We start from the raw sequence: 42,470 nt of genomic DNA on the forward strand, positions 1-42,470 counted from the left end.
GAGGTGTTCGGCGGGCACATAGTTCAGCGCCAGCGCCGCATCGCTGATCGCATCGCGAATATTGCCCTTGCGCAGCATGGTTTCCGCGCGCAGCCCGGCGAAGATCGACTGCCAGGTCGGGGCGCGGCGGGCATCGGCCTCGGCGAGTAACGATTCGCACCAGGCCGCGGCGGTATCGAGCCGATTGCTGTAGATGAGGCAGTGCACGGCCGCGACCAGGGTTTCGATGGTGGTCGAGGTGAGGCGGTGACTGGTGAGCAATCGCTGTGCGAGCGTGGCGATCTCGTCGAGCCGATGGGTGAATAAGCCGGTGAGTAGATCTGCGCCGTGTCGATGCGGTGAATACTGGTCGGCGCACACCTTGGACGGCCGGGCTGGGGCCGCGAACAGTCGCGGGTGACGTTGGACGTGTGGGGGATAGGAGTAGCGCAACCAGGCGCGCAAGAAGTCGATCTCCGGCGTCGCCTCATCCGGCTTACCGCTGTTGAGCTGACCGAGTGCGTGATCGGCCTGTTGCACCTGCCCGTGCCACAGCAGATACATGACGGCGGCCGGCAATTCGTGGTGCGGCACCCGACCCGCGCGCAGCGCCGCCTTCAACCGGGTGAACTGGCGCGAACGAGTCGACGGGTTGATCCGCCATTCCAGACAGACCAGCCGGATCGCGATGGTGGCCCGTTCGCCCACGTCCCGGGTGGCGCGATAGGCCAACTCCAACCGATCGACCGCAGGTTCGATCTGATCATTGGTGATCGCGTCCTCGGCGGCGGTGCGCAGTACCTCGACCGCCCACGGGTAACCGGCGGCACCGGCGTCGACCAGATGGTCGGCGACGGTGCTCGCCGGAAAACCCCGATGGTGCAGCAGTTCCGCCGCCCGACTGTGCAATTTCCGCCGGACCTCGTCGGGGGTATTGCGCAGAATCCGCGCACCGACCTCCGCATGTTCGAAGCGCGCGGTTTCGGCGAGTTGTCGAACGACGGTCCGCACCGCGGCCTCGTCCGCCTCCAGCAGCTCGGCGACCAGGCCGACCGTGCTCGCGGTGCCGAGTACGGCCATGGCCTGACCGACCCGGGATTTGGCGAAGTCGGCCCAGTGGTCGCGGTGCGCTACGGGGTCGCTGTGTGGCGGGACAGGCTGACACATTCTCGCAAGGCCCTTCGTCGAGGTGGTGAGCCCGACTGTGGGAGAGCACCATCGAAAACGAGCAGCTCGGGTGCACTGAGGATGCGGCATCGTCGCAGCGGGAAGGACGCGTCCACGCGCCCGATGATCCAGCCGGTGAACACAGGTTAATTCGCCCGCCCGATCCTGTCACGTCGACTGATGACACCTACGTAATATGAGGTGTTTCAACGCCTTTCGTGTCATCGACTCCCGGCGTGCGCGAGTACTTGCTGGCGGTAGGCCAGACAGGCGGCCGAGGTGTCATCGGCGGCCAGGAACAGCACCGTGCGTGCCGCGGCGAGGGCGCCGCTGTCGCGCGCGCTCACATACGCGTGCACCGGAGCCGCGGAGTACGGATTGTCCACCGAGGGATCGATCCCGACGATCGCTTCCGACGTGAACCCGAGTGCAGACGCCAGACGGGCACGGAAGGCGAGGGTCCAGGTTGGCGCGAGTAGCACCGCGCGGCCATCGGCGAAATCGGTGGCGTCCAATCCTTCGGCCCTCAGGCAGTCGCGCACCGCCACCGCGGCCAATTCGACCAGATCGTCGGCACCGGCCTTGGTGCTCATGGCCGAGCGGCCGTTCGCGCCCACCGCGCCCATCGCTACCCAGGCGATCGGATCGGCGGGACCGGCGGTGTCGGTGGTGTGTAGTGCACCGAATCCGCCTGTGGTGTTCGATGTTCCGAGCAGGATCGCGGCGGCGCTGGTGCTGTAGGGGAAACCGTCGACATGACGTTCGGTCGACGGATGCGTATCACCGGCGACCAGCAGCGCATACGACACTTCGCCGCTGACCAGGAAACATTCGGCGGTCGCGATCGCGTGTAGTAGGCCGGTCCCGCCGTTCATCAGATCGAAAGAGAAGGCGGGCACCCGGCCGGGCGCGTATTCGAGGCCGATGCCGATTCGCTTCTGGATCAGCGCGGACACCGCGGGTTCGCAGATGTTCTGATCGCGGAAGACTCCGGCATTGATCAGCATTCCGACCTGCTCGGGGGTGATGCCGGCCTGTTCCAGGCAGGAGGCGGCCGCGCGGGTCGCCAGTTCGAAATAGCTGCCGGTATCGAGATCGGCATTGATGGCTGCCGCGAGGATGGTGGTCGGCATGGCTCAGGCCTCCAGACGGGAGATGGTGGCGGCTAGGTGCCCGGAGACGATTCCGGATGCCTCCGGAATCATCAGCACCTTGGAGCCTTTGGGGATCTTCTGCTGCGCGAGATATTCGTGCAGGACCACGAAATGCGAGGTCGACGCGGTATTGCCGAAGTCGTGCAGCACATTCAGGGCCTGGGGCATCGGGGTGCCGAAGTGGCGTTCGGTTAGGTGCGAGATGTACTCGATGGCGGGTGCGCTGAATTGGTGGTGGATCCAGTAGTCGAACTTCTCGCTCTCCCAGGTGCGCCCGGTCTCCTCGAGAAACGTGGACATGCGGTTGATGGCCTGCAGATAGCGGCCCTCGTTCTGCATCGCGCGGTTATCGGTGTAGAGCGCGACTCCGGGGGCCTGGTCGCTGGGCATGCCGATGCAGTGTTCGGCGCCGTCGGCGGAGGTCATCAGTTCGACGTAGTGGATTTCGTCGTCGTCGTCACCGCGATCGTCGAGCATCACCGCGACCGCCGCATCGCCGACGGTCAGCGCGGCGAACTGCGGGTCGTATGGTTTGTTGATCTCGCGCGCCGCCGTCTCGGCGATCGGGGTGATCTGTTCGCCGCTGACCACCAGTCCATTGCGCACCACGCCGGCCTTGATCATCCGATCCAGCACCAGCACCCCGGTCATCATGCCCGCGCAGGCATTCGACACGTCGAAGTGCCGAGCCTTCGTCGTGCCGATCTCCTTGCCCAGCATGACCGCGAAAGACGGTGCGTAGCAGAAGATTTCCTTGCCGCGAGTGCGGGTGATGGAGGCCGAGATGACTACGTCGATCTCATCGGGGGCGTAGTCGGAGTGCGCCAGGCAGTCCTCGATGGCGCGCAGCGCCAGATCGAAGGAGGATTCGTAGCCCTCGTCGCTGGAGTCGTAGACCCGACGATTCTTGATACCGGTAATCCGTTCCAGATCAAGGGATCTCGGTACCGCAAGTCCGGCGATGATCTCCTCGGTGGAACGGACGGTGGATGGTGTGTACGAGCCGATGGACTCGAAACGCGTGCGCAGCATTACCCCTGCTTTCTGTGTCGCGTGATTTCCCTGTGTTGCCAGGAGTTTCGACGGCGCTGTCGTGGATCGCCTTATCCGGGCAGCCCGACCAAACTTGCGCTCACCTCGCACAATTGGCGGGCACGCGCATCGTCGCGGGCCAACCGCGACGGTTCGCGCTCGCGGGTCTTGCGGAAATAGGCGCCGGTCACCTCCGCGACGCTCGGATCGGTCGCGAGGAAGGTGAGTGCGGCGGCGCCCTCGGCCGCGGTGATGAAAAACAGCCGCTTGCCGAGCGCGATGATCGGTTGCCCGAACCACGGCAGCGAGTTCCAGATACCGGTCGCGACCGCGCCGGGATGGAAGGCATTGACCGTTACGCCGGTGCCCGCCAGCCGATCGGCCAGTGCGCGGGTGTAGAGCACATTGGCCAATTTGGACCGGCTGTAGGCCTTTTCGCCCGAATAGCCCTCGCGGAACCCGAGATCGTCGAAATCGAGGGTCGCGCCGTAATGCATCACCGAGGAGGTGAACAGAATGCGCGCGGGGGCGCTGTGCACCAGCAGATCGATGAGCAGTTCGGTGAGCAGGAATCCGCCGAGATGGTTGGTGGCGAAGGTCGCCTCGATACCGTCCTCGGTTTCGGTGCGCGTCGGGTGGTAGCCGCCCGCATTATTGGCCAGTACATCGATGCGGTCGTAGGTGGCTTCGACCGCCTTGGCGAGTTGGCGCACCGACGACTGCGATGCCATATCGCATTCCAGCGCATCGACGGCCCCCGCCCCCGCGGCCCGTACCAATTCCGCACTGTCGGCGAGCTTCTGCGGATTCCGGCCGACCAACACCAGCCGATCGCCCCCTGCGGCGAGCTGTTGCGCGGCTTCGAGACCGATGCCCGAGGTGGCCCCCGTAATCAGGATCGTCTTCATGTTCGATCACCTTGCCATTGATGGCATGTCCGAAATCCGCTCTCGGGGTGGCTTCGGCGAGTTGCCCGATGTGTGCGAATGGCCAGGTGGCCGCGGGCGGTTCATCGATTGTGCAGATCAGCGCGCGCGTGCCGAATTCGGTCCGATGATGCTGCGCCGGAGTTGTAGCCATCGTGCATGACTGCCGATAGGGGTGGATAGGGGGAGGTCGTTCCATCTGAGCGGCAATCCCCGATCCGGGTGCATATCTGGCTGCCACCACGACGGCATAGGCCGCACGGTCGGGAAACCGGCGCACCGGAAGTACAGTGACCGTCATCGGAACACCGAGGAAGGGCGGATATATGCGAGATGCTCAGTGGTCGCCGGCGCCGGAAGCCGTCGATCCTGCGCCCAGGCATATGACCGCGGACGAGTTTCGGGAATACGGTCGCGCGGTGGTGGATTGGCTTGCGGACTACTGGGACCGAGTGGAGTCCTTACCCGTCCTCGCACAGGTGAAACCGGGACAGGTGCGAGAGCAACTACCGGCCCGGGCGCCGGAGCACGGTGAAGATTTCTATGCGGTGCTCGAAGATATGGACACGATTGTGGTGCCAGGTCTCACACACTGGCAACATCCGAGTTTCTTCGCCTACTACCCGAGCAATACTTCAGGACCGGCAGTGCTGGCCGAATTGCTCACTGCCGGACTGAATGTGCAGGGGATGATGTGGCAGACCGGCCCGGCATGTACCGAACTGGAGCAGCACGTCCTCGATTGGCTGGCCGGACTGTTGGGGTTGTCCGATCGGTTTCTTTCCACCGGCAGCGGAGGTGGTGTCATCCAGGACACCGCCTCCAGTGCAATACTGGTGGCCCTGCTCGCCGCGCTGCACAGGGCTTCGAACGGACGGGCGACGCGTGACGGTGTGGCAAGCGGTCGGTTTACCGTCTACACATCCGCCGAAGGGCATTCGGCATGCGAGAAAGCCGCCCGCGTCGCCGGGCTCGGTGCCGCGGCGCTGCGAACGATCGACACTCGCGCGGACTTCTCGATGGACCCGGACGCACTTCGGAACGCGATGAAGCGCGATATTGCTGCGGGTTATACCCCCGCAATGGTGCTGGCGACAATCGGTACGACCTCGACCGGCGCTATCGATCCCGTCCCACAAATAGGATCTGTCTGCACGGAATTCGGTGCCTGGCTGCACGTAGACGCCGCACACGCCGGAGTGGCCGCCATATGCCCCGAACTGCGCTGGATTCATCACGGCGTCAACGACTATGCGGACTCGTACGCCACCAATCCGCACAAATGGCTGCTCACCACATTCGACTGTGACGCCTGCTATGTAGCTGATCGTGACGCGCTGATCGGTGCCTTGTCCGTGCTGCCGGAATATCTGCGCAACCGGGCCAGCGAGTCGCACGCGGTGGTGGATTACCGAGATTGGGGGGTGCCGTTGGGCCGTCGGTTCCGCGCCCTGAAGCTCTGGTCGGTCATCCGCTGGTATGGCGGTGAAGGTCTTCGCGCGCACATCCGGCACCATGTCGCGCTCGCGCAGCAGTTCGCCGAATGGGTTGTCGGCGATAGTCGATTCGAGCTGATGGCACCACATCCGTTATCGCTGGTGTGTTTCCGGTTGCGCGGGCCGGACGAGGTGAACCGGCAACTCCTCGAAGCGGTCAATGCGACCGGACGGATCTACCTGTCCCACACCAAACTACGGGGAGCATATACGTTACGAATGGCCATAGGCGCGATCTCCACCCGAGACCGCCATGTGGCAGGTGCTTGGGATCTACTCTGCCGCGAAGCCGCTCGCCTCCTGCCCGGATAGCGTGATCTGCGGTTCGAGAAGCCGAGACCGCGAACGGGCAAGGCGAGACAGGACAGCCGTCGCCGGTACGGCGCTGTGCGGAGCCATCCGCAGACTCGGACCGCGGTCGCCGTCGAATCGAGCGCAGATGCCTTGGTGGGCGAGGTAAACGGAGTGCAGTGTGGCCCGCAGTGCCTCCCGATGTTCCGAGAACTCCGCGGGCATTGCCCGCAGTGCAGGTCCCACCGCTCGCAGCAATGCGATAAGGCAGGCGTGGTCGGCGGACGCGAGTCCGGTGAATTCCGGTGGCATGGCGGGACGCACGGTTCGGCGGTAGTCGTCGGAGTGGAAGTCAGCGGTGAATCGCAGGCACGCTTCGGATGCGGCAAGCATCGCGGTGCCATAGTCCAGCGCTGCGACCGCGTCACGCCATGCTGCACGTTCCGCAGCGTCCAGAAAACCGCGTAATCCGATGATGACGCATTGGGTGAGGACGAAAAACGCACGGTGTCCCACTTGCCAGCGCCCGGCAGGATCAGCAGCGCGGTGAGCGCGCGGCAGCGGCGAATACCGGTAGCAGGTGCGCCTGTCGGCAGGCAGCAGGAAATTCAGCGTGCTGTGTATTCCGGCAGCCAACGGATGCCATTGCACCGGTGCAAGGTGCGATTGGGCGGACCGTAGATTGTCGAGCACGCCGTGGAAGGCGATGAGGACGCCCTTGGCCAGGGCGTCGTGGTCTCGAGTTCTACGGACGCCGAAGTATGCGTCGTAACGAGCCTGTGCGGTGTCCAGCCGTAAAGCAGACTCGTCGCTGTTCGCCATGATCGGTGGTTGGAGATTCCGGACATCGGGTAGCGGCACTTCCTCGTCGTCCATTGCCCGGCGAAGGCACATCGCTAGATCGGAGCCGATGGTGCTCGGCGGAGAGACCAGACTCTGTCGCTGCATACCGGGAAGTTCCCGAGGGGGCAGAAGGGGAAGGATGGGTAGCGGCACAACGGACTCCGGGTCGCGAGGCGAATGTTCACCGAGGCGTCCGACACATGTCCGCACGCCTCGGGCAAAGTGAACAAAACTCACTTGGTGATCGTGAAGGTTCCCTCGAGCGTCGCGGAGGTCACGCCGAGGCACAGCTGGCCGAAGGGGGTCGCGATGCTGGAGCCGATTGCGGGAGTCACAGTGTTGGTGTCGGTGGCGGTCTTGCCTTTATAGGGTCCGGTACTGATCAGCGTTGGGAATTCGCCGCTACGGGATCCGTCGGCTTCGATTTCGGAACTTCCGCTGCTGACTGCGGTGGTGCTGCCGTCGGACCAGACAATCGTCCCTGTGCTTTCGTTGTCGGTGGTCGGCTGACTGCAACTGGCGGTCTCGGTGCCGGCGTCCGTCTCACTGACGGGGTAGGGCAAACCCTGGTCAATCGCCGGACCAGTGCAGTTGCTGAATGTGATCGTGTCGGTCCAACCGACCTTTGCGGGTGAGTCGCCGATCCCAGCGCCGAGCCAGTTGACGGTTCCTTTCTCGGTGCACGTGAGCAACACGTCATCGGCGTTAGCTGGTCCTGCGAGCGGTATGCCGACGAGGGTGGCGAGTACCGGAACGGACAGTGCCAGAGCAAATCTCGAGTTCATCATGGCGGTGAGATTAGCAATGTCCCGTCGCAGTCATGGTCGCCGCTACCCTACCCGCGGAGTGACATCTCGCGTCGCTGATCCATAGCCGATAAAACGGCTCGGATAGAGTCACGGGCCATGACGATCAGCCAGGCGACCGGTTGCGCAACGGCCGAATCCCGCCTTACCCCAACAAGACTCGCGAAGATCGACGGGGTGGGCCTGGAGGCGGGCATCGGCATGTTGCAAGCAGTGGTCGACGAGATTTACTGGCTGGACCGTTCACCCTTCCTGGCCGCATCCGCTCGGCCTGCTTTCCGTGCCGGATGTGGGCCTGAGCTGCATGCCTTTTCACCATTTTCGAAAACCGAGAATAATGGTTTCGGGACTGCCGGGCGTGCGGTGTGCGTGGCGTTCGCCCCCGAACATGGTCCGACGGCCATTGAGTGGGCCGCGTCCAGGGCCTTGCCGTTGCTGGCGCCCGACCGGGCGGTTTCGGCATTCGCGGCGGACAAGCTCGACGCATTGGCCTTGTTCGCGGCAGCCGACATCGAAACGCCGGAATTTGTGCGAGTGCCGCCGTTCGGCCGTGCCGCCGCGAGACAGTACTGGCCCGACGCCTGGGAGGCGGTGGTGGTCCAACGCCGCGAGAACAATCTGATCGGCAGGGGCACTCGTTTCGCGCGGAATCACGACGAGTTGCAGGAGTGTCTCGATGCCTGGGCCGCAAGGGAATTGCGAGTGGGCCGGTACGTAGACGGCCCCTCGGTAACCGTCACCGCATGCGTCGCCGGAAACGCCACGATCGTAACGGCGGTGTCGCATCAGCTGGTCGGCATCCCCGGGTTGACCACCGTCTGGGGCGCCCACTGCGGCAATCAGCTCATCGCCCCCGCCGATCTACCCGACGGCGCCTACGAAGCCATCCGCACGGCCGCGGCTCGGGTGGGGGATCAGCTTCGTCTGCGCGGATACCGCGGGGTCTTCGGCTTGGACCTGGTACTGGATGGGAATCGGCCGTTGGCCATCGAGATCAATCCCCGATTCCAGACGGTCGTGTCGTTGGTGCAGGCAGCCGAGCAGCGCGCAGACCTGCTGCCGTGCCTTGGTCTGCATGTGCTCGCCTGTCTGCTGCCGGAGCTGCCGGTGCAGACCGTCGTCGCGCCGGTGCCGATGCTCGGCCAGCTGGTTGTGCACGCCGAGCGCGACGGGCGGCTGGGCGCACTGCCGGAATCTGGAACTTATCGGCTGGCAGGCGGTGCCCTTGTGTCAGCGGAAAACCGTTGCCTGGCAGACCTTCCGGCCGGTCACGCATTGCTGTGGGCGCAAGCCCAACCCGGGGTGGAGGTAGCCGAGGGAGACGAGCTCGTCTTGCTCCAGCTCGCCGAAGCTGTCGCCGGCCTGCAGGCGCATCCGCACCTCACCGCGGCCGGGTCCCACTGGGTGAGGGCCGTGTCAGCCTGCGTCGAAGCAGCGTCATGCTGACCCGGCCACCGCTGACCCTGCCGGTCGACCAGATGCGTGCGGCGGGCCGACGTGCGATCGAGTTGATCATCGAGCGCATGAGCGAAGGTGAGTTCGGTCCGGTGCTCGTCCGCCGGTCTCGCGATGACCTCGAACAGAATTGGGATGAGCCGATCCCCGAACACGGCCAAGACCTGGTGGGGTTGTTGGAGCGGCTGGCCGGCGACGCTTTGCCGTCCGGTATGCATTCCGACCATCCGCGGTGCTTCGGCTTCGTGCCGACCTCCGGCAACTATCCGGCGGTACTCGCGGACGCGTTGGTGGCGGCTTTTTTGTCGGTCCCGGGGGCGTGGCTGGTCGGCTCCGGGCCCACCCAACTGGAGTTGGTCACGCTGCGTTGGCTGCGCGAACTCCTCGGTCTCGAACCGTGTTTCGGCGGACTGTTCGTCTCCGGTGGCTCGATCGCCAACCTCACGGCATTGACCGCGGCGCGTGACAGCTTGCTCGGCGGCGATCTCAGTACAGCGCGCGCCTACTGCTCGACCCAAGCCCATCCCTCGATCGCCCGGGCACTGCACATCGTCGGCCTGAAACGTGACCAACTCGTGGTCCTGCCGCCTGATGACCGGCTCCGACTGGACCCGGTGCGAGTGGCCGAGCGTATCTGTTCCGACCGCGCCGCTGGATGGCATCCATTCCTGGTCGTCGCGACGATCGGCACCACCAGTACCGGCGCCGTGGATCCGATCGAGGAACTCGCCGACGTATGCCGTCGAGAAGGGATGTGGCTGCACGCCGACGGCGCGTTGGGTGCGGCCGCCGCCGCCACCGCCCGCGGTCGCCGCACCCTGGCGGGTCTCAATCGTGTCGATTCGCTTACCTTGGACCCCCATAAGTGGCTCTTCCAGCCCTATGAACTCGGGTGTGTCCTACTTCGGCAGCCCGAGCAGTTGAAGGAAACCTTCGCGATGGCCCGGCACTTCCTCGACAGTGGCTACCTCGCGGTTTCCGAATCCGATGGCAGAGAACCGAATCTGTCCGACTACGGCCCGCAGCAGACCCGCGGTCTGCGTGCGCTCAAACTGTGGTTGTCGCTGAAAACCTTTGGCGCGAACGCCTTCCGCGACGCCGTCGACCAAGGAATTACTCTGGCCGAGCACGCGGCCGCACGCATCGGCAACCACCCCGAACTCGAACCGGCCAGCGAGCCGGGGCTGGGGATCGTCACTTTCCGATATCGCCCGCCCGGTGTGGCGCCGGGCGCAGAACTCGACTCCTTCCAAGCCGAGCTGGCGCGCACCGTGCTGGACGGCGGATTCGCCATGATCACCACCACGGCGGTGCGCGGCGAGACCGTCCTGCGCATGTGCACCATCAATCCGCGAACGAGCGTCCGGCACATCGACAACACCCTCGATCACATCGTTGAGTGCGGCCGAGTTCTCGCCGCTCGTACTGACCGTTCGGCAGCAAACGACGTGCCGCATTGACATCGCGAGCCGGGAGCATACGCGTCGGCATTACGGTGCGTTCGACTTGCGGCGTAGGCAGTTCGGTCGGCTCGCCAGTACTCGCGACCCGCGTGGCGGGTCTCGTCCAGCAGGTCGGCGAGTATCGGATCCGCCACCGCCCCTGGAGATGCCGCCCCGCGCTGTCGTGAACCAACTACGACGAACTGGACGTGTCGATCGGTCCAGCGCTGTTCGCCATTCGGCCGATCTGTCGGGCCAGGTCGTCGGGATGGGTGAGCAGTTGTTTCGCCGGTGTCAGCCAACACCGCGCGAGCAGGTCGTACCCGATCCGCCCGATCTCCGCATGTCGAGACCACTGCGCCCGGGCCCACGCCGGTTCATCGCGATATGCGGCGACACCGCTGAGGTGATTGCCGACCAGTTCGAACTGTAGATCGCGACGCAAACGCATGGCGGCCGGATCGGCCGGTGGCTTCGTGCGCAGCGTCTCGACCAGGTCCGCGGCCACCCGCAGCACCCTGGATTCGTTCCATCGCAGGTCGTGCCGATGTGCACGTGGCACGATCACCCACATGGCCGCGACCGCGACCAGCGCGCCGACCAGCGTCTCGATAAAGCGATCCCGGATGGGAACCAGTATCGGCCCGACCAGCGCACCGCCGATCAGCAACGCCAACGGCGTAATGAAGACGACGGCGATCCCGTAGTTGCGCACCACGAACAGATCTGTCAGGAACATCAGCGTCATGAGAACCAGCACGAGGACCACGCCCGACGGTGCTAGTGCGTGCAGCGTCGCGAACACGATCAGCCCGACGACTGTGCCGCCGACGCGATGCAATGCGCGCACGGTGCCGACAATGCGATCCGGCCCCAAGTTCAGCACCAGGACGCCGGTGATCACGGCCCAGTCCGGTCGGCCGAGATCCAACAGCACACTGAGGCCACCCGCGATCACGGCGGCGGCCAGCGTGCGCAGCGCCGTGGTCGCCGCATGCGAGCGGATGGTCAGGGAGCGCCGCAGTCGCTGACCGACGGTCGGACGGGTCATCGGTACCGGCGCGTCGAGTACGTCCGGTGCGGAGTCCGATATCCCGATGAACTGGCGATGTGCGGCCAGCAGCGTCCGGACGATCTCCGAATCCGGTTCGCGGGCAGGCAGACCCGCATCATGAACCGTGGCCCACGCCGAATGTAGCGCCGCACCCGCCGCGTGCCGCTCGGCGGCGGACGGCTGCCCGCCCTTCCGGTATTCGATATAGGTATCGACGGCACGCAAGGCCGATGTCATCGCCGCCTTTTCCGGCGCACGCGCATCGCGCAGCATCGGACTCATCGAAACCAGCACCGAACTCAGCACGCCGAGCGCGGTATATCCCACGATTACCGGCACCGAAACACCGGCGACGGCCATCCGCGTTGCCACCGCGCAGACCAGCACGAAGAAGAACATGCCCGGCGGTCCGGCCCGCGTCGCGACCATGACATAGCTCGCGACCAGCGCCACCACGGAAAGTGCCGCCACACCGACGATTCCGGCCGTCCCCGCCTGCCCCGAATCGCCGATCACCGCACCTAGCGCCGCTGTCGTGAGAAAGCCCGCACCCGCGATCAGCACTATCCGCCAACGCATTCGGTAGGCGCGCGCCTCGCCGTAGAGAACGGCGAAGGCACCCAGCGCGACGATCAATGCCTGCTGCCGTTGACCCGCCGCGAGCACGATCAGCGCGGGCAATCCGAATGCGAGCGCGGACCGCGCCGCCACCGGCCACCGCCAACCCGTTTGCGAAGACCTGAAAAGCAGCGCTCGCCGGCGCGGCGGTGTCGGCACCGGGTGGTGTGACGGATCGAAGCTCGGGTCGTCCACCAGGCCATTCAACACCAACCGACCATTGGGTTTTGTGTGTCGGGGCACGCGCTCGACCCTTTTGCTCTAGCGTTGGCAAGGTTGCTGCCGAGAGGGGTTATCGATGCGTACGGGGATGCTGGAGCTAGTGCAGTTGCGGGCGCTCGTCGAGGCCGGGGAGATCGACACGGTGCTGGTGGCAATGACCGATATGCAGGGCCGATTGCAGGGAAAGCGTTGTGCGGCAAGGTTTTTCCTGGACGAGGTGATCGGGCACGCGACCGAGGCGTGCAACTATCTGCTCGCGGTGGATGTCGATATGGCCACAGTCGACGGGTATGCGATCTCCTCCTGGGAAACCGGCTATGGCGACTTCGTACTGCGGCCGGATCTGAGCACCCTGCGGCTGGTGCCGTGGCAGCCGGGAACCGCGCTGGTGCTGTGCGATGTGGAGCATGTGGAACCCGCACGTCAGGCGGTCACGGTTTCGCCGCGGCAGATATTGCGGGCGCAATTGGCGCGGCTGGCCGAGCGTGGGCTGCGGGCTTATGTCGGGACCGAACTCGAGTTCCTGGTCTTCGACGACAGCTACGAGGACGCGTGGAACTGCGGCTATCGCGATCTGCGGCCCGCGAACCAGTACAACGTCGACTACTCGATGCTCGGGACCGCACGCATCGAGCCGCTATTGCGTCGCATTCGCAATGAAATGGCCGGTGCGGGACTGTATGTCGAATCGGCCAAGGGTGAATGCAATCCGGGCCAGCACGAAATCGCCTTCCGCTATGACGAGGCGCTGGTGACCTGCGACAACCACAGCATCTACAAGAATGGCGCCAAGGAGATCGCCGCCCAGGAGCGGCGCAGTCTCAGCTTCATGGCGAAATACAATGAGCGCGAAGGCAATTCGTGCCACATCCATATAAGCCTGCGCGCCGATTCGGGGGCCGCGGTATTCGCCGGTGACGGCCCGCACGGCACCTCCGCACTAATGCGGCATTTCCTCGCCGGACAACTGGACTGCCTGCGTGAGTTCACCTATCTGCTCGCTCCGAATATCAACTCCTACAAGCGATTCATGTCAGGAAGTTTCGCCCCGACCGCACTGGCCTGGGGACGCGACAACCGGACCTGTGCGCTGCGCGTGGTGGGCCAGGATCTGTCCCTGCGGATGGAGAACCGGATCCCGGGCGGCGACGTGAATCCGTATCTGGCCGTCGCCGCGACAATTGCCGCCGGATTGCACGGTATCGAGCACGCGCTCCCGCTCGAGCCGGAGTTCCATGGCAATGCCTACCGGTCCCAGCGCCCGCGGGTGCCGCGTACGCTGCGGGAAGCGGCGCAATTGTTCGGCGAGAGCAAGGTGGCACGAACAGCGTTCGGCGACGACGTGGTGGACCATTACCGGAATGCGGCACAGGTCGAGCTGGACGCCTTCGACGCCGCGGTCACCGATTGGGAGCGAATCCGTGGTTTCGAGCGGCTCTGAGCAGATCCGTCCGATCATCGGCCTGCCGACCTACCTGGAACAGGCCCGGTTCGGCGCCTGGGATGTCCCGAGTGCGGTACTGCCGCACAATTACCTGCAGCTGGTCGAGCGCGCGGGCGGTATACCGGTGCTGCTGCCGCCCACCGGCGTGGCGCGCGCGGAGCTGGTGGATCGACTCGACGGGCTGGTGCTGACCGGCGGTGCCGATATCGATCCGGCCCGCTACGGTGCGCCGCCGGATGCGGCCCTCGGCCCACTCCGCGCCGACCGCGACGATTCCGAATTCGAGCTGTTCGCCCTGGCGCGCGCGGCCGGTCTGCCGACCCTCGCGATCTGTCGCGGCCTGCAACTGGTCAATGTCGCCTTCGGCGGCACGTTGATCCAGCACCTGCCGGATCTGCTCGGCCACGACGACCATTCCGGTACGCCGGGCGGTTTTCACCCGAACCGGGTCACGACCGTGCCCGACAGCCTGGTCGCCACGATCGCCGGACCGGAGGTGAAGGTGAATTGCCACCATCACCAAGCAGTCGCCGTCCTCGCCGATGGTCTGGTCGCGACCGCACATGCTTCGGACGGCACGATCGAAGCGGCGGAGGCGACCGACGGTCCGTTCCTGGTGGGTGTGCAGTGGCATCCGGAGGCGGACGCGACCGATACGCGGCTGATGCGAGCACTGGTCGAGGCGGCGGCCACCTATCGAAAGGAACGTAATTCGTGACGACAACGCAGGTGGTCAACCCGGCGACCGAGCAGGTCGTCACGACGCTCGAGCTGCTGAGTGCGGCCGAGGCCGATGCGGCCATCGAGCGGGCGCAGCGTGCCGGTGCCGATTGGCGCGCGGTCGCGCCGGGGGATCGTGCTCGGCTGCTGCGTCGATTCGCCGAGGCTGTCGATGCGAATCTCGAGCAGCTGGCCCAGCTGGAGGTCGCCAATGCCGGACACACCATCGGCAATGCACGCTGGGAGGCGGGCAATGTCCGCGATGTATTGCATTTCGCGGCGGGGATTCCGGAACGTCTGCTGGGCAACCAGATTCCGGTCGCGGGCGGGGTGGACATCACCTTCCACGAACCGCTCGGCGTGGTCGGGGTGATCGTGCCGTGGAACTTCCCGATGCCGATCGCGGCATGGGGGTTCGGGCCTGCGCTGGCCGCAGGGAATACCGTGGTGCTCAAGCCCGCGGAGCTGACGCCGCTGACCGCTATCCGGTTGGGTGAGCTCGCGCTCGAAGCGGGTGTGCCGGAAGGGGTTTTCCAGGTGCTGCCCGGAAAAGGGGCGGTGGTGGGTCAGCGGTTCGTGACCCATCCGGCCGTGCGGAAGGTGGTCTTCACCGGGTCCACCGAGGTGGGCAAGGAGATCATGGCCGGATGTGCGCGTCAGGTGAAGCGGGTGACGCTCGAACTCGGTGGTAAGAGCGCGAATATCGTTTTCGCCGATGCCGATTTGGAGCGTGCGGCCGCGACCGCGCCCTACGGTGTTTTCGACAATGCCGGACAGGATTGCTGTGCGCGATCGCGAATTCTGGTGCAGCGCAGTGTTTTCGACAGATTCTTGGCGTTGTTGGAACCGGCGGTTCGTGGCGTTCGGGTGGGTGATCCGGGCGATGAGTCCACCGAAATGGGGCCGTTGATTTCGGCCGCGCATCGGGACCGGGTTGCTTCGTTCGTCGAGCCGTCCACCAAGGTCGCATTCACCGGCACGCAGCCCGACGGTCCCGGATTCTGGTATCCGCCAACGGTTGTGCTCCCCGACGCGCCATCGGATCGGGTGCTCACCGAGGAGGTCTTCGGGCCGGTGGTCGCAGTGGTGCCGTTCGAAGACGAGGCCGATGCCCTTCGCATTGCCAATGACACCGAATACGGTCTGTCCGGCTCCATCTGGACCAATGATGTCGGCCGGGCGCTGCGGGTGTCGCGTGGTGTGGAGGCCGGGAATCTGTCGGTGAATTCGCATTCCTCGGTGCGGTATTGGACGCCGTTCGGCGGATTCAAACAGTCCGGCCTCGGGCGCGAACTCGGACCCGATGCAGCACTTGCCTTTACCGAGACCAAGAACGTCTTCATCGCCACCTAGTTAAGGAGATGTGTTGCAGCGCTTACAGGATCGAGTCGCCGTCGTCACCGGTGGTGGGAGCGGTATCGGCCTCGCCACGGTGCGCCGTTTCGCGGCCGAAGGCGCCAAGGTCGTCGTCGCCGATGTCGATGCCGCCGCGGGACAGGCCGCGGCCAGTGCAGCGGGGGGCCTGTTCGTGAAGGTGGACGTCACCGACGAGGCTCAGGTCGAGGCCATGTTCCAGACCGCCGTCGACACCTACGGCGGACTCGATATCGCCTTCAACAATGCCGGAATCTCACCGCCGGAAGACGATTCGATCCTGACCACCGGCATCGAGGCCTGGCGTCGGGTGCAGGAGGTCAATCTGACCTCGGTGTATCTGTGCAGCAAGTACGCCATCAATCACATGCTGGAGCGGGGGAAGGGCTCGGTGATCAATACCGCGTCGTTCGTCGCGGTCATGGGTGCGGCGACCTCGCAGATCTCCTACACCGCATCCAAGGGCGGTGTGCTGGCGATGAGTCGTGAACTCGGAGTGCAGTTCGCGCGCAACGGTATTCGGGTCAACGCGCTGTGTCCCGGACCGGTGAATACGCCGCTGCTGCAGGAGCTGTTCGCGAAGGACCCCGAACGCGCCGCGCGCCGCCTGGTGCACATCCCCGTCGGGCGCTTCGCCGAGCCGGAGGAAATCGCCGCGGCCGTCGCATTTCTGGCCAGCGACGACTCCTCGTTCATCACCGCATCGCAGTTCCTGGTGGACGGTGGCATCTCCGGCGCGTACGTCACACCGTTGTAAAGGTACGGTTGATCCGGGCGGACCGCTGAGCAGCGAGCCAGGGTCCGCCATACGTCGCCGATCAGAGGGAGGCTCGTGAGATGAGTACGGAAGATGGGCGATCGCCCGGGTTGTTCAGCCACGACGCCCTGTCGCCGGAGCCGTCCGTCCAAACCGACACCGGCGGTGCCGATTTTCGCCCGGTGTTCAGCCGCAGCGACGGCAGCGGACCGGGATCGTATCCGCAGCCGGATCAAGGGAATTGAGTACGCGTAGCGCCGGATCATAACGGCGCTACGCTCACAGCGATAGCAAGGGCATGGGTAACGCCACAGCGTTACCCTGCACATATGGTCGACGAAGGGCAGTTCCCGAGCGCGCATTTATCGGGCACCGCCCGGGTGGAGGCATTCAGCGATGGCGTGATGGCCATCGCGATCACCCTGCTGATCCTCGAGATTCGGGTGCCCGAGCACGAACCGGGCCACCTGCTCGAAGCGCTCGGCCACATCTGGCCGTCGTATGTGGCATATCTGGCTTCATTCCTCACCATCGGCATCATCTGGATGAACCACCACAGCTTCTTCGGTCGCCTCCACCATCTCGATCACGTGATCCGTTGGTGGAACCTGATGCTGCTGCTCGGCGTCTCCGTGTTGCCTTTCCCCACTGGCCTTCTCGCCGAATACGTGGTTCACGGCGAACATCGCGACGCCGCCGCGGCCGCCGCCGTCTACGGGATCGCGGGCGTCATGATGACCATCCCCTGGGCCCCCTTGTGGTGGCGCCTGGTGCACCATCCCGAACTCTTCGAACCCGGCTACGACGCAGCCTTCGCCCGCCGCGAAACCACCCGCGCCTACCCTGGCATCCTCATCTACGCCCTCTGCATAGCCGTAGGCCTCTTCTGGCCCGTCGTCGCCCTCATCCTCTACCTGCTCATCGCCATCTTCTACGCCATTACCAGCCAGGGGTGGGCGAAGCAGTCCGCGCAGGACACCGAATAGGTCGACGTGTGCGTCTCACGGTCGAGCCGGCATATTCGACTGCCGCCATCGCGGCCCAGGCTCGGCTGTGTGGAACTCCCGTTGCGCACGCCGAGCCGTTTCTCGTTGAATGGGATGGCATGCCCCTGGCAATGCCTGTCGTGGCCGGTGCCGCTGCGGTAGGTGGTCGGCAGGTGCGCCGATGCCTGCGGTGGCACGCGGAAATTCGGCGGCGCGTCCGACGTCGAAGAGCCCAGGACGGTCTTCAGGGAAGGTGCATCAGCTGCCCAGCGAGCGTGAACAGGCGGCGGGCGAGCCGCATGACAGGGAGCCCCAACGGAATGAGGAGCACTGTCACGCACAGCACCGCGCCGACGAGCCAGACCACGGCCGCGAGGATCCCGACTACCGTGCCGAGCACGGCTGTCACGATCCCCAACACCACGCCGAGCAGGCCCTTTAGCAGTTGCATCATGACCTCCTGCTCCCATTCTGCGCTCTTTCGAGCGCGGTGCCGAGTTCGAGGCCGCCGGATTATGTTCGGGCCGTGATGGGCCGTTTCGTCCGGTATCGGCCGCCGTCGATCGACGCGGCGCGACGGACGAATCAGGCGTGCCCGTCTCGGCCGAATTACACGACAGGGCTTGCAGCTACAACCCGGGCGCCGAATGGGATGGCAGAATCCGACGGTGCCGAGCTTGGCCCGGATAGGGTACGCATCGGCTCGTGCGTGCGGCGCGTGCTTAGACTGACGGGGAGAAGGAAGGACCGCTGATGAAGCGAAATCTGAACTGCCCCTGCGGCGAACAGATCGTCGGGACGGATGAGGACGACCTGGTCGAGAAGACCAAAGCGCATCTGGCCGCGAACCACCCGGGGCACGACTATTCCCGGGACGAAATTCTGTTCATCGCTTACTGATTCACCACACCCCGGCCTTTCGTCACGCGAACACGTTCGTGACGAAAGGCCGGGTGAGGTGGATTATTTGGGGGAGCCCAGGCGTGCGCCGCCGTCCACCCGAACCACCACGCCGGTGGTGAAGGTGTTGTCGGTGAGGAATTCGATGGCCTTGGCGATATCGTCCGCGCTGCCGATCCGGCCGACCGGAGTCTGCGCCGCGATTCCGGCGAACACCTCGGCGCGGGCATCCTCGGGGAGAAAACTCCACCATTCGGTGTCGATCACACCCGGGGATACGGCGTTCACGCGGACGGGTGCCAGTTCGACCGCGAGCACGGGGACGATGGCCTCGACACCGGCATTGACGGCGGCCAGTGCGGCGGTTGTCGGCATGGCGCCGCCCGCGGATGCGGCGGAGACCAGTGTGATGGATCCGTCCTGCGCGAGGTGCGGCAGCGCCGCCTGAATGGTGGCGACGTGCGGCACAAGTTTGCCGGAGACGTGGGCCTGCAAATGGTCCAGGCCGAGTTCGCGGAACGGGGTGGTGCCGGACGGTCCGGTCACGGTAACTACCACATGGTCGACCGGTCCGACCTCCGAAAACAGCTGTGCCAATTCATTTTCGGCACGCGCATCCACGACCTTGCCGGTGACCTGCGGGCCGAGGTCGGCAAGTGCGGCGGCGAGTCGTTCTTCGTTGCGTCCGGCGATGACGACCTGCGCGCCGTGCGCGGCGAGTCGGCGAGCGGTCGCCAGGCCGATTCCAGAGGTTCCGCCAACGATGACGACTTTGTTGTTCACAAGATCCTCCTGAAGTTCGAATCACGATGATTTTCGAACCACCGTGCCTCGTTAATATATTCGAGGCACAGTGTCTTGTAAAGTGATGTGCATGACGGGAACCCGCGGTCGACCCCGCAGCGAGGACGCCAGGCGCGCGATCCTGCACACGGCGCTGCAGCTCTGCGAGCGGGACGGCTACCAAGACCTGACCATCAAGGCCATCGCGGACGGGGCCGGCGTCGGGCGGCAGACGGTGTACCGCTGGTGGCCGGATAAGGCCTCGATTCTGATCGAGGCGCTGATCGGATTGGCCGAAGAGCATGCGGCGCTGCGGGTTTCGGACGAATCGGTGGATGTGCTCGTCGCGGTCGAGCGCCTGCTCACGGCCACGTTCGAACTCGCCCAGAAAGTGACGGGTCAGGCGCTGGTCGGTCTGATGGCCGACGCACAGCGCGATCCAGCCCTGTCCAAACGATTGCAGGACACCGTGATCGGCCCGCGACGAGCGACACTGCGCGCACTGCTCCAGCGCGGTGTCGACGCCGGAACGCTGACTGCGTCGGTCCCGCTGGATCTCGTCGTCGATTTCGTCTTCGGTGCTATGTGGTACCGACTGCTCAGTCACCATGCGCCGGTGAACGCCGCGCTCGCGGAGGATGTCACGCGCAGTGTCGCGACGATGCTCGCGCCGTGAGATCCTTTGTAATCCTGAAGATCTTGGGTTGTCCATGAGTCTGCGCATGCCGGACCATGTATTGGAGACCGGTGATGTCGCGGCCCGCGAAGAAGCGGACTATCCGGACTGGACCCTGGTCTCCGCCCATGTGGGGACGTTCCCCGCTGCGCCCGCCCTGCCCAAGCCGGCGCCGGACAAACCATCGGGTGAGGCGCCCGGGAACCAGGCGGCCACGTGAATGCCACCATCCATCTCCAGGGCAGTGTCGGGTACGGCATCGATGACCCGATGAGCCCAGGTGACGGCGTCGATGCGAAGCTCATCACGTTGGTTTTGCCCGCCGCCCTGTTCGACCACATCAAGCAGGCGCTGGCCATGTTCGGCGTGCGGCGGATGGTGGTGTGCCAGGTCTACCGGGTGGACGACCGGGCCAGTCGAGTCGAACGCTATCGGGGCCAAGAATTCGTCACCGATGTCGAGGCGGGGCTGCGCATCGAATTGCTTGCCAAGAATGACGATGTCGCCGATCTGGTCCGGTTGATCGATCGGATCGGTGAGAATGCCAGGCCGTCCGGAATTCAGATCTGGATGATCGACGCGCGCTCGTTGTGAATCGGCCTCGCTCGCGAGGATGAGGGGCGTGTCATCCGGGTGCGGGAGGCGAGTTGGTCCGCTCGCGGAAGACGCTGGGTTCGCTATGCCCCAGAAGGGCTGGCAACGAACAGCATTCGTTGCCCAAAAACGCAAGTGTGACCATGCTCACATTTGCCATCGATTCCGCAGGTGGCGGCGGGCCCGTCGCCACCTCGGCGGGCCCGCCGCTTGTTTGCCCAGTTTGGAACGTGGGTACCGGTTAATTCCGTGCCTGAACTCGGAAAAATCGGATCGGGCCGGTCGAACGAATCGAGGCCCGTGACCGGGGCTGGTGAGGAGGCGCAGGTGACGGATCGCGAATCGGAGAAGAAAACGCTACGCCGATCGGTCGCCGCGTCCGCGATGGGCAATGCCACCGAATGGTTCGACTACGGCGTCTACGCCGCGACCGCCACCTACCTCACTGACGCATTCTTCCCGGGTGAACTCGGCACCCTCGGCACCATGCTCGGCTTCGCCATCTCCTTCCTGCTGCGCCCGCTGGGCGGCATGGTCTGGGGACCGCTCGGCGACCGACTCGGCCGAAAAGTCGTGCTGGCCACCACAATTCTGTTGATGGCGGGTGCGACTGGATGCATCGGTCTGCTCCCGACCCATGCTCAGATCGGTTGGTTCGCGCCGGTTCTGCTCATCGCCCTGCGGGTGGTGCAAGGCTTCTCGACCGGCGGCGAATATGGCGGTGCCGCAACATATCTGGCGGAATGCGCCAATGACCGCAGGCGCGGATTCCTCGGCAGCTTCCTGGAATTCGGCACCCTCGGCGGATTCGTCGGCGGCTCGTCGGTCGTGCTGCTGTGTCAGCTCATCTTCGGTTCGGATGCGATGCACGACTGGGGTTGGCGTCTGCCGTTCCTGTTCGCGGTGCCGCTCGGCCTGATCGGCTGGTATCTGCGCTCACATCTGGACGAGTCGCCGGTCTTCGCCGAGGTGGCCGATAAACCGCACCCGCCGGGCGGCGTATGGGAGGTGCTGACTACCTATCGCCGCGAAACCCTGACGCTGATCGGCCTGGTGGTCGCCCTGAACGTGGTGAACTACACCCTGCTCACCTATCAACCGACCTACTTGCAGAACACCATCGGCGTCGGCGAATCGACCACCACTGCCATGATGCTGATCGGGCAGTTGGTGATGATGATCGTGCTGCCGTTCTTCGGCAGGCTGTCCGACCGGGTCGGCCGCCGTCCGCTGTGGCTGGTCTCGCTGGTCGGACTCGCGGTACTCGCGCTGCCCATGTACTGGCTGATGGGGCAGGGAACCGGTTGGGCCATCACCGGATTCATCGTGCTCGGCCTGCTGTACGTGCCGCAGCTGGCGACCATCAGCTCCACCTTCCCAGCGATCTTCCCGACACATGTGCGCTATGCGGGTTTCGCCCTCGGCTACAACATCTCCACCGCCGCATTCGGCGGCACCGCTCCACTGGTCAACGAGGCCGCGATCGAATCGACCGGCTGGTCGCTGTTCCCGGCCGCGTATATGGTCGGCGCCAGCCTGATCGGACTCGTCGCCTGGTCGTTCCTGCGCGAGACCGCGGGAACCTCGTTGCGCGGCACCGTTGTTCCCGACGCTCAGGTGCTGAAGCCGCCGATCGCGGCGCAGCCGGTCTGAACTCGGGAATCTGCTGGGCACGCACCGACGCGAGTAGTGTCGGCATTGCTGACGGATTGCCGAGTTCGCGCTCTGCGGGTCGGTGACCGTGGGCGAACACCTATCGGATTGGAGACGCTCGTGCAGATTCAGGTCAACACCGGCAGCAATATCCACGGCGGCGCGTCGCTGGCCGAGCGCGTGGAATCGACGCTCTCCTCGACACTCGATCGCTTCGGTGAGCAACTCACCCGACTGGAAGTCCACCTGACCGATCTGAACGCCGATAAGGGCGGCCCGGATGATAAGCAGTGCGTATTAGAGGCCCGGATATCCGGTCAGCCTCCGGTCGCGGTAACCCATCGCGCGGCTTCGGTCGAAGAGGCTTATACCGGCGCCGCCGACGCTATGGCGAACCTCCTCGACAGTCGTTTCGGCCGCCTGCATCACACGAAGGGTGGCGAATCCATCAGGCACTTGGGCGTCGAATAATAGTCGACCTCGGCCATATTTCCACCAGTGGGAAGGTTGTGCGATATAGGCGCAGCAGGTTACCCCCCCGACTGCGGTCGTAACCATTCTCATAGGTAACTCCGCCGCGTCCCGAACTTGTTGATGCCGAACAGATTAAAAAGCCCACACCGGCACAGAACTCGTGTGTAATACCGATCGGTAACTGGTGTACGGGGGGCTGATCAGGGTTCGGTGATGTCTGTGAGCGCCGTCGATATCGCGCATCGATCGGAGGATCCGATCAACCGTCGGCGTACGGGAGCTTTCTGGTTCGGTCTGGTGTTGACGGTGCTCGGCACCGCCCTGCACCTTCCGATGTATCTCATGGCCCGCGATATGGGCTATCGGTTGGTGGGCATGCCCATGGACGGCGCCATGATCACCGGGATGATCCTGATCGTGATCGGTTTGGGCGTCACAACTTACGGTCTGTTTCCGCGGCGCGCGGTGCACGATACGGTGGCCGGGCTGCGGGTGCGGGCACTCGACGACGCGCCGATCAACCGGGTGCATGTGGTGCTACTGCTGATCATGGCCGCCGCGATCACCATCGACGTGATGAAGCCGACAACCCTGGCCTTCGTCGTTCCGGGTGTCGGCGCGGAGTACCACCTGCGCACACCGGCGAGTCCGCACCTGGACGCGCTACCGGTGGCACTGCTGCCACTATCCGGTCTCACCGGCACGGTGCTCGGGTCGTTCCTGTGGGGCTGGCTCGGCGACCGCATCGGGCGCAAGGCGGCGATCCTGCTGGCCGGAATCTTCTTCGTAGGAACCGCGATCTGCGGTGCCATGCCCAGCTTCGAGCTGAATGTCGCGATGTGCTTCATCATGGGCCTGAGCGCGGGCGGCATGCTGCCGATCGCCTTCACGCTGCTCTCGGAGACCATCCCGGCGCGCCACCGCGGTTGGCTGCTGGTGCTGATCGGCGGCGATATCGCCGGCGCCTACGTCATCACCAGCTGGCTGTCATCGACGATCGGCGAGACCTACGGCTGGCGCAGCCTGTGGCTGATCGGCTTGCCCACCGGACTGCTGCTGGTGCTGCTGGTCCGCTGGATTCCGGAGTCGCCGCGGTTCCTGATGGCCATCGGCAGGCACCGCGAGGCCGAAGAGGTGCTGCGCACCTACAATGCCGAGGTCATCGCGGTCGAGCAGCCGGAATTCGCCGCCGAGGATGATCTGCAGGGCGGGTTCGGTCAGTTGCTGCGCCGCCCCTTCGCCGGAATGACCATCGTGCTAGCTCTTTTGGGACTCGGGGTCGGACTGGTCACCTACGGCTTCCAGCTCTGGCTGCCGACGAATCTGCGCAGCCTGGGCTTCACCGGCGTCACCGCCGACAAGATCCTGCGTGACTCCGCGCTGATCGGCTTCCCGCTCAACTTCCTGGTCGCCTACTGCTACCACCGCTCCACCAAATGGACACTGATTACGCTCAGCGCGCTGCTCGCCGTCGCGCTCGGCGGGTTCGTAATCCTCGGCGATCACGTCGCCGACAACACCACTCTGCTGTATGCCCTTCTCGTGGTGCCGATCTGGGGTTCCAGTTCGGTAGTCGCGGTCATCGTGGCCTACGGCGCGGAGGTTTACCCGACTCGGATCCGGTCCCGCGGCAGCGGTGTCGCGGCGGCGATGACCAAGGCGGGCGGTGTGCTGGTCGTCGCGCTGGTGGTGCTCGCAGTCGCCACGCCGTCGATCGCGGTGACCGCGCTCATCAGCGCGGCGCCGATCGCGATCGCGGCGGTGGTGGCCGTCGGGTTCATCGTCGAGACCCGGCGCAAGCCACTGGAACAGATCACCGCCGACGAGTTGGGCGTCGCGGCGGCATAGCAAGCACAAGCACTGCTAGGTGAGGTAATGATCGACACTGCAACAGCGTTGGAACCCGCACTAACCGGCTCGATGCGCGATCGCCTGATAGCGGCCACAGTCCAACTCATCTCGACCGAAGGACTCGCCTCGTTGACCGTGCGTCGCGTGGCGCGGATATGCGGGGTCTCGACCATGGCGATCTATTCCAACTTCAGCGGTATGCCCGGCTTGATCCAGGCGGTCGGCTCGGAAGGTTTCGCGCAATTGGTCGCGCGGCTGGACGAATGCGAGATCACCGACGATCCGATCGCCGAAATCCTGGTGCTCGGCTTCATCTTTCGCGATGAGGCGCTGCGCAAACCCGAGCTGTTCCGGCTGATGTTCGCCACCGAGTCACCGAAGGCGGAGGTCAAGGTGCACCGCGGCAATGTGCTGGCCGATAGCAGCGATTCCGACTTCGAGAACTTCTCGGAGAGCTTCGATTTCGTGGTGCGCGCGACCCGGCGGGCACTGGAGGCGAATCTGTTGCACAGCACGAACGAGCGCTCGGCCGCGGCACAGTTCTGGACCGGGCTGTACGGGTTCATCCAGTTGGATATGGCTGGCCTGTATGGCGACCAGGGTGTGTCGGAGGTGCTGTTGCCCTCGATCGTCAACATTCTGATCGGTATGGGCGCCGAACGCGCGACAATCGAGCGGTCGGTGGCGCGTGCCCTCGAACAGGTCACCGCGCTGACCGGTCCGCACACCTGATCAGCCACGCAGTTTGACCGCGAGGCGCTGGGCGCGGGCCATTGCGCGCTCGGCGAAACCGTTGCGCTTGGGCAGCAATTCGAGTTGCAGCAGTAGCTCGTTCAGATCCCAGGTGGCCTTGCTGCGCCAGATGAGTCCGGAGCGGAACTGCCAGATGTCGACCACGAACAGGTCGAATTTCTTATTGGTGCCAGCGAATCCGGGCGGGTCGATCATGCCGAGGTGGGTGCCCGTCATTCGCCAAGGCACGATTGCCGCCAGCGCGTCCGAGGTGACGACCGGCTCGAAGACGGTGGTGTAGTTGACATCCGGAAATGCGCGTTTGGTGTCGTGCACGAACTTCGCGACCCCGGCACGGCCGATGATCAGCTCGCCCTCGGACGGGTCGAGCCAGCGGGTGTCCTCGGTGACGCAGGCTGCTACCGCGTCGCCGTCGCCGGTGTTCCAACCGGCGATATAGCGCTCGACGAACTCGCGCAGCCAGTCGGTGTCCTCGATGGGCTCGGCGGCCGGGTCGAGGGCGAATTCGCCAGAGTTCATGGCCGCCACCGTACTTGGATAACAATGTCATGGGTTCGAATAACAATGTAATTCGAGCCCATGACATTGTTATTATTCGAGTCGGCTGGCAGGTGCTCCGACGTATAACAGTGTCCGCCTCGGCAATAACAATGTCATGGCCTGTCCGATAACACCGTAATTTCACTATGTGGACCACAATCGGCCGTGGTTGCAACAGGTTTCAGTCATTTTGCGCTGCCGATCGAATATCGAAAGTATGCTGCCTACCGTTCAATGCTCAGGGTAGAAATCGAGGACTGCGCAATGTCCGATGCAGCAATCGTCGGTATCGGCTGTCGATTTCCGGGTGGGATCGATGGTCCGGGTGCCTTTTGGGATTTCGTGATCAGCAAGGGCGACGGCATCGTCGAGGTGCCGCCGGATCGCTGGAGCCTGGACAAGTTCTACGATCCGGATCCGGATGCGCCCGGCCGGATGTACACCCGCGGCGGCGGATTCCTGACCCAATCGCTGTGGGAGTTCGACGCCGACTTCTTCGGCATCTCCCAGCGCGAGGCCTCGATCATGGATCCACAGCAGCGGCTGCTGCTCGAGGTCGCATGGGAGGCGCTCGACGATAGCGGGATGGCCGGGCGGATCGCCGGCCGCGATGTCGGCGTCTTCGTCGGCGGCTTCATGAACGACAATGCGGTGGGCCGCAACGTGGTCCGCTCCGCGATCAACAGTCATACCCCGACAAGCTCCTCGCACACCCTGCTCTCGGCGCGCATCGCATTCCTGCTCGACCTGCACGGTCCGACCATGACCATCGACACCGCCTGCTCGTCGTCGCTGGTGGCACTGCACCAGGCCGTCCAATCGCTGGCGCTCGGCGAATGTAGCGCCGCCATTGTCGGCGGCGCCAATGCCATGCTGCAGCCGGAAACCTTCATCTCCATGTGCAAGGGCCGATTCCTGTCTGTGGACGGTCGCTGCAAATCGTTCGACGCTGCCGCCGACGGCTACGGCCGCGGCGAGGGTGCGGGTGTGGTGATCCTCAAGCCGCTCGAGGCCGCGGTGCGCGACGGTGACCGTATCTATGCTGTTGTCCGCGGCAGCGGCGTGAACCAGGACGGCCGCACCTTGGCCATCCCGGTCCCCAATCCCGAAGCGCAGGAAGCACTTGCCCGGCGCGTGCACACCAGCGCAGGCATCGCGCCACATGAGATCGGCTACGTCGAGGCGCACGGCACCGGGACACCGGTCGGCGATCCGGCGGAGATGACGGCCCTCGGCAAGGTGTATGGCGCGATCGATGGCCGGACCGAGCCGCTGCCGGTCGGATCGGTCAAGAACAATATCGGTCATACCGAGGCGGCGGCGGGCGTGGCCGGAGTCATCAAGGCCGCGTTGACCGTTCACCACCGGACGATCGCGCCGCAGGCCCGGCTGGACCAGCTCAATCCCGAGATCCCGTTCGACGAACTGCGGCTGCGGGTGCCCATGACGGCCGAACCGCTGCTCCGGCCGCTGGTGGCGGTCAATAGCTTCGGCTACGGCGGCACCAACGCGCACGCACTCATCGGGCCCGCGCCCGTCGAAACCCGTTCCGATGCAACCACAATGCGGCAGAACAGCGTGCCGATCCTACCGCTGTCGGCGCGCAGCGAACCGGCGCTGCGCACGCTCGCAGCGGGGCTGTTGGCCGCGGCTGACACCGAACCGCTCGACGTCCTGACCGAGGCAGCCTGGGTGCGCCGCGCGCATCACCCGTTGCGAACCGCCTTCCGCTACCGCGAAATCGGCGAATTGCGTTCCCAGCTGGCCGAATTCGCCGCTGGCGGTGGTCAACCGCCCGCTCGTGCCATCGCGGAAGGACACACCGACCCGGTATTCGTCTACAGCGGTATGGGACCGCAGTGGTGGGCCATGGGCCGCGACCTGCTCGCGGGGCAAGGCCCGGCAGCCGAATTAGCGCGCGAAATCGATGGGAAATTCACCGAACTCGCGGGCTGGTCGATCCTCGAGGAGATGGGCCGCGACGAGGCGGAGTCCCGGATCTCACGCACCGAGATCGCGCAACCGGCCAACTTCCTGCTTCAGGCCGCGCTGACGGCCGAACTCGCCGAGTTCGGCATTCGACCCGCCGTCACGGTGGGACACAGCGTCGGCGAGGTGACGGCCGCCTACGTGTCCGGTGCGCTATCGCTGGCCGAGGCGGTCACGGTCAGCTACCACCGGTCCCGACTGCAGGCCACAACGGCGGGGACCGGCGGCATGCTGGCGGTCGGGCTGGCCGAGGCCGAAGCGCGCGAACTGCTGACGGACGTCGACGGCGTGTGTATCGCCGCGGTGAACAGCCCGTCGGCGGTGACCCTGGCCGGGGACCGCCAGGTATTGGCCGCCCTCGGCGAACGTCTCACTGCCGACGGTGTTTTCGCCAAGGCGCTGCGGGTCGAAGTCCCGTACCACAGCCATCTGATGGACCCGATCCTCGATGATCTGCGAACCGCACTGGCGGCGCTCGCACCGGGTGATACCACCATCCCGGTCTACTCGACGGTCACCGGTACGCAAGCGACACAACAGGATTGGGGTCCGGATTACTGGGCTCACAATGTCCGCGACCAGGTCCGGTTCGCGGACGCGATCGGCGAACTGCTCAATGCCGGACACCGAGTCTTCCTGGAAGTCGGCCCGCACCCGGTATTGAGCGGAAGCATTCGGGAAATCCTTGTACAGCAGGGCGTTACCGGTGCCGCTATCAGCACGCTCACCCGTGGCGGCGACGACCGCGAGAACACACTGGCCGCGATCGGCGAGTTATACCGAGCGGGCGCGCTGGACGGTGACCGCCTGCCCGGCGCGATCGATCCGGGCGCCGGGCATGTCGACCTACCGCGCTATCCGTGGCAGCGCCGGTACGTATGGACCCAGGAGCCGGAAACGGAGCTGGATCGGATCGGCACACCGAACGGATTCGCGATGCTCGGCGATCGCACCGCGTCGGTGGCCACGGAATGGGAAGTGCAACTGTCGGTTTCGAACCTGCCGTGGTTGCGTGATCATGTCGTGGCCGGTGCCGTGGTGCTGCCGGGTGCGGCCTACCTGGACACCGCCATGAGCGCCATCGCGTTACGCACCGGCCGGGAGTCGTTCGGGCTGGAATCCGTCGAATTCATCAGCCCACTGGTCATCGACGAGCACGATGTGCCGGTCGTCCGGATCGGCGTGGAAGAGAGCACCCGCCGGTTCACCATCCAGTCCCGACCCGCTAGCGGTGGGGGATGGACACCCAACGCGCATGGACGTCTCATCGAGGCGGATGCCGACGCCACCACCGTCGCTACCGCGCCGCAGGCGGACGCTGTCGAAGTCGCCGTCGACGAGCTGTACGAGAGCATGGCCGAGCACGGACTTCGCTACGGCCCTGCTTTCCGGTTGTTGAGCGAGGTCTGGGTTGGCACGGATAGCGTTGTCGCACATCTCGATTCGTCGGTAACCACGGGGCACCGGCACCTTGCCCACCCGGCGATAGTCGATTCGGCACTCCAGTGCTTCGCCGCCTTGTACGCGAGAACAGCTGCCACACAGGCAGATTCCGGCGCCGGCGCCGATGTGGTTGTGCCGTCCGCGATCAACGGGATCCGGTGGACCGGGCCGATGCCGGCCGATCCGGTCGTGGTCCTCACCCGCGTATCCGATGATCCACTGCGCGCCGATATCCGCATCGCGTCCGCGAGCGGCGATGTCGCACTGACCATGTCGGGGGTGCAATTCCGCGCGCTCACCCCGCGGTCGTCGCTCTACGAGCAACTCGACCGGCTGTTCTACGAGCCGGTGTGGGAGATCGTGACGGACACCGCGGAACCGGCACCGCAAGACCTGCCCGGTGACGAAGAGTTCCTGCTCGTCGTCAACCTCGGTGCGGAAATCTCCCAGCGGGCCAAGGAAATCGCCAATATGCGCATCCGGGCCGAAGTGGTGACGGTCGGCGAGCATGCCTCGGCGGCCGACACCGAACAGCTGCTCGAGCTGCTGCGGACCGCACACGCCCGGCCCGAGGTCGAGTGCCTGCGACTGGTTGTCGTCGCCGGGGCAGAACTCGACGGCATGCGCAATGTGTACGGGCTCGCACAGGTCGCGCAGGCGCTCAAGGCCCTGCTGTCGGACGAACTGCCTGTCGTGATCCACGCGGTCGTGGTCACCGAACACGCGCTGTGCCTGCCGATCGACCGGTTCGCCCGGCTCGAGCATTCGGCCCTGACCGGCGCGCGCCGCGAACTGCTCAACGAACTTCCGGCCGGACAGTGGCGGCTGGTCGATACCGAACCCGCCTCCGCGGCGGCCGACATCCTCGAGCAGATCTACACCGACACCACCACCGACGAGGTGGCGCTGCGCGCGGGCGCGCGCTGGACGATCCGCTGGCGGCAGACCCTCACCGACCGGTTGGCCGGCTGGGATGTGCCGCGACCGCTCACCGATCCCGAGCAGTCCTTCCGTCTCGATATTCCACGTTCGCGCCTGCTACCGGAACTCGCCCTGCGCACCTGCGAGCGGATCGCACCGGGACCGGACGAGGTCGAAATCCGGATGCAAGCGGTCGGCCTGAACTATAAGGACACCCTCAAGGTGCTGGGTGTACTCACCGAAAAAGAGCTGGACGGAACATTTTTCGGCACCGAGATCGGCATGGACGGCTACGGCGTCGTGACCCGCGTCGGCGGCGATATCACCGATATCGCACCGGGAGATGAGATTTCGGTCGTGGCACCCGGAATCGTCCAGCGCTATGTGACGATTCGCCCCGACACCGGCGCGACAACTCGGATGGATATCTTCCCGCCCGGCACCTTCGACCCGCTGCACTGCACCTCGGTAATGCCGCTGTTCACCGCCGAAATCGGGCTCGGTGAACTGGCTCGGGTGCAGCCGGGCGAAACGGTGCTGATCCACGGCGCGGCGGGCGGTATGGGCATGGCCGCCGTTCAGGTCGCGCTGCGGATGGGAGCGCGGGTGATCGCCACCGCCGGCACCGAGGAGCGGCGCGCCCAGGTGCGGGCGCTCGGCGCACATGAGGTGCTGGGTTCGCGGTCGATCGGTTTCGTCGACGAGGTGCTGCGCCTGACCGACGGTGCGGGCGTCGACGTCGTCTACAGTTCCGCGCCCGGCGAGATCCTGCAGCAGAACTTCCGGGTGGCGGGCGAGTTCGGCCGCATCGTGGATATCGGCAAGGCCGATATCTACGGCTCGGGCACTATCGACCTGCGCCCCTTCGACCGGAATCTGGCCTTCTTCGCCGTCGATATCGACCGCATCCTGGCCCGGCGACCCGAGCAGGTCCGCCGGGCGGCCCGGCGCGTGGTGGACGCGATGTTCCACGGCGAGTACACCGCATTGCCGAACACACCGTTCGCGCTGCACGAGCTGACCGCGGCATTCGAAACTGTGGCACGCTCCGCCCAGATCGGCCGGGTGGTGCTCGATCTGCGCGAAGCACATCCGGCGGTGCGCCACATCCCCGGCGAATTCGAATTCGACCCCGCCGCAAGCTATCTGGTGTCCGGCGGCTTCGGTGCCTTCGGCCTGGCCACCGCACGTCAGCTGGCGCGTGCCGGAGTACGGCACCTGGTGCTCGTCGGTCGCAATGGCGCGTCCACCGACGCGGCGCGAGAACAGTTGGCGCGGTTCACGAACGAAGGAATCGATGTGCGCGAGGAATGCGTCGACGTCGCCGACTACGACGCGGTCGCCGACCTCGTCGCGCGCATTCAGGCAAGCGGTGCACCGTTGCGCGGTGTGATCCATGCCGCGGGCGTGGTCAACAACACCGAGATTCCTGAGGTCACCACCGAATCCCTGCGCGAGATCTTCGATCCGAAGGTGATCGGCGCGACCAATCTCGATAGAGCCACCACCGCCGCAGGCGTCGAGCTCGACCTATTCGTGCTCTACTCCTCGGCCAGCGGCATTGCCGGGCTCTCACCCCAATTGGGTTATGCGTCAGCCAATTCCGCGCTCGATGCACTCGCCTGCGCGCGACGCGCACAGGGCAGGCCCGCGCTATCTGTGGACTGGGGATTCATGCGCGGCGACGGCGGTATGGCCGACTCCCGCGCAGTGTCCCGCTATGCCGAAATGACCGGATACGGCTCGTTGGATATGGATTTCGCGACCCTGCTGCTGCGGGAATGTCTGCGGTTCGACATCACCCAGCTCGCCCTGCTCGATATCGACTGGGCGCAGTGGGCACTCGCGCATCGTTCTTCGGCTCGCGCGCCTCGTTTCGTCGAACTGGTCACCGCCGCGGGCGGTGGCGCGGCGGGTACAAGCGCCCTGCGCGCCGAAATCCTGGCGCTGGACCCGGAATTTCGCGGCGAGGTGGTCGCCTGTCTGCTCGCCGAACAACTCGCGGTCGTACTCGGCGTCGATGCGGACACCGTGGACCTGGCCACTCCGACCATGGAGTTGGGGCTGGATTCGCTGATGGCCATGGAATTCGGTGCGCGCGTGGTGAAAAGTCTCGGCGTCAAGATGTCGGTCCTGTCCATCGGGGCCGGGCTCTCGCTGGCGGGCCTCGGCGTCAAGATCGCCGCTCAGATCGCGCACGAAGAAGCAAGTACCGAACCGACAGCAGCGTGAGGACTACTGCATGACAACTGAGAGCATCGATCCCCGTGCGCTCGCCCGTGCCCTGATGGCCAAGCACGATGCGGGCAATGGCGCGACCACTGCGACGGCGCCGGGACCCGACCGCGGTGCGGCCGATGTGCGGACCGCTCGCGGCCCGAGCCTGCAGACCTCCTTCCGTGATCATCCGGGTGTGCTCGAAGCCAATGAAAAGTTCGCCGCTTTCGACGCCTGGACCCGCGAGGCCGGTGTGCTCAATCCCTACTACCTGCCGCACGACGGCATCAGCGGGGCGGTGACCAGCTTCGCGGACCGTGACATGCTGAACTTCAGCAGTTTCGGCTATCTGGATCTGGCCGCCGAGCCGCGCGTGCATGCCGCCGCGATCGCCGCGATCGGGCGTTACGGGACATCCGCGGCCGCCGTCCGGATGGTCGCGGGGGAGTTACCGCTCTACGGGGAGTTGGAACGCGAGCTCGCGCGGATCTACGACACCGAGGCCGCCATCGTGACGGCGAGCGGCTTCCTCACCAATGCGGCGGCGGTCGCCTTCCTGCTCGGGAGGCGCGATATCGCGGTCTGCGACTCACTGATCCATAACAGCATCGTCTCCGGCACCGAATGGGCGGGCTGCAAGCGAGTCACCTTCCGGCACAACGATCCCGAATCGCTGGACGCGATTCTGGCGATGTCCCGGCGCAGCTTCGATCGGGCCCTCGTGCTGATCGAGGGCGTGTACAGCATGGACGGCGATGTGGTCCGGCTGCCCGAAATCATCGAGGTGGCGCGGAAATACGACTGCTCGATCATGATCGACGAAGCGCATTCCTTCGGTGTTCTCGGCGAGCGTGGGCTCGGCGCGCGTGAGCTGTTCGATCTGCCCGGCGATGCCGTCGATGTCTGGATGGGCACACTGTCGAAGGCGCTGGGCAGCGTCGGCGGCTACCTGGCGGCCAATCGCGAACTCGTCGAAGGGTTCAAATACTCCGCCGCCGGTCTGAGCATGTACACGGCCTCACCCGCACCGTCCGCGGCGGCGGCCGCACTGGAGGGCCTCGCCGTCCTACACGACGAGCCGCAACGCGTGGCGGCACTGCGCCGCAACGCCGAGTACTTCCACCGCCGGGCCCGCGAACTCGGCTTCGACACCGGCAACGGCCAGGCCACACCGATTACCCCGATCATCACCGGCGCGAACGAACCCGCGGTGCGCGCATCGATGGAACTGCTGGAGCGCAATGTGATGGCCAACGCCATCGGGCATCCGGTGGTCCCCGAGGGCGAGGCGCGCTTGCGGTTCTTCATCAACTGCCGTCATACCGAGGCGCAGCTCGATCATGCGTTGGACACCCTGCGGTCGGTGTTCGACGGTCTCACCACGGAAGAGAGTCACCACTCGTGAAATTGTCGGTCAGTTCTTCTCTGCTGCGAAAAGCGTTGGTGCCATTGGCATCGTTGACGCTGATGGCGGTGCTGTTCGTACCGGCCCACTCGGCCATGATCGCCCCGGTCGAGACCGATCCGAGCAGCCCGCTGGCGAGCCGGTTCCATTTCACCGAGATGCCGATCGCGCTGCCGCCGGGGCTGCCCGAGCGCAAGATCCGGCATATCGAGCCACGGTATGAGCATGTCGTCGCCTGGATGTCCTCGGTCAACTCGGCGGCGGCGATCAACGATATCGATGGCAACGGTCGCGCCGATGATCTGTGCCTGGTCGATTCCCGATCCGACACTGTCATCGTGACGCCGACGCCGGACAGCGACACCAGCCGCTACGCACCCTTCGTGCTCGATCCGGCACCGCTGCCGACCGACGACCGGATGGCCCCGACCGGCTGTGTCCCAGGCGATTTCGACCACTCCGGCCGCATCGGTCTGATGGTGTACTACGGCGGACGCACCCCGGTCCTGTACCTGCCGCGCACGGGTGCCAAGCACCTGGACAACAAGGCATTCCGGCCGGTGGAAATGGTGCAGCCGCCGACCACCGCGGACGGCAGTTACCAGGGCGCGCGCTGGTTCACCCTGGCCGCCTCCGTCGCCGACTTCGACGGTGACGGCAACCCGGACGTCTACCTCGGAAACTATTTCCCGGACAGCGATTTCATCGGTCCGGACGGTCAGCACAGCCTGACCCTGAACGAATCCTTCTCCAAAGCGACCAATGCCGGGACCGACCGCATCCTCACCTTCCAGCAGGGCACCGGCGGCGCCGAGCCGACCGCGGTGTACCGCGAGGTGGTCGATGCGCTCCCGGAGGGGAAGGCGAACGGCTGGACGCTGGCGTCGGCCACCCAGGACCTCACCGGCGACCAACTGCCGGAGCTGTATGTCGCCAACGATATGGGTCCGGATCGCCTATTCGTGAACAAGTCGACACCGGGTCACATCGGTTTCGGCCTCGCCGAAGGTGAACGCGGCCCGACCGACCCGAAGTCCTTTGTGCTCGGCCATGATTCGTTCAAGGGCATGGGCGCGGACTTCGCCGATCTCGACGGCGACGGTATGCCCGATCTGTTCGTCAGCAATATCGCGCAGCGATGGGGCATCGTCGAGGCCAACCTCGCCTTCTACAACACCGCAGCCGATCCGAAACAAGCTGCGGCGCAACTGGAGTCGGGCATCGCACCGTTCAAGAACCAGGCCGTGGAGAAGGGCATCGCCTGGGACGGCTGGTGCTGGGACACCAAGGTCGCCGATTTCGACAACAGCGGCCGACCGCAGATCGTGCAGTCCAACGGCATGTTCAAGGGTTCGAGCACCCGGTGGCCGCAGGTGCAGGAAATGGCCACGATGAACGACGATTTCAGCAAGTACCCGTGGGCCTGGCCGAAGTTCACCGAGGAATCCGACCTGGCGGGCAATAACCGCATCGGTTTCTTCGCCCAGGACGACAACGGCAAGTTCACCAATATCTCGCCCGCCCTCGACACCTTCGCGGCGACACCCACCCGCGGCATCGCGGTCGGAGACTCGACCGGTACCGGCAACCTCAGCTTCGCGGTCGCCAGGCAGTGGGAAGCGCCGGTCTTCTACCGCAATGACGCACCGGATCCCGGGCAGTACCTCGGCCTGCGGCTGCTCACTCCGCCGACCACCGCTGCCTCCGGCGAGACGACGGTCGCGGGCAAGCCCGTGCTCGGGTCTCCGGCCCTCGGCGCCGAAGTCACGGTGACGATGCCGGACGGCAAAACCCATGTGGCACAGGTCGACGGCGGCAGCGGGCACGCGGGTAAGCGGTCCACCGATATCCACGTCGGACTCGGCGATATCGCTCCCACTACCGCACTGTCGGTACAACTCGCGTGGCGCGATAACCACGGCGCCGTGCGCACCCAGCAGTTGCAGCTGCAACCGGGGCAACACACCCTCGTTCTCGACTCCGATGCCCGGGAGGTGCACCAGTGAGTGTTCAAGGAAACGGTACACATTCGAACGGAACAGCCGTCATCGAAAACACCAACGGCTCCGCGCCCGAGCCCCCGCCGTCACCGGCGCAGGCCTGGCGGCGAAAGTGGTTGGGCGTCAATATCGAAGGGCGTGACCCGCGCTATCTCGCGCTGCGCAACTTCGCGGCCTCGCTGACGATCTTCAATATTCTGGGATTCCTGTGGCTCGGATTCGAGCAGCCGTGGCTGTGGCCGTTCCTCAGCGCGGGCACCGCGTACGCGGTGGAGATGATCCTGGAAACGCTGGCGGCATGGGCCTATCGCCGCCCGGCGGGCTACCGGGGCAACGGACTTCGCGGTCTGATCGTCTTCCTGCTGCCCGCGCACATCACCGGTGTCGCCTTCAATTTCCTGATGTACGCGGCGGACCAATTCCTGCCGATCATGTTCGGCATCACGGTCGCGGTCGGCACGAAATGGGTGCTGCGGGCCAAGGTCAACGGCAAAGTCAAGCACTTCATGAACCCGTCGAACTTCGGGATCGTGGTTGCGCTGCTGGTCTTCCCGGCGATCGCCGTTGTCGGTCCGTATCACTTCGTCGAGAACGTCTCGGGTCCGGCCGACGCGCTGATCGTGCTCGCTCTGCTCGGCGCGGGCACCATGCTCAACGCCAAGCTGACCAAGAAGACACCGATGATCATGGCCTGGCTCGGTGCGTATGTGCTGCAGGCGGTGGTGCGCGGTCTGCTGGACCACAACATCTCGATCATCGCGGCGCTGCTGCCGATGACCGGTATCGCCTTCGTGCTCTACACCAACTACATGATCACCGACCCGGCGACGACACCGTTCGCCAAGCGCGATCAGATCATCTTCGGTGCCTCGGTCGGCCTGATGTACGGCGTGCTGATGGCCCTGCACGTCTCGTTCGGCTTGTTCTTCGCCCTGGTGATCGTCTGCGCGAGTCGCGGACTGTTCTGGTGGAGCCGGAATATTCGGGAGTGGCTGGCCAAGCGCGCGAGCGTCGCGGTGGTGGACGTCCAGGAGGCGGAACCGGAGCCGGATGAACTGGCGGCGGTTGGGTCGGGTGAGTCGGCGGCAGGTGAGTCGGAAGTACCGGTGACAGCTGAGTCGGGTGAACTGGCGGCGGTTGAGTTGGGTGAGCTGGCGGCGGTTGAGTTGGGTGAGCCGGCGACGGTTGAGTCGGGTGAGCCGGTGACAGCTGAGTCGGGTGAGCCGGCGGCGGTTGAGTCGGGTGAGCTGGTGGCGGCTGAGTCGGAAGTACCGGTGACAGCTGAGTCGGGTGAGCCGGTGACAGCTGAGTCGGGTGAGCCGGCGGCGGTTGAGTCGGGTGAGCCGGCGGCGGTTGAGTCGGGTGAGCCGGCGACGGTTGAGTCGGGTGAGCTGGTGGCGGCTGAGTCGGAAGTACCGGTGACAGCTGAGTCGGGTGAGCTGGTGGTGGCTGAGTCGGATGAACCGGCGGCTGTTGCCCCGGAGAAAGAACCGGCTCGGTCCTGACAACCCGGAACCACCACCACCGCAACAGAATCGAGGTCATATGCCATCACTGATCGGACCACTTCGCTCCACCCTGCTCGGCACCGATATCGAGCAGGAACCACTGAAACGGCCCGGCTTTGCGACGCCGAGTCCGGCGACCGCCGCCGAACTGGAGCGGGTCGCCACCCACCTGTCCACCAGCATCCACGTCGCCGTATGTAGTAAGAACAACGCGGAGTTGATCGAGCAGATCCAACAGCTGCCCGAGCAGTACCAGGGCTTCGCATTCGAAGGCGCCGCAACGGGTCTGGCCGCCGTCGATTCGATCACCCCGTTCAGCCATCGCGCCGCGGACCTGTTCACCGGCCCCGCGGCCAAGCACGACCTGACCATGTATGTCGGCGTTGGTCTGGCGATGGGCAAGATTCCGAAACCGATTTGGAAGAAGGTCTTTCCGAAGCATCCGGTGTACCGCTGGCTCGCGATCGACGGATACGGCTTCTACAACGCCTTCTTCCGCACCGAGAAATACATCAACCGCCAGCACGTCGACGAGCGGTATCCGTCCTGGATGGGAGATACCGCACCGTTGAAACGGGCTTCTGATCAGGGCATCGGACGCGCACTCTGGTTCATCAGCGGCGGATCGGTCGACGGCGTCGCATCGCGGATCGCGGAGTTCGACCCGAGCAGGCATGCCGACCTGTGGAACGGCATCGGCATCGCGACCACCTTCGCAGGTGGTGTGGAAGTCGCCGACCTGGAAGCTATCCGGTCCCTGGTGCCGCAATTCCATCAGCAGTTGGCGGCGGGCTCGACCATGGTCGCGAAGATCCGGCAGCAGGCCGACAGTGCCACCCCGCACACCGAGGTCGCGGTGCGGACCTACACCGGTCGCACCATCGACGAGGCCGCGGCCCTGATCGATAAGGCGTTCGTCGGCATACCGGAGGACGGCACGGCCACCAGCTATCACGCCTGGCGTGACCGTCTCGGTGAGCTGGCCGTACCCGGCGGGAGTTGAAAATGACTGTGCGCTGGACGGATAAGCATGTGATCGTCACCGGCGGCTCCGACGGTATCGGGGCCGCCGTGGCCGCCGCGTTCGCCATGCGCGGCGCGCGCGTCTCGGTCATCGCTCGGCGGGAGGCGCCGCTGCGCGCCACCGCCGAGCGGATCGGAGCCGACTGGCGCAGCGCCGATGTCACCGACCGATCGGGGCTGGCGGTCGCCGTGAAAGAACTGGAGGAACGCAACGGAGCCTGTGCGGTGATCGCCTGCTGCGCGGGCCTCACCCTGCCCGGACTCTTCCTCGATGTCGACAGCGACGAGTTCGGTATCCAGAGTGATGCGAACTATCTGGGTTCGGTCAATGCCATTCGGTGTGTACTGCCCGGCATGGTCGAACGTGGCGAAGGGCATGTTCTGCTGACCAGTTCGACGGCGGCTTTCCTCGGCATCCCCGGATATTCGAGCTACGGTCCGACCAAGGCCAGCGTGCGTCAGCTCGGGCTGTGCCTGCGCTACGAGGTCGAGCCCGACGGGGTGACGGTATCGGTGCTGTACCCGGCCGACACCGACACTCCCGGACTCGCCAGGGAGAATCTGCGCAAACCGGCTGAAACCAAGGCGATTACCGGTTCGATCAAGCCGATGCCCGCCGACAAGGTCGGCGAAGCGGCGGTACGCGGGCTGGAGCGAGGCCGCCATCACATCACGGTGGATCCGCTGACCACGTTTTTCATGCGGTGGGCCAATCTCCCGGAGGATCTGTCCCGGCCGTTCTTCCGTCGCAGTATCGCCCGCGCACGTCGACATGCACAGCAGGAGCACGCCTGATGTCCACCACGGTCAGCGGCGGGGAAGCCTCGTTGCGTGCACGGTTACACCGCATTTTCACCGCGGGCCCCGGCGAAGAGGGGCGACCGCTGCCGCTGCGCACGAAGATCGACTACGCGCTGTGGCTGACCCGGCCGGAAATCGCGCCGATGTCCGGTGCTGTCATGGTGGCCGATGTCCTGTTCAGTGCGCACACCGCAGCCGAGATCTGGTCAGCGCCGATGATCGTGGCCGCGGTGATGCTGGCCGCCGCCATTCAACTGTTGCACGTCGCCAATTGCCTGGCCGATCGCTGGGTGGACGTCGAATACAAATCCAAGTTCTCCCGCATCGTTCGAGATCTCGGCGTGCGATTCGTGGCCTGGCAGATCTACCTCACCACCGCCGGCATCGGTGTCGCGGGCGTCTACCTCGCGGTGGCGACCGGACATTTCGATCTGCTGCTGATCATTCCGGTCGGAACTCTGTTGCTGCTCGAATATTCGCTGCCGCCATGGCATTTCAAGGCCGCCGGATTCTGGCAGATCCCCTGGACCTACATCATGACCATGGTCTTTCCGGGCGTGGTCGTGCTCCGGTTGTACGACCGGCCGATCGAAATGCCCGCGCTCATTGCCATTCTCGGCTTGGGGCTGACGACCACCGGAGTTTTCGTCGCGAACACCGCCGAGGACATTCCGGAAGACACCGAGCACGGATTCCGGACCTCGGTGGTGGCGCTGGGTCTGCGTGTCTCGCTGTTCGAGTCGATGACGCGGGTCACCGTCGGCGCCGCACTCGTGGCGGGGTCCGTCGTCGCCATGGTGGGATTCACCTGGACATTGATCGTGTATGCCGTTGGCGTGCTGATCGTTATCGGCTATCTGGGCCGGACCCAGCTCGGCACCTGGGGTAAGCCTGTGGAGGACGCTATGCCGCTCGTCCGATCGCAGGCGAAACTGTTCGTATACATGGTCGCGCTTGTTGCCTGGGCGGCCGTCGTACCCGCGGCCGCCGTGTTCTGCCAACGGTGAGCGAATCACGAGAGACCATGGAGCCAAGATCGTTATGACCACCGAGATTCGCTCCGATCGTGAGGCTCTTCTCGTCGAACTGGTCGATGAGCACGGCCGAGCGATCGGAGCACGTTCCGTTGCCGAGGCACACCGCCCGCCCGGGCAGCTGCACCGCGCCTTCTCGGTACTGCTGTACGACGCGTCCGGGCGGATCTTGCTGCAGCGTCGCGCTGCGGTCAAAACTCGTTTTCCGCAACGGCTTTCGAACTCCTGCTGCGGCCATCCCGCCCCCGGCCAGGACGTGATCGCCGCCGCATCGATCCGGCTGATGGAGGAACTGAACCTGACCGTCACGGAGCTGACCGAGGCGGGCATCTACCGCTATCGGGCCGCCGACCCACGCGGCGATCAGGTGGAGCACGAATGGGACCACGTGCTGGTCGGTGTCATATCCGGCGACCTGCCGCACCCCGACCCGGCCGAGGTCTCCGAATGCATCTGGGCCGACCCCATCGACCTGCTCGAAGACATCGCGGCGGCAGCCGACTCCTACACGCCGTGGCTGCGCGGTGTCCTCGATATTGCCACGCGTGCAGCCGATTTCACTCATGCAGACAGCAAGAAGGCCTGCTACCGGGGACTCGGCTAAGGCGCACCTGAACAAGCGAGCGCAGCCGCGGAACATCCCGCACGCCGACTACGGCGCTTTCGATGCTAGGCACCGTTGATACTGGACCGGCGACGAGATCACAGCAGGCTTATGAGCCCCCACAACACGCCCACCAGGACTAGGAGCAGCAGCGGGATCATTCCTCTGAGCTCTGGCCAGTTCGGACGCCAATAGCGTTGCGCCACAGGCATGGTCTGCAAGCTGCGCGATAGGCGAGGGATGCGGTAGACGATGATCAATATCGTCATCAACGCAATGTCCAGGACCGCCAGCACCAAGACGAGGTTCGTCATCGGTCTCACCCTCTACACTTGGCAATGATTTGCCTTGCAGCCTAAATGGATTGGCAAGTCGCTGCCGTTTGTAGGCGAGTGGTGGGGGCAGAGACGTGAGACATGACCTATGGCCGATCGAACTCGCCATCATTGACGCCAGCGGTGAAGGCATCCCACTCGCCAGGAGTGAACACCAGTGCCGGGCCGGTCGGGTTCTTGGGAGTCCCGTACGCCGACCATGCCCCTGTCCAGATGCGCCACCGCTATGCAATCCTGGCCCCCGCCACTGTGGCTACTCTTGAACCACTTGGGGCGAGGTCGATGGTCGCCAGCATTATCTGGTTCACCTCGTACGCGCCAAGCGATCGGACGGGCGAATAGCGGGGCGAGTTTGCGGGCGCCATAGCCGAGCAACGCCCACGTTCGAACTCCTTCGCAACTTCCGTAATAGGTCTCGGCTTGGTCGGGCATCGAGCGCCTCGCGCCGGAGGACCCCATACGCCTCACGGTACCTGTCCAGATCCGCTGGTCGCTCCAGGAAGATGCCCCCGGTGAAACTCTCCACGTAGACGGGGCTGGGCTCCTCGGGCTTGCCCTTCCGATCCACATCGAAATCCAAGATCAGGAACGGGCCGGTCGACAGTCCAGCCCGGAACGGAAGCACCCGTATGTCTACATTCGGATGACTGCTCAGGTCCGCAGGGTTCCGCAGTTGTGCCGCCATCACTTTCCGTGACCTGATGACGGTTCGTAACACCGACTCATGCAAGACAGCTGTGTACGTCGCTGGCTTGTTCCTCCGAGTGAGTCGATCAACGTCGCTGACAACGAAAACGCATGAGCGAGAACATATCTCGACACCCAGGAGAGCCCGATGTGCATCTGAGTGTATTCCTGCATGGCGCCCGATTCGACTTCGCCGCCTGCCTCACCGCGGCTGATCTTCGTACGTGAGCACCAGGCGCAGCATTACGTCGACGCCGTCACCGTCGACCTCTGCGGCACCGGCACCTACCCGAGGCTTCCATCCGAACGCCCCTACCTCGCCCCCCAATCTCGTCAATAAGAGTGTAATGATATGCCCGGATTGGGAACAAGATCAGGTGGAACTGGTGGCGGCGGCTTCTCGGGCGGATTCAGGCGGTGGTTGCAACAGTGCTTGCCTGGGTGAGTATCTCATTGAGGATTTTGGTGGGGCTGCGGAAGCCGTGGCGTTTGCGGGGGCGGTTGTTGAGTTCG

General features: G+C 65.0%; 37 protein-coding genes (1 of these 37 running past the window's edge). 24 read left to right on the plus strand and 13 right to left on the minus strand.

Features of this window, described 5'->3' with window-relative positions; translation table 11 throughout:
- From ACIBJI_RS35390 to ACIBJI_RS35405, 4 genes are all read right to left on the minus strand, one after another.
- Window positions 1-1,146, minus strand: partial view of a LuxR C-terminal-related transcriptional regulator gene (locus tag ACIBJI_RS35390; protein WP_397087678.1) — the 5' portion only. It extends 894 nt beyond the left edge of the window; only the first 1,146 of its 2,040 coding nucleotides appear in the window; it begins with the start codon at window positions 1,144-1,146; its stop codon lies beyond the left edge, outside the window.
- A gap of 221 nt (window positions 1,147-1,367) precedes the next feature.
- A complete protein-coding gene (locus tag ACIBJI_RS35395) occupies window positions 1,368-2,279 on the minus strand; it encodes a hypothetical protein (RefSeq protein WP_397087680.1) in 912 nt (303 codons plus the stop codon).
- Between the two features lie 3 nt (window positions 2,280-2,282).
- Window positions 2,283-3,332 carry a 3-oxoacyl-[acyl-carrier-protein] synthase III C-terminal domain-containing protein gene (locus ACIBJI_RS35400; RefSeq protein ID WP_364344876.1) on the minus strand — a complete coding sequence of 350 codons (1,050 nt, stop codon included), beginning with the start codon at window positions 3,330-3,332 and terminating at the stop codon, window positions 2,283-2,285.
- A gap of 71 nt (window positions 3,333-3,403) precedes the next feature.
- A complete protein-coding gene (locus ACIBJI_RS35405; RefSeq protein WP_364344873.1) occupies window positions 3,404-4,240 on the minus strand; it encodes an SDR family oxidoreductase in 837 nt (278 codons plus the stop codon).
- A gap of 401 nt (window positions 4,241-4,641) precedes the next feature.
- Between ACIBJI_RS35405 and ACIBJI_RS35410 the strand changes: the two genes are divergently transcribed.
- Window positions 4,642-6,066, plus strand: coding sequence for an aminotransferase class V-fold PLP-dependent enzyme (locus ACIBJI_RS35410; protein ID WP_397087682.1), 1,425 nt, complete (start codon window positions 4,642-4,644; stop codon window positions 6,064-6,066).
- On the opposite strand, the gene ACIBJI_RS35415 is transcribed toward ACIBJI_RS35410, so the two are convergent.
- Both ACIBJI_RS35415 and ACIBJI_RS35420 read right to left on the minus strand, forming a co-directional pair.
- Window positions 6,028-6,993, minus strand: coding sequence for a hypothetical protein (locus ACIBJI_RS35415; RefSeq protein WP_397087684.1), 966 nt, complete (start codon window positions 6,991-6,993; stop codon window positions 6,028-6,030). The genes ACIBJI_RS35410 and ACIBJI_RS35415 overlap by 39 nt on opposite strands.
- 128 nt (window positions 6,994-7,121) lie before the next feature.
- Window positions 7,122-7,676: a hypothetical protein gene (locus tag ACIBJI_RS35420; protein ID WP_397087686.1), complete on the minus strand. Its 555-nt coding sequence runs from the start codon at window positions 7,674-7,676 to the stop codon at window positions 7,122-7,124.
- 117 nt (window positions 7,677-7,793) lie between these two features.
- On the opposite strand from ACIBJI_RS35420, the gene ACIBJI_RS35425 reads away from it, so the two are divergent.
- Together ACIBJI_RS35425 and ACIBJI_RS35430 are read left to right on the plus strand one after the other, a co-directional pair.
- A complete protein-coding gene (locus ACIBJI_RS35425; protein WP_397087688.1) occupies window positions 7,794-9,140 on the plus strand; it encodes an ATP-grasp domain-containing protein in 1,347 nt (448 codons plus the stop codon).
- Window positions 9,134-10,609, plus strand: a complete 1,476-nt coding sequence (locus tag ACIBJI_RS35430; RefSeq protein ID WP_364344864.1) for a pyridoxal-dependent decarboxylase — start codon at window positions 9,134-9,136, stop codon at window positions 10,607-10,609. The genes ACIBJI_RS35425 and ACIBJI_RS35430 overlap by 7 nt, the downstream gene beginning before the upstream one ends.
- Before the next feature lie 175 nt (window positions 10,610-10,784).
- On the opposite strand, the gene ACIBJI_RS35435 is transcribed toward ACIBJI_RS35430, so the two are convergent.
- Window positions 10,785-12,356 (minus strand): FUSC family protein, encoded by a 1,572-nt coding sequence (locus tag ACIBJI_RS35435; RefSeq protein WP_364344861.1) that lies wholly within the window; start codon window positions 12,354-12,356, stop codon window positions 10,785-10,787.
- 205 nt (window positions 12,357-12,561) lie between these two features.
- Here ACIBJI_RS35435 and ACIBJI_RS35440 point away from each other — a divergent pair, with 205 nt between their 5' ends.
- From ACIBJI_RS35440 to ACIBJI_RS35460, 5 genes are all read left to right on the plus strand, one after another.
- On the plus strand, window positions 12,562-13,926 hold the full coding sequence (locus ACIBJI_RS35440; RefSeq protein ID WP_364344858.1) for a glutamine synthetase family protein: 1,365 nt from the start codon (window positions 12,562-12,564) through the stop codon (window positions 13,924-13,926).
- On the plus strand, window positions 13,907-14,647 hold the full coding sequence (locus tag ACIBJI_RS35445; protein ID WP_364344855.1) for a gamma-glutamyl-gamma-aminobutyrate hydrolase family protein: 741 nt from the start codon (window positions 13,907-13,909) through the stop codon (window positions 14,645-14,647). Before ACIBJI_RS35440 ends, ACIBJI_RS35445 begins: the two co-directional genes overlap by 20 nt.
- Window positions 14,644-16,002 carry an aldehyde dehydrogenase family protein gene (locus ACIBJI_RS35450; protein WP_364344852.1) on the plus strand — a complete coding sequence of 453 codons (1,359 nt, stop codon included), beginning with the start codon at window positions 14,644-14,646 and terminating at the stop codon, window positions 16,000-16,002. The genes ACIBJI_RS35445 and ACIBJI_RS35450 overlap by 4 nt, the downstream gene beginning before the upstream one ends.
- Window positions 16,003-16,012: 10 nt before the next feature.
- Window positions 16,013-16,780 carry a 3-oxoacyl-ACP reductase gene (locus tag ACIBJI_RS35455; protein WP_364344849.1) on the plus strand — a complete coding sequence of 256 codons (768 nt, stop codon included), beginning with the start codon at window positions 16,013-16,015 and terminating at the stop codon, window positions 16,778-16,780.
- 329 nt (window positions 16,781-17,109) lie between these two features.
- Window positions 17,110-17,766 carry a TMEM175 family protein gene (locus ACIBJI_RS35460; RefSeq protein ID WP_364344846.1) on the plus strand — a complete coding sequence of 219 codons (657 nt, stop codon included), beginning with the start codon at window positions 17,110-17,112 and terminating at the stop codon, window positions 17,764-17,766.
- A 244-nt stretch (window positions 17,767-18,010) separates the two neighbouring features.
- Here ACIBJI_RS35460 and ACIBJI_RS35465 read toward each other — a convergent pair whose 3' ends face one another.
- Window positions 18,011-18,217 (minus strand): hypothetical protein, encoded by a 207-nt coding sequence (locus ACIBJI_RS35465; protein ID WP_364344843.1) that lies wholly within the window; start codon window positions 18,215-18,217, stop codon window positions 18,011-18,013.
- Window positions 18,218-18,519: 302 nt separating this feature from the next.
- Between ACIBJI_RS35465 and ACIBJI_RS35470 the strand changes: the two genes are divergently transcribed.
- Complete coding sequence (locus tag ACIBJI_RS35470; RefSeq protein WP_063813334.1) at window positions 18,520-18,666, plus strand: DUF1059 domain-containing protein; 147 nt, start codon at window positions 18,520-18,522, stop codon at window positions 18,664-18,666.
- Window positions 18,667-18,729: 63 nt separating this feature from the next.
- Here ACIBJI_RS35470 and ACIBJI_RS35475 read toward each other — a convergent pair whose 3' ends face one another.
- Window positions 18,730-19,449, minus strand: a complete 720-nt coding sequence (locus ACIBJI_RS35475; RefSeq protein WP_364344839.1) for an SDR family oxidoreductase — start codon at window positions 19,447-19,449, stop codon at window positions 18,730-18,732.
- Between the two features lie 91 nt (window positions 19,450-19,540).
- Here ACIBJI_RS35475 and ACIBJI_RS35480 point away from each other — a divergent pair, with 91 nt between their 5' ends.
- The 7 genes from ACIBJI_RS35480 (at window position 19,541) to ACIBJI_RS35510 (ending at window position 25,429) form a co-directional block, all read left to right on the plus strand.
- Window positions 19,541-20,125 carry a TetR/AcrR family transcriptional regulator gene (locus tag ACIBJI_RS35480; RefSeq protein WP_364344836.1) on the plus strand — a complete coding sequence of 195 codons (585 nt, stop codon included), beginning with the start codon at window positions 19,541-19,543 and terminating at the stop codon, window positions 20,123-20,125.
- A 34-nt stretch (window positions 20,126-20,159) separates the two neighbouring features.
- On the plus strand, window positions 20,160-20,345 hold the full coding sequence (locus ACIBJI_RS35485) for a hypothetical protein (RefSeq protein WP_364344833.1): 186 nt from the start codon (window positions 20,160-20,162) through the stop codon (window positions 20,343-20,345).
- Window positions 20,342-20,719, plus strand: coding sequence for a P-II family nitrogen regulator (locus ACIBJI_RS35490; protein WP_364344830.1), 378 nt, complete (start codon window positions 20,342-20,344; stop codon window positions 20,717-20,719). Before ACIBJI_RS35485 ends, ACIBJI_RS35490 begins: the two co-directional genes overlap by 4 nt.
- A gap of 384 nt (window positions 20,720-21,103) precedes the next feature.
- Window positions 21,104-22,372 (plus strand): MFS transporter, encoded by a 1,269-nt coding sequence (locus ACIBJI_RS35495; protein ID WP_364345206.1) that lies wholly within the window; start codon window positions 21,104-21,106, stop codon window positions 22,370-22,372.
- A gap of 120 nt (window positions 22,373-22,492) precedes the next feature.
- Complete coding sequence (locus ACIBJI_RS35500) at window positions 22,493-22,843, plus strand: HPF/RaiA family ribosome-associated protein (RefSeq protein ID WP_364344827.1); 351 nt, start codon at window positions 22,493-22,495, stop codon at window positions 22,841-22,843.
- Window positions 22,844-23,059: 216 nt separating this feature from the next.
- Complete coding sequence (locus tag ACIBJI_RS35505) at window positions 23,060-24,694, plus strand: MFS transporter (RefSeq protein ID WP_397087692.1); 1,635 nt, start codon at window positions 23,060-23,062, stop codon at window positions 24,692-24,694.
- A gap of 27 nt (window positions 24,695-24,721) precedes the next feature.
- Window positions 24,722-25,429 (plus strand): TetR/AcrR family transcriptional regulator, encoded by a 708-nt coding sequence (locus tag ACIBJI_RS35510; protein ID WP_397087694.1) that lies wholly within the window; start codon window positions 24,722-24,724, stop codon window positions 25,427-25,429.
- Here the strand turns inward: ACIBJI_RS35510 and ACIBJI_RS35515 are convergent, their stop codons facing one another.
- Window positions 25,430-25,969, minus strand: coding sequence for a nuclear transport factor 2 family protein (locus ACIBJI_RS35515; protein ID WP_364344818.1), 540 nt, complete (start codon window positions 25,967-25,969; stop codon window positions 25,430-25,432).
- Window positions 25,970-26,254: 285 nt separating this feature from the next.
- On the opposite strand from ACIBJI_RS35515, the gene ACIBJI_RS35520 reads away from it, so the two are divergent.
- The 8 genes from ACIBJI_RS35520 to idi are packed head-to-tail and all read left to right on the plus strand — an operon-like array spanning window position 26,255 to window position 40,935.
- The gene (locus tag ACIBJI_RS35520) at window positions 26,255-32,575 is read left to right on the plus strand and encodes an SDR family NAD(P)-dependent oxidoreductase (protein WP_397087696.1); all 6,321 of its coding nucleotides are present in this window, start codon (window positions 26,255-26,257) and stop codon (window positions 32,573-32,575) included.
- A 10-nt stretch (window positions 32,576-32,585) separates the two neighbouring features.
- Entirely contained in the window at window positions 32,586-33,965 is a 1,380-nt protein-coding gene (locus ACIBJI_RS35525; RefSeq protein WP_364344812.1) for an aminotransferase class I/II-fold pyridoxal phosphate-dependent enzyme, read from the plus strand.
- 44 nt (window positions 33,966-34,009) lie between these two features.
- Window positions 34,010-35,971: a CRTAC1 family protein gene (locus tag ACIBJI_RS35530; protein WP_397087699.1), complete on the plus strand. Its 1,962-nt coding sequence runs from the start codon at window positions 34,010-34,012 to the stop codon at window positions 35,969-35,971.
- Window positions 35,968-37,470, plus strand: a complete 1,503-nt coding sequence (locus tag ACIBJI_RS35535; protein ID WP_397087701.1) for a hypothetical protein — start codon at window positions 35,968-35,970, stop codon at window positions 37,468-37,470. The genes ACIBJI_RS35530 and ACIBJI_RS35535 overlap by 4 nt, the downstream gene beginning before the upstream one ends.
- A 40-nt stretch (window positions 37,471-37,510) precedes the next feature.
- On the plus strand, window positions 37,511-38,476 hold the full coding sequence (locus tag ACIBJI_RS35540; protein ID WP_364344803.1) for a DUF1702 family protein: 966 nt from the start codon (window positions 37,511-37,513) through the stop codon (window positions 38,474-38,476).
- A 2-nt stretch (window positions 38,477-38,478) separates the two neighbouring features.
- A complete protein-coding gene (locus ACIBJI_RS35545) occupies window positions 38,479-39,291 on the plus strand; it encodes an SDR family oxidoreductase (RefSeq protein WP_364344800.1) in 813 nt (270 codons plus the stop codon).
- Entirely contained in the window at window positions 39,291-40,304 is a 1,014-nt protein-coding gene (locus ACIBJI_RS35550) for a UbiA family prenyltransferase (protein ID WP_364344797.1), read from the plus strand. The genes ACIBJI_RS35545 and ACIBJI_RS35550 overlap by 1 nt, the downstream gene beginning before the upstream one ends.
- A gap of 34 nt (window positions 40,305-40,338) precedes the next feature.
- Window positions 40,339-40,935 carry an isopentenyl-diphosphate Delta-isomerase gene (gene idi, locus ACIBJI_RS35555; RefSeq protein ID WP_364344794.1) on the plus strand — a complete coding sequence of 199 codons (597 nt, stop codon included), beginning with the start codon at window positions 40,339-40,341 and terminating at the stop codon, window positions 40,933-40,935.
- A 98-nt stretch (window positions 40,936-41,033) separates the two neighbouring features.
- Here idi and ACIBJI_RS35560 read toward each other — a convergent pair whose 3' ends face one another.
- The 3 genes from ACIBJI_RS35560 to ACIBJI_RS35570 all read right to left on the minus strand — a co-directional run bounded on the left by ACIBJI_RS35560 (window position 41,034) and on the right by ACIBJI_RS35570 (window position 42,141).
- Window positions 41,034-41,249, minus strand: coding sequence for a hypothetical protein (locus ACIBJI_RS35560; protein ID WP_364344791.1), 216 nt, complete (start codon window positions 41,247-41,249; stop codon window positions 41,034-41,036).
- A 107-nt stretch (window positions 41,250-41,356) separates the two neighbouring features.
- A complete protein-coding gene (locus tag ACIBJI_RS35565; RefSeq protein ID WP_397087709.1) occupies window positions 41,357-41,425 on the minus strand; it encodes a hypothetical protein in 69 nt (22 codons plus the stop codon).
- A 149-nt stretch (window positions 41,426-41,574) separates the two neighbouring features.
- Window positions 41,575-42,141, minus strand: a complete 567-nt coding sequence (locus tag ACIBJI_RS35570; RefSeq protein WP_397087711.1) for a DUF5753 domain-containing protein — start codon at window positions 42,139-42,141, stop codon at window positions 41,575-41,577.
- Window positions 42,142-42,470: the final 329 nt, after the last annotated feature.

Source organism: Nocardia sp. NPDC050408, assembly GCF_044458905.1.
Classification (GTDB): domain Bacteria; phylum Actinomycetota; class Actinomycetes; order Mycobacteriales; family Mycobacteriaceae; genus Nocardia.

What these genes read in the sequence shown, in the direction of transcription:
- ACIBJI_RS35395 (WP_397087680.1), bottom strand. Translation starts at nt 2,279, where the DNA reads ATGCCGACCACCATCCTCGCGGCAGCCATCAATGCCGATCTCGATACC.
- ACIBJI_RS35400 (WP_364344876.1), bottom strand. Translation starts at nt 3,332, where the DNA reads ATGCTGCGCACGCGTTTCGAGTCCATCGGCTCGTACACACCATCCACC.
- ACIBJI_RS35405 (WP_364344873.1), bottom strand. Translation starts at nt 4,240, where the DNA reads ATGAAGACGATCCTGATTACGGGGGCCACCTCGGGCATCGGTCTCGAA.
- ACIBJI_RS35410 (WP_397087682.1), top strand. Translation starts at nt 4,642, where the DNA reads ATGACCGCGGACGAGTTTCGGGAATACGGTCGCGCGGTGGTGGATTGG.
- ACIBJI_RS35415 (WP_397087684.1), bottom strand. Translation starts at nt 6,993, where the DNA reads ATGCAGCGACAGAGTCTGGTCTCTCCGCCGAGCACCATCGGCTCCGAT.
- ACIBJI_RS35420 (WP_397087686.1), bottom strand. Translation starts at nt 7,676, where the DNA reads ATGATGAACTCGAGATTTGCTCTGGCACTGTCCGTTCCGGTACTCGCC.
- ACIBJI_RS35425 (WP_397087688.1), top strand. Translation starts at nt 7,794, where the DNA reads ATGACGATCAGCCAGGCGACCGGTTGCGCAACGGCCGAATCCCGCCTT.
- ACIBJI_RS35430 (WP_364344864.1), top strand. Translation starts at nt 9,134, where the DNA reads ATGCTGACCCGGCCACCGCTGACCCTGCCGGTCGACCAGATGCGTGCG.
- ACIBJI_RS35440 (WP_364344858.1), top strand. Translation starts at nt 12,562, where the DNA reads ATGCGTACGGGGATGCTGGAGCTAGTGCAGTTGCGGGCGCTCGTCGAG.
- ACIBJI_RS35460 (WP_364344846.1), top strand. Translation starts at nt 17,110, where the DNA reads ATGGTCGACGAAGGGCAGTTCCCGAGCGCGCATTTATCGGGCACCGCC.
- ACIBJI_RS35465 (WP_364344843.1), bottom strand. Translation starts at nt 18,217, where the DNA reads ATGCAACTGCTAAAGGGCCTGCTCGGCGTGGTGTTGGGGATCGTGACA.
- ACIBJI_RS35470 (WP_063813334.1), top strand. Translation starts at nt 18,520, where the DNA reads ATGAAGCGAAATCTGAACTGCCCCTGCGGCGAACAGATCGTCGGGACG.
- ACIBJI_RS35480 (WP_364344836.1), top strand. Translation starts at nt 19,541, where the DNA reads ATGACGGGAACCCGCGGTCGACCCCGCAGCGAGGACGCCAGGCGCGCG.
- ACIBJI_RS35485 (WP_364344833.1), top strand. Translation starts at nt 20,160, where the DNA reads ATGAGTCTGCGCATGCCGGACCATGTATTGGAGACCGGTGATGTCGCG.
- ACIBJI_RS35495 (WP_364345206.1), top strand. Translation starts at nt 21,104, where the DNA reads ATGGGCAATGCCACCGAATGGTTCGACTACGGCGTCTACGCCGCGACC.
- ACIBJI_RS35505 (WP_397087692.1), top strand. Translation starts at nt 23,060, where the DNA reads ATGTCTGTGAGCGCCGTCGATATCGCGCATCGATCGGAGGATCCGATC.
- ACIBJI_RS35510 (WP_397087694.1), top strand. Translation starts at nt 24,722, where the DNA reads ATGATCGACACTGCAACAGCGTTGGAACCCGCACTAACCGGCTCGATG.
- ACIBJI_RS35515 (WP_364344818.1), bottom strand. Translation starts at nt 25,969, where the DNA reads ATGAACTCTGGCGAATTCGCCCTCGACCCGGCCGCCGAGCCCATCGAG.
- ACIBJI_RS35520 (WP_397087696.1), top strand. Translation starts at nt 26,255, where the DNA reads ATGTCCGATGCAGCAATCGTCGGTATCGGCTGTCGATTTCCGGGTGGG.
- ACIBJI_RS35525 (WP_364344812.1), top strand. Translation starts at nt 32,586, where the DNA reads ATGACAACTGAGAGCATCGATCCCCGTGCGCTCGCCCGTGCCCTGATG.
- ACIBJI_RS35540 (WP_364344803.1), top strand. Translation starts at nt 37,511, where the DNA reads ATGCCATCACTGATCGGACCACTTCGCTCCACCCTGCTCGGCACCGAT.
- ACIBJI_RS35545 (WP_364344800.1), top strand. Translation starts at nt 38,479, where the DNA reads ATGACTGTGCGCTGGACGGATAAGCATGTGATCGTCACCGGCGGCTCC.
- ACIBJI_RS35550 (WP_364344797.1), top strand. Translation starts at nt 39,291, where the DNA reads ATGTCCACCACGGTCAGCGGCGGGGAAGCCTCGTTGCGTGCACGGTTA.
- idi (WP_364344794.1), top strand. Translation starts at nt 40,339, where the DNA reads ATGACCACCGAGATTCGCTCCGATCGTGAGGCTCTTCTCGTCGAACTG.
- ACIBJI_RS35560 (WP_364344791.1), bottom strand. Translation starts at nt 41,249, where the DNA reads ATGACGAACCTCGTCTTGGTGCTGGCGGTCCTGGACATTGCGTTGATG.